Annotated in this window: 53 protein-coding genes, 15 tRNA genes, 2 rRNA genes and 1 pseudogene (2 of these 71 cut by a window edge); 68 read left to right on the forward strand and 3 right to left on the reverse strand. The window is 41.9% G+C overall.

Translation table 11 applies throughout. The features are described from left to right. The 11 genes from ACZ47N_RS11200 to ACZ47N_RS11250 all read left to right on the forward strand — a co-directional run. Positions 1-2,587: ribosomal RNA gene (locus ACZ47N_RS11200) — 23S ribosomal RNA — on the forward strand (it extends 353 nt beyond the left edge of the window). Positions 2,588-2,629: 42 nt separating this feature from the next. Beyond that, positions 2,630-2,746: ribosomal RNA gene (gene rrf, locus ACZ47N_RS11205) — 5S ribosomal RNA — on the forward strand. A 10-nt stretch (positions 2,747-2,756) separates the two neighbouring features. Next, positions 2,757-2,831 (forward strand) — tRNA-Asn (locus ACZ47N_RS11210). A 1-nt stretch (position 2,832) separates the two neighbouring features. Then, positions 2,833-2,907: transfer RNA gene (locus ACZ47N_RS11215), tRNA-Glu, on the forward strand. 84 nt (positions 2,908-2,991) lie between these two features. After that, positions 2,992-3,067, forward strand: a tRNA-Val gene (locus tag ACZ47N_RS11220). A gap of 4 nt (positions 3,068-3,071) precedes the next feature. Further along, positions 3,072-3,148 (forward strand) — tRNA-Asp (locus tag ACZ47N_RS11225). A 135-nt stretch (positions 3,149-3,283) separates the two neighbouring features. Then, a tRNA-Thr gene (locus ACZ47N_RS11230) sits at positions 3,284-3,359 on the forward strand. A gap of 6 nt (positions 3,360-3,365) precedes the next feature. After that, a tRNA-Tyr gene (locus ACZ47N_RS11235) sits at positions 3,366-3,450 on the forward strand. A 349-nt stretch (positions 3,451-3,799) separates the two neighbouring features. Further along, positions 3,800-3,882: transfer RNA gene (locus tag ACZ47N_RS11240), tRNA-Leu, on the forward strand. Positions 3,883-3,913: 31 nt separating this feature from the next. Beyond that, positions 3,914-4,003, forward strand: a tRNA-Ser gene (locus ACZ47N_RS11245). A 13-nt stretch (positions 4,004-4,016) separates the two neighbouring features. Next, positions 4,017-4,092: transfer RNA gene (locus ACZ47N_RS11250), tRNA-Phe, on the forward strand. 46 nt (positions 4,093-4,138) lie between these two features. Here ACZ47N_RS11250 and ACZ47N_RS11255 read toward each other — a convergent pair. Together ACZ47N_RS11255 and ACZ47N_RS11260 are read right to left on the reverse strand one after the other, a co-directional pair. After that, positions 4,139-4,762 carry a VanZ family protein gene (locus tag ACZ47N_RS11255; protein ID WP_464886643.1) on the reverse strand — a complete coding sequence of 208 codons (624 nt, stop codon included), beginning with the start codon at positions 4,760-4,762 and terminating at the stop codon, positions 4,139-4,141. 152 nt (positions 4,763-4,914) lie between these two features. Beyond that, entirely contained in the window at positions 4,915-6,126 is a 1,212-nt protein-coding gene (locus ACZ47N_RS11260; protein ID WP_464886644.1) for an argininosuccinate synthase, read from the reverse strand. 204 nt (positions 6,127-6,330) lie between these two features. On the opposite strand from ACZ47N_RS11260, the gene cdaA reads away from it, so the two are divergent. The 45 genes from cdaA (at position 6,331) to ACZ47N_RS11485 (ending at position 45,095) form a co-directional block, all read left to right on the forward strand. After that, positions 6,331-7,158, forward strand: coding sequence for a diadenylate cyclase CdaA (gene cdaA, locus ACZ47N_RS11265; RefSeq protein WP_464886645.1), 828 nt, complete (start codon positions 6,331-6,333; stop codon positions 7,156-7,158). Then, positions 7,151-8,380, forward strand: coding sequence for a CdaR family protein (locus ACZ47N_RS11270; protein ID WP_464886646.1), 1,230 nt, complete (start codon positions 7,151-7,153; stop codon positions 8,378-8,380). Before cdaA ends, ACZ47N_RS11270 begins: the two co-directional genes overlap by 8 nt. A gap of 16 nt (positions 8,381-8,396) precedes the next feature. Then, on the forward strand, positions 8,397-10,118 hold the full coding sequence (locus tag ACZ47N_RS11275; protein ID WP_464886647.1) for a sigma 54-interacting transcriptional regulator: 1,722 nt from the start codon (positions 8,397-8,399) through the stop codon (positions 10,116-10,118). A 234-nt stretch (positions 10,119-10,352) separates the two neighbouring features. Beyond that, a complete protein-coding gene (gene buk / locus ACZ47N_RS11280; protein WP_464886648.1) occupies positions 10,353-11,441 on the forward strand; it encodes a butyrate kinase in 1,089 nt (362 codons plus the stop codon). Then, positions 11,438-12,346: a phosphate butyryltransferase gene (locus tag ACZ47N_RS11285; protein WP_464886649.1), complete on the forward strand. Its 909-nt coding sequence runs from the start codon at positions 11,438-11,440 to the stop codon at positions 12,344-12,346. The genes buk (ACZ47N_RS11280) and ACZ47N_RS11285 overlap by 4 nt, the downstream gene beginning before the upstream one ends. Before the next feature lie 43 nt (positions 12,347-12,389). Then, complete coding sequence (buk, locus tag ACZ47N_RS11290) at positions 12,390-13,484, forward strand: butyrate kinase (RefSeq protein ID WP_464886650.1); 1,095 nt, start codon at positions 12,390-12,392, stop codon at positions 13,482-13,484. Beyond that, a complete protein-coding gene (locus tag ACZ47N_RS11295; protein WP_464886651.1) occupies positions 13,481-14,167 on the forward strand; it encodes an ATP-binding protein in 687 nt (228 codons plus the stop codon). The genes buk (ACZ47N_RS11290) and ACZ47N_RS11295 overlap by 4 nt, the downstream gene beginning before the upstream one ends. 34 nt (positions 14,168-14,201) lie before the next feature. After that, entirely contained in the window at positions 14,202-14,429 is a 228-nt protein-coding gene (locus ACZ47N_RS11300) for a 4Fe-4S dicluster domain-containing protein (RefSeq protein ID WP_464886652.1), read from the forward strand. 88 nt (positions 14,430-14,517) lie between these two features. Then, positions 14,518-15,579: a 3-methyl-2-oxobutanoate dehydrogenase subunit VorB gene (locus tag ACZ47N_RS11305; RefSeq protein WP_464886653.1), complete on the forward strand. Its 1,062-nt coding sequence runs from the start codon at positions 14,518-14,520 to the stop codon at positions 15,577-15,579. Next, complete coding sequence (locus tag ACZ47N_RS11310; RefSeq protein ID WP_464886654.1) at positions 15,579-16,328, forward strand: thiamine pyrophosphate-dependent enzyme; 750 nt, start codon at positions 15,579-15,581, stop codon at positions 16,326-16,328. The genes ACZ47N_RS11305 and ACZ47N_RS11310 overlap by 1 nt, the downstream gene beginning before the upstream one ends. A 1-nt stretch (position 16,329) precedes the next feature. After that, positions 16,330-16,884, forward strand: coding sequence for a 2-oxoacid:acceptor oxidoreductase family protein (locus tag ACZ47N_RS11315; protein WP_464886655.1), 555 nt, complete (start codon positions 16,330-16,332; stop codon positions 16,882-16,884). Between the two features lie 127 nt (positions 16,885-17,011). Next, positions 17,012-17,287, forward strand: a complete 276-nt coding sequence (locus tag ACZ47N_RS11320) for an EsaB/YukD family protein (protein ID WP_464886656.1) — start codon at positions 17,012-17,014, stop codon at positions 17,285-17,287. Between the two features lies 1 nt (position 17,288). After that, positions 17,289-18,464, forward strand: a complete 1,176-nt coding sequence (locus ACZ47N_RS11325) for a HesA/MoeB/ThiF family protein (protein ID WP_464886657.1) — start codon at positions 17,289-17,291, stop codon at positions 18,462-18,464. 18 nt (positions 18,465-18,482) lie between these two features. Continuing rightward, positions 18,483-19,055, forward strand: coding sequence for a ubiquitin-conjugating enzyme E2 (locus tag ACZ47N_RS11330; RefSeq protein WP_464886658.1), 573 nt, complete (start codon positions 18,483-18,485; stop codon positions 19,053-19,055). A gap of 40 nt (positions 19,056-19,095) precedes the next feature. Further along, a complete protein-coding gene (locus ACZ47N_RS11335) occupies positions 19,096-20,079 on the forward strand; it encodes a LysM peptidoglycan-binding domain-containing protein (protein WP_464886659.1) in 984 nt (327 codons plus the stop codon). Between the two features lie 6 nt (positions 20,080-20,085). Beyond that, on the forward strand, positions 20,086-20,421 hold the full coding sequence (locus ACZ47N_RS11340) for an RING finger protein (RefSeq protein WP_464886660.1): 336 nt from the start codon (positions 20,086-20,088) through the stop codon (positions 20,419-20,421). Positions 20,422-20,558: 137 nt separating this feature from the next. Next, positions 20,559-22,253 (forward strand): LytS/YhcK type 5TM receptor domain-containing protein, encoded by a 1,695-nt coding sequence (locus ACZ47N_RS11345; RefSeq protein WP_464886661.1) that lies wholly within the window; start codon positions 20,559-20,561, stop codon positions 22,251-22,253. A gap of 10 nt (positions 22,254-22,263) precedes the next feature. Next, positions 22,264-23,046, forward strand: a complete 783-nt coding sequence (locus ACZ47N_RS11350; RefSeq protein ID WP_464886662.1) for a LytR/AlgR family response regulator transcription factor — start codon at positions 22,264-22,266, stop codon at positions 23,044-23,046. A 213-nt stretch (positions 23,047-23,259) separates the two neighbouring features. Continuing rightward, positions 23,260-23,766: a DUF8052 family protein gene (locus ACZ47N_RS11355; protein ID WP_464886663.1), complete on the forward strand. Its 507-nt coding sequence runs from the start codon at positions 23,260-23,262 to the stop codon at positions 23,764-23,766. Positions 23,767-23,792: 26 nt separating this feature from the next. Beyond that, a complete protein-coding gene (locus tag ACZ47N_RS11360; RefSeq protein WP_464886664.1) occupies positions 23,793-25,406 on the forward strand; it encodes a carbon starvation CstA family protein in 1,614 nt (537 codons plus the stop codon). A gap of 211 nt (positions 25,407-25,617) precedes the next feature. Then, positions 25,618-26,853 carry a patatin-like phospholipase family protein gene (locus tag ACZ47N_RS11365; protein ID WP_464886665.1) on the forward strand — a complete coding sequence of 412 codons (1,236 nt, stop codon included), beginning with the start codon at positions 25,618-25,620 and terminating at the stop codon, positions 26,851-26,853. 21 nt (positions 26,854-26,874) lie between these two features. After that, positions 26,875-27,093: a hypothetical protein gene (locus ACZ47N_RS11370; protein ID WP_464886666.1), complete on the forward strand. Its 219-nt coding sequence runs from the start codon at positions 26,875-26,877 to the stop codon at positions 27,091-27,093. A gap of 121 nt (positions 27,094-27,214) precedes the next feature. Further along, complete coding sequence (locus ACZ47N_RS11375) at positions 27,215-27,481, forward strand: HPr family phosphocarrier protein (protein ID WP_464886667.1); 267 nt, start codon at positions 27,215-27,217, stop codon at positions 27,479-27,481. A 121-nt stretch (positions 27,482-27,602) separates the two neighbouring features. Then, positions 27,603-28,124 carry an RNA polymerase sigma factor gene (locus ACZ47N_RS11380; RefSeq protein ID WP_464886668.1) on the forward strand — a complete coding sequence of 174 codons (522 nt, stop codon included), beginning with the start codon at positions 27,603-27,605 and terminating at the stop codon, positions 28,122-28,124. Then, the gene (locus tag ACZ47N_RS11385; RefSeq protein ID WP_464886669.1) at positions 28,117-28,995 is read left to right on the forward strand and encodes a hypothetical protein; all 879 of its coding nucleotides are present in this window, start codon (positions 28,117-28,119) and stop codon (positions 28,993-28,995) included. The genes ACZ47N_RS11380 and ACZ47N_RS11385 overlap by 8 nt, the downstream gene beginning before the upstream one ends. Before the next feature lie 48 nt (positions 28,996-29,043). Next, the gene (locus ACZ47N_RS11390; protein ID WP_464886670.1) at positions 29,044-30,216 is read left to right on the forward strand and encodes a tRNA nucleotidyltransferase/poly(A) polymerase family protein; all 1,173 of its coding nucleotides are present in this window, start codon (positions 29,044-29,046) and stop codon (positions 30,214-30,216) included. Positions 30,217-30,280: 64 nt separating this feature from the next. Next, positions 30,281-31,603, forward strand: coding sequence for a GGDEF domain-containing response regulator (locus tag ACZ47N_RS11395; RefSeq protein WP_464886671.1), 1,323 nt, complete (start codon positions 30,281-30,283; stop codon positions 31,601-31,603). A 72-nt stretch (positions 31,604-31,675) separates the two neighbouring features. Beyond that, positions 31,676-34,069, forward strand: coding sequence for an ATP-dependent helicase (locus ACZ47N_RS11400; RefSeq protein ID WP_464886672.1), 2,394 nt, complete (start codon positions 31,676-31,678; stop codon positions 34,067-34,069). A 20-nt stretch (positions 34,070-34,089) separates the two neighbouring features. Beyond that, positions 34,090-36,105, forward strand: coding sequence for an NAD-dependent DNA ligase LigA (ligA, locus tag ACZ47N_RS11405; protein WP_464886673.1), 2,016 nt, complete (start codon positions 34,090-34,092; stop codon positions 36,103-36,105). Continuing rightward, a complete protein-coding gene (locus tag ACZ47N_RS11410; RefSeq protein WP_464886674.1) occupies positions 36,098-36,385 on the forward strand; it encodes a thiamine-binding protein in 288 nt (95 codons plus the stop codon). Before ligA ends, ACZ47N_RS11410 begins: the two co-directional genes overlap by 8 nt. Then, on the forward strand, positions 36,360-37,148 hold the full coding sequence (locus ACZ47N_RS11415; RefSeq protein WP_464886675.1) for an ABC transporter permease: 789 nt from the start codon (positions 36,360-36,362) through the stop codon (positions 37,146-37,148). The genes ACZ47N_RS11410 and ACZ47N_RS11415 overlap by 26 nt, the downstream gene beginning before the upstream one ends. 30 nt (positions 37,149-37,178) lie before the next feature. After that, on the forward strand, positions 37,179-37,922 hold the full coding sequence (locus tag ACZ47N_RS11420; RefSeq protein WP_464886676.1) for an ABC transporter ATP-binding protein: 744 nt from the start codon (positions 37,179-37,181) through the stop codon (positions 37,920-37,922). A 45-nt stretch (positions 37,923-37,967) separates the two neighbouring features. After that, entirely contained in the window at positions 37,968-38,663 is a 696-nt protein-coding gene (locus ACZ47N_RS11425) for a TIGR01906 family membrane protein (protein ID WP_464886677.1), read from the forward strand. A 25-nt stretch (positions 38,664-38,688) separates the two neighbouring features. After that, positions 38,689-39,672: an AIR synthase family protein gene (locus ACZ47N_RS11430; protein ID WP_464886678.1), complete on the forward strand. Its 984-nt coding sequence runs from the start codon at positions 38,689-38,691 to the stop codon at positions 39,670-39,672. A 124-nt stretch (positions 39,673-39,796) separates the two neighbouring features. Continuing rightward, positions 39,797-42,040, forward strand: a complete 2,244-nt coding sequence (locus ACZ47N_RS11435; protein WP_464886679.1) for an N-acetylmuramoyl-L-alanine amidase — start codon at positions 39,797-39,799, stop codon at positions 42,038-42,040. Between the two features lie 85 nt (positions 42,041-42,125). After that, a complete protein-coding gene (locus ACZ47N_RS11440; RefSeq protein WP_464886680.1) occupies positions 42,126-42,644 on the forward strand; it encodes a DUF2179 domain-containing protein in 519 nt (172 codons plus the stop codon). Positions 42,645-42,666: 22 nt separating this feature from the next. Next, positions 42,667-43,407, forward strand: coding sequence for a ribonuclease PH (gene rph / locus ACZ47N_RS11445; protein ID WP_464886681.1), 741 nt, complete (start codon positions 42,667-42,669; stop codon positions 43,405-43,407). Positions 43,408-43,418: 11 nt separating this feature from the next. After that, positions 43,419-44,027 (forward strand): XTP/dITP diphosphatase, encoded by a 609-nt coding sequence (locus ACZ47N_RS11450; RefSeq protein WP_464886682.1) that lies wholly within the window; start codon positions 43,419-43,421, stop codon positions 44,025-44,027. A 2-nt stretch (positions 44,028-44,029) separates the two neighbouring features. Next, entirely contained in the window at positions 44,030-44,506 is a 477-nt protein-coding gene (locus ACZ47N_RS11455; RefSeq protein ID WP_464886683.1) for a metallophosphoesterase family protein, read from the forward strand. 56 nt (positions 44,507-44,562) lie between these two features. Further along, positions 44,563-44,636: transfer RNA gene (locus tag ACZ47N_RS11460), tRNA-Gly, on the forward strand. A gap of 9 nt (positions 44,637-44,645) precedes the next feature. Continuing rightward, positions 44,646-44,722 (forward strand) — tRNA-Arg (locus tag ACZ47N_RS11465). A gap of 27 nt (positions 44,723-44,749) precedes the next feature. Then, a tRNA-His gene (locus tag ACZ47N_RS11470) sits at positions 44,750-44,825 on the forward strand. Positions 44,826-44,829: 4 nt separating this feature from the next. Then, a tRNA-Gln gene (locus ACZ47N_RS11475) sits at positions 44,830-44,905 on the forward strand. Positions 44,906-44,934: 29 nt separating this feature from the next. Then, a tRNA-Gly gene (locus ACZ47N_RS11480) sits at positions 44,935-45,009 on the forward strand. Between the two features lie 9 nt (positions 45,010-45,018). Continuing rightward, positions 45,019-45,095: transfer RNA gene (locus tag ACZ47N_RS11485), tRNA-Arg, on the forward strand. Between the two features lie 22 nt (positions 45,096-45,117). Here the strand turns inward: ACZ47N_RS11485 and ACZ47N_RS11490 are convergent. Continuing rightward, positions 45,118-45,621 (reverse strand): RING finger protein, encoded by a 504-nt coding sequence (locus ACZ47N_RS11490; protein WP_464886684.1) that lies wholly within the window; start codon positions 45,619-45,621, stop codon positions 45,118-45,120. 175 nt (positions 45,622-45,796) lie between these two features. On the opposite strand from ACZ47N_RS11490, the gene ACZ47N_RS11495 reads away from it, so the two are divergent. The 12 genes and pseudogenes from ACZ47N_RS11495 to ACZ47N_RS11550 form a co-directional block, all read left to right on the forward strand. After that, the gene (locus tag ACZ47N_RS11495; protein WP_464886685.1) at positions 45,797-47,065 is read left to right on the forward strand and encodes an S-layer homology domain-containing protein; all 1,269 of its coding nucleotides are present in this window, start codon (positions 45,797-45,799) and stop codon (positions 47,063-47,065) included. Between the two features lie 698 nt (positions 47,066-47,763). After that, complete coding sequence (locus ACZ47N_RS11500; RefSeq protein ID WP_464886686.1) at positions 47,764-47,931, forward strand: hypothetical protein; 168 nt, start codon at positions 47,764-47,766, stop codon at positions 47,929-47,931. Between the two features lie 8 nt (positions 47,932-47,939). Further along, positions 47,940-48,301, forward strand: a pseudogene (locus ACZ47N_RS11505) (B3/B4 domain-containing protein); the annotation flags it as partial. 3 nt (positions 48,302-48,304) lie between these two features. Continuing rightward, on the forward strand, positions 48,305-48,493 hold the full coding sequence (locus ACZ47N_RS11510; RefSeq protein WP_464888453.1) for a hypothetical protein: 189 nt from the start codon (positions 48,305-48,307) through the stop codon (positions 48,491-48,493). 40 nt (positions 48,494-48,533) lie between these two features. Continuing rightward, positions 48,534-48,761, forward strand: a complete 228-nt coding sequence (locus ACZ47N_RS11515; RefSeq protein WP_464886687.1) for a hypothetical protein — start codon at positions 48,534-48,536, stop codon at positions 48,759-48,761. Between the two features lie 33 nt (positions 48,762-48,794). After that, on the forward strand, positions 48,795-48,998 hold the full coding sequence (locus tag ACZ47N_RS11520; RefSeq protein ID WP_464886688.1) for a hypothetical protein: 204 nt from the start codon (positions 48,795-48,797) through the stop codon (positions 48,996-48,998). A 45-nt stretch (positions 48,999-49,043) separates the two neighbouring features. Next, positions 49,044-49,304: a YgjP-like metallopeptidase domain-containing protein gene (locus tag ACZ47N_RS11525; RefSeq protein WP_464886689.1), complete on the forward strand. Its 261-nt coding sequence runs from the start codon at positions 49,044-49,046 to the stop codon at positions 49,302-49,304. A gap of 227 nt (positions 49,305-49,531) precedes the next feature. Next, a complete protein-coding gene (locus ACZ47N_RS11530) occupies positions 49,532-52,480 on the forward strand; it encodes a PD-(D/E)XK nuclease family protein (RefSeq protein ID WP_464886690.1) in 2,949 nt (982 codons plus the stop codon). Continuing rightward, positions 52,473-55,724 (forward strand): UvrD-helicase domain-containing protein, encoded by a 3,252-nt coding sequence (locus ACZ47N_RS11535; RefSeq protein ID WP_464886691.1) that lies wholly within the window; start codon positions 52,473-52,475, stop codon positions 55,722-55,724. Before ACZ47N_RS11530 ends, ACZ47N_RS11535 begins: the two co-directional genes overlap by 8 nt. Further along, positions 55,721-56,704, forward strand: a complete 984-nt coding sequence (locus ACZ47N_RS11540; RefSeq protein ID WP_464886692.1) for a helix-turn-helix transcriptional regulator — start codon at positions 55,721-55,723, stop codon at positions 56,702-56,704. The genes ACZ47N_RS11535 and ACZ47N_RS11540 overlap by 4 nt, the downstream gene beginning before the upstream one ends. A 200-nt stretch (positions 56,705-56,904) precedes the next feature. Further along, positions 56,905-57,552, forward strand: a complete 648-nt coding sequence (locus ACZ47N_RS11545; protein ID WP_464886693.1) for a hypothetical protein — start codon at positions 56,905-56,907, stop codon at positions 57,550-57,552. Positions 57,553-57,587: 35 nt separating this feature from the next. Then, a protein-coding gene (locus ACZ47N_RS11550) for a hypothetical protein (RefSeq protein WP_464886694.1) crosses the window boundary here: on the forward strand, positions 57,588-57,671 show its 5' portion. It continues 72 nt past the right edge of the window; only the first 84 of its 156 coding nucleotides appear in the window; it begins with the start codon at positions 57,588-57,590; its stop codon lies beyond the right edge, outside the window.

The following is a 57,671-nucleotide window of genomic DNA, read 5'->3' on the forward strand; positions in this document are numbered from 1 at the left end:
GAGTCAAAGAGGGTAACAATCCCGTAGACGAAATTGCGAACCACAACGAGAATGCTCCAGAGTACCACCGGACACGAGAAACCCGGTGGGAACGCGGGGGGACCACCCCCCAAGGCTAAATACGACCCAGTGACCGATAGCGAATAGTACCGTGAGGGAAAGGTGAAAAGAACCCCGGGAGGGGAGTGAAATAGAACCTGAAACCCTTTGCTTACAAGCTGTGGGAGCATTTTTAACGAATGTGACCGCGTACTTTTTGTAGAACGGGCCAACGAGTTGCGATTGGTAGCAAGGTTAAGCTCTTCAGGAGCGGAGCCGTAGCGAAAGCGAGTCTTAATAGGGCGAATAGTTACCGGTTGCAGACCCGAAACCGTGCGATCTACCCATGGCCAGGTTGAAGCGAGAGTAAAATCTCGTGGAGGACCGAACCAGGTGACGTTGAAAAGTCATTGGATGAGCTGTGGGTAGGGGAGAAATTCCAATCGAGCACGGAAATAGCTGGTTCTCGCCGAAATAGCTTTAGGGCTAGCCTTGGAACAAACCTCGATAGGAGGTAGAGCACTGAATGGTCGCGGGACCTTCACCGGTTACCAACACCTATCAAACTCCGAATGCCTATCGAGAAATCCAGGAGTCAGACTGCGAGTGATAAGATCCGTAGTCGAGAGGGAAACAGCCCAGACCAACAACTAAGGTCCCCAAGTGTATGTTAAGTGGAAAAGGATGTGAGATTGCATAGACAACCAGGATGTTGGCTTAGAAGCAGCCATACATTTAAAGAGTGCGTAATAGCTCACTGGTCCAGGGATCTTGCGCCGAAAATAACCGGGGCTAAAACATACCACCGAAGTTTTGGATGTACTAAGGTACATGGTAGGCGAGCAATGCGTGCGGAGCGAAGTTGGATTGTGAAATCTGGTGGACCGCACACAAGAGAGAATGTTGGCATGAGTAACGAGAGGCAGGTGAGAAACCTGCCCGTCGAAAACCCAAGGTTTCCTGAGGAAGGCTCGTCCGCTCAGGGTAAGTCGGGACCTAAGCCGAGGCCGAAAGGCGTAGGCGATGGATAACAGGTGGAGATTCCTGTACCACCGAGATTCGATTGAGAGAAGTGGGGACACAGGAGGATAGACCGAGCGCGCCGTTGGTTGAGCGCGTCCAAGCAGGTAGGGAGAACCGGTAGGCAAATCCGCTGGTTCAATCCTGAGAAGTGATGGGGAGCGAAATATAAGTAGCGAAGCGGTTGAATCCACACTGTCAAGAAAAGCCACTATCGAGAATCAAGGTGCCCGTACCGCAAACCGACACAGGTGGGTGAGGAGAGAATCCTAAGACGAACGGGAGAACTATTGTTAAGGAACTCGGCAAAATGACCCCGTAACTTCGGGAGAAGGGGTGCCGGGAGAGGTGAATAAAAAACTTTAGGAGCCTCCCCCGGCCGCAGTGAATAGGCCCAAGCGACTGTTTAGCAAAAACACAGGTCTCTGCAAAGTCGAAAGACGAAGTATAGGGGCTGACGCCTGCCCGGTGCTGGAAGGTTAAGGGGAAGAGTTAGGGTAACCGAAGCTCGGAGCCGAAGCCCCAGTAAACGGCGGCCGTAACTATAACGGTCCTAAGGTAGCGAAATTCCTTGTCGGGTAAGTTCCGACCCGCACGAAAGGCGTAACGATTTGGGCACTGTCTCAACAATAGACCCGGTGAAATTGTAATACCAGTGAAGATGCTGGTTACCTGCGACAGGACGGAAAGACCCCGTGGAGCTTTACTGCAGCCTGACATTGGATTTTGGTACGGAACGTACAGAATAGGTGGGAGACTAAGAACCCGGAACGCCAGTTTCGGAGGAGTCGCCTTTGGGATACCACTCTTTTCGTACTGGAATTCTAACCACGAACCGTAACCCGGTTCTGGGACACTGTCAGGCGGGCAGTTTGACTGGGGCGGTCGCCTCCTAAAGAGTAACGGAGGCGCTCAAAGGTTCCCTCAGCACGGTCGGAAATCGTGCGTAGAGTGTAAAGGCACAAGGGAGCTTGAATGCGAGACCTACAAGTCGAGCAAGGACGAAAGTCGGACTTAGTGATCCGGTGGTACCGCGTGGAAGGGCCATCGCTCAACGGATAAAAGCTACCCCGGGGATAACAGGCTTATCTCCCCCAAGAGTCCACATCGACGGGGAGGTTTGGCACCTCGATGTCGGCTCATCACATCCTGGGGCTGAAGTAGGTCCCAAGGGTTGGGCTGTTCGCCCATTAAAGTGGTACGCGAGCTGGGTTCAGAACGTCGTGAGACAGTTCGGTCCCTATCCGTCGCAGGCGTTGGAAATTTGAGAGGATCTGTCCTTAGTACGAGAGGACCGGGATGGACATACCGCTGGTGAACCAGTTGTTCTGCCAAGAGCATCGCTGGGTAGCTACGTATGGCAGGGATAAGTGCTGAAGGCATCTAAGCACGAAGCCCGCCTCAAGATGAGATTTCCCACTCCGTAAGGAGGTAAGACCCCAGAAAGACGATCTGGTTGATAGGCCGGAGGTAGAAGTGCAGCAATGCATGCAGCTGACCGGTACTAATGGTACGAGGACTTGACCTAACCTGTGCAGAACGTTTCATGTAGTTTTGAGGGAACAATAGAAGGCGTGGCCATAGCGAAGGGGAAACACCTGTTTCCATCTCGAACACAGCCGTTAAGCCCTTCAGCGCTGATGGTACCTGGAAGGAGACTTCCTGGGAGAGTAGGTCGCTGCGTCTTCTTACCCTGATCCAGAGTAGCTCAATGGTAGAGCATTCGGCTGTTAACCGACAGGTTGGAGGTTCGAGTCCTCTCTCTGGAGCCAAGGCCCCTTGGTCAAGCGGTTAAGACACCGCCCTTTCACGGCGGTATCAGGGGTTCGAGTCCCCTAGGGGTCACCAAACACAAGTCAGACATCAGTAATCAGTGTAGCAGGGGTTATTAAATCCGGCGAACTGGTACACAGGTTACTGACATCTGGCAGAGGGCGCATAGCTCAGCTGGGAGAGCACCTGCCTTACAAGCAGGGGGTCACAGGTTCGAGCCCTGTTGCGCCCACCATTTAGGCCCGGTAGTTCAGTTGGTTAGAATGCCAGCCTGTCACGCTGGAGGTCGAGGGTTCGAGTCCCTTCCGGGTCGCCATTTAATAACTTAACATGCTGTTGTAGCTCAATTGGCATAAGTAGAGAACCCAAATTTTAATTTGGTGTGAATCACTTAGTTAGATAGAGCAAAGCAACAACAAAGTACTATGGTATTTGAATGATAACTTAACATGCTGGTGTAGCTCAATTGGCAGAGCAGCTGATTTGTAATCAGCAGGTTGCGGGTTCGAGTCCCATCACCAGCTCCATTTAGTGGAGGGGTTCCCGAGTGGCCAAAGGGGGCAGACTGTAACTCTGTTGTCTCAGACTTCGAAGGTTCGAATCCTTCTCCCTCCACCATTTTAATGCATATTTTTAAGGAAGATCAATACATATAATAATGCGAGTAATAAAGATGATTTAAACACATAACCAGCAATAGAGCAACAAGATAAACTAATGACTATGCGGGTGTGGCGGAATTGGCATAAGCAGAGAACCAGAATCTAAGATTCTGAGTGAATCGCTTAGTTAAAACCATTTAATACCGATACCAGCAATAGAGCAACAAGATAAACTAATGACTATGCGGGTGTGGCGGAATTGGCATAAGCAGAGAACCAGAATCTAAGATTCTGAGTGAATCGCTTAGTTAAAACCATTTAATACCGATACCAGCAATAGAGCAACAAGGAAAACTAATGACTATGCGGGTGTGGCGGAATTGGCAGACGCACTAGACTTAGGATCTAGCGGGCGACCGTGGGGGTTCAAGTCCCTCCACCCGCACCATTTTTTTTTAGTTTTATAGACACTTTGTTTAGGAAAGGTGTCCGAGCGGCTTAAGGATCTGGTCTCGAAAACCAGCGCTCTCTTGTGAGAGCCGTGGGTTCAAATCCCACCCTTTCCGCCATATGAAATGATATGCCCAGATAGCTCAGTCGGTAGAGCAGAGGACTGAAAATCCTCGTGTCCGTGGTTCGATTCCGCGTCTGGGCACCAACAAGGTCGGCTTTTTGCAGAGGTTGCGAAGGGTCGATTTTTTATGTTATTCTATTTTTTTATAAGTACCCATAAATTTTCTCGCACTACTTAATTGATGGCGGCGTTGTTTTTTTAACATTCCTTTATGCTTAAAATAACGATATCGGTCTCCGCTTGTGACAATAAGCGAAAAAATAATGACGATAATGGCCAAAGTGACTCCAATCATATCGACAAATACATCTACTGCGCTAGCGACACGATCTGGAACGAAAGACTGACGGTATTCATCGAGCACAGCAAGCGCAAATCCAGCAATGAAAGATAAAAAGAGGCATATACTTGCTCGTGAAATATATTGATAAAGCAAGAAAAAAATCGCAATGGTTAAAAAGAAAAATACAATGACATGAGCAAGTTTACGGAGGAAAAACTCAATTAAAATAGGATTCTGTCTCATGTAAGCAAGTAAATCCTGTATAACGGTGTCGATATAAGCTAACTCACCAAAGTTTAAGGGTATTTGACGGGCAATCCAAAGAGATAAGCCTTCCACGAAATAATCAAAACCAGAAAAAATAGATGTAATGTACCTAAGGATTGGAAGAACCCTTAAGCCTGGGATTGAAGAGGCCACATAGATAAATCCAATAATGCCTAATACTGATATCCAAGCAGTTTTCCGCATAGAAAATCACCTTCTTTCAATTATTTAAGAATTCTGTGTTTTCAGCACTTAAATTAAGTTTAGTATATCATATATCACATTAAACAGAAAAAACTCCGCTGCACAAGGCGGAGTTTTTTCTGTTATTTTTAAAGGGAGTCATAAGCAGCTATTTACTTCTTATTTCTTTTTTCTTTCATAATCGCACGAATTGTTAGCGGCAAAGCGAAGAGGTTGATAAAGCCTTCAGCATCTTTCTGGTTATAAACCTCATCTTCTCCGAAGGTTGCAAATTCTTCGCTATACATAGAGTAGGGTGAGGAGGATCCTGCATTAGTGCAACTACCTTTATATAATTTTAATCGAACTTTACCAGTGACAGATTTTTGTGTAACATCAACAAATGAGTCCATTGCTTCTCTTAAAGGAGTAAACCATAGCCCATCGTAAACGAGTTGAGCATATTGTTCGGCTAAAGTTCGTTTGAAACTTTGCGTCATTCGGTCTAGTGTTAGTTTTTCAAGTATTTTATGTGCTTCATACATGAGCGTTCCACCAGGTGTTTCATAAATACCCCTAGATTTCATTCCGACCAATCGATTTTCTATGATATCAATAACTCCGATACCGTTTTTACCACCTAATGCGTTTAATTTTTTGAGTAATTCAACCGGAGGAAGTTTTTCTCCATCAACACTGATGGGAATCCCATTTTCAAATTCAAGGATAACATAGGTTGGCTGATCTGGAGCCTGCTCTGGAGGGGTGGTCATCTTATAAATCTCCTGTTCATGCTCATTCCATGGTTCTTCCAAATTTCCACCTTCATGGCTAAGATGCCATATATTTTGATCGCGGCTATAAATGTCTTTTTTGGTTACGGGTATTGGGATACCATGCTGTTCTGCAAAATCAATACAATCTTCACGTGATTTCATTTCCCATTCACGCCAAGGGGCGATAATCTTTAAGTGGGGATTCAATGCTTTCACTGTGGTTTCAAAACGAACCTGATCATTTCCTTTGCCAGTACAACCATGAGCAATTGCAACAGCGCCTTCTTTTTCTGCAATTTCCACCAAGATTTTACCCATAAGCGGTCGAGCAAAGGAAGTACCTAACAAGTACTCGCCTTCATACATAGCGCCAGCTTTCAAGGTTGGATACACATAATCTGTTAAAAATTCTTCCGCTACATCGACAACATATGATTTTATAGCGCCTGTAGCTAAGGCTTTTTTATCAACAGATTTTAAATCTTCCTCCTGGCCTACATCTATGCATACGGTGATAACATCGTAATTGTAATGTGTTTGCAACCATTTTAGAATGACGGAAGTATCTAAACCGCCAGAATACGCCAAAACTGCTTTTTCTTTAGCCATAAAAACCCTCCTAAAGGTTATAGATTATTTTAGTATGAATTAATTATAAAACAAATTGAATAAATATGCAACACTATTTTTAAAAATACTTCCTACTAGGGACTTAATCTTTCTGTAGCTTGAAAGAAATCCATAGGAATATTGACGACGGAATGATATAATGATAGAAACGTAAAATCGTTATACACAATCAGGGGTGTGAATATGCAAGAAATCATAAGTATTTTAAAAAACATTGGGATATGGGATATGGTAGACATGGCCATAGTGGCTTTTGTCTTCTATAAATTATATATGCTTATTCGAGAGACCCGTGCTCAGCAGCTTATTAAAGGGATTTTAGTTTTGCTAATGGCTACACAAGTGAGTGAATGGTTGCAACTACATGTCATAAATTGGATTCTTAGAAATACAATGACCGTTGGTTTGATTGCCTTATTAATTGTTTTTCAACCTGAGCTTAGAAGGGCACTTGAATACATTGGTCGAACAAAATTTCTGACAAAATCTATTGCTGATATCGAGCACGAAGAGATTAACAGACTTGTTGAAGAAGTGGGAGAAGCCACTGGTTCTTTGTCGCGCCAGAAAATTGGAGCTCTCATTGTGATTGAAAAAGATACTGGGTTAAATGAAGTGATAGAAACCGGTACACAAATTCATGGTGCAGTATCGCGTGCTTTGCTAATTAATATTTTTATACCAAACGCACCCTTACACGATGGAGCTGTGGTTATACGTAAAAATAAAATAATGGCAGCAGGGTGTTTTTTGCCGTTGACAGAAAACCCTACCATTAATAAAGAATTAGGAACTCGGCATCGTGCTGGCCTCGGTATAACAGAAAAATCAGATGCTATCGTTGTTATTGTTTCAGAAGAAACAGGGGCTATTTCTGTTGCAGAAAACGGAAAACTGACTCGTTTTCTAGATGTGGATACATTAAAAAAATACATTGACAACAGTTTTGAAGTAAGCGAAAAACAACAGTGGAAATTTTGGAAATACAAGTGGAGGCGTAAGGATGAGTAAATTTTTGAGCAAAAACTTGGCAGCTAAATCTATTTCAATTATTTTTGCACTTTTATTATGGATTTATGTTATGAGTGTTATAAATCCAAGAATCACTCGTGAAGAATTAAATGTGCCAGTTCGATTGGTTAATGAAAATATCATTCGACAGTCAGGTTTGGTTATTTCTGGAGAGCCGAATCAAACCATTCGTGTTCGTCTTACTGGAAACAGAGATCAGGTCCATCGAATAAGCCGAAATGACATTGATGCAACCATCGATTTAAGAGGATATGAAGAAGGTACTAATTCTATTCCAATTGAAGTAAATATACCGGGCGGTGTAGAAGTTGATTTTAGTCCTCGGTATGCCACTGTAGACTTGGAAAGAATTGTTGAAAAACAAATTGATGTTGAACTAAGGGTTGAAGGAAGTCCATCATCAGGATATGTTTTAGGAAATACTAGATTGCAACCAAGTGCTGTATGGGTTGAAGGGCCAGAAAGTTATGTCAACTCCATTGAAACCATTGTAGCTCGACTTGAGTTAAGCGATGAAGTGGAAAATATTTCTAGAAGTTTACCGCCAAGAGCATTGAATAGTAGAGGTGAAGAAGTAGAAAAGGTACAGATAAAGACAAGCTATGTGGATGTACATGCAACCATAGATCAACTAAAAACAGTACCAGTAGATCTGGATCTTAATATTGAAGGAGCAGAAGGATATCGCGTTGTAAGTATTGATACACATCCTAAATCTGTGACGGTGCAGGGACAGGCCGCGGTGTTAGCTGACATAGGTCGCCTCAAAACACATGTATTAGAGATAAAAAACCTAGAGGAGAGTTTGGAAACCAAAGTATCCATTATTTTTCCTGATCAGGTAAGCCCGTTTGATGAAAGGGAAATAGCGGTAGATATAAAAGTAGAAGCTATGGAAATGCATACGGTTGAAGTTAATAGAGAAAATATACGATTTGAGAATTTAAATCCTGATCTAAAAGTAGAAGAAGAATTATTACCAGACTCATTTCAAGTGAATTTAAAAGCCTTAGATAGTACCCTTCAGAATTTGGATAAGCGTACTATTATGATCTTTGTTGATTTAGAAGATTTGGAAGAAGGAAGTCATGATGTGACGCCTAGAGTATGGCTTCCGATGAATGTGGAAACGGTTTCTGAGGAGGTTTTCTTGGAACCAGAAACCTTTGAAATCAAGTTGATGAGTCGAGAAGAAGAGTAGAGGAAGGATCCCATAGATGCTGAGCAAAGAGATGGAAATAATTTTGGATTCCACTAATGAAGGTATGATGGCGGTAGATAAAGCAGGTATTGTGACCTTGTATAATCGTGCAGCAGAAAATATAACAGGCTGCAAGAAAGAAGAAATCATTGGTAAGTCCATAGCAGATTTTTTTCCGGAAACTAAAATTTATGAAGTGATGGAGACTGGACAACCAGCGTTGAATCAATCATCCCGCTTAGGGGATATAAATATTACCATTAGTCGAATCCCTGTGCACGAAAAGAATGGAACATTGGCTGGTGCAGTAGCAGTTTTTAAAGATATCAGTGATTTAAAGAGCTTAAGTGATCAAATTGATCAACTTAAAGAAATGAAAAGTTTATTGGAAGGAATTCTACATTCTACTCAAGATGCCATATCCGTGTGTGATGAAAAAGGGATACATGTGTTAATCAATCCTGCGTATACAAGGCTGACGGGTCTTTCGGAAGAGGCTATTATAGGGAAGCCTGTAACGGTTGATATTGCAGAGGGGCAAAGTGTGCATCTACAGGCACTGAAAAACCGAAAACCAGTTAATAATACACGGTTAAAGGTCGGAAAACATAATAAGGAGATTATTGCGAATGCGGCTCCTATTATTGTAGATGGAGAATTGAGGGGCAGTGTTGGGATTCTGCAGGATCTAACAGAAATGAAAAAGCTTAGTCGTGAGCTAATGCTGGCTAGGCAGATTATTCGTAAATTAGAAGCAAAATATACCTTTGATGATATTATCGCTCAAGATGTTCAAATGATTGAATGTATTGAAAAAGCCAAGCAAGCTGCTGAGACGCCAGCGAGTATCCTATTACGTGGAGAAAGTGGAACTGGAAAGGAACTGTTCGCACATTCTATTCACAATTTATCAGATAGACGATATAAGCAGTTTGTTCGCGTTAATTGTGCAGCCATTAGCGAATCTTTATTAGAGAGTGAATTATTCGGATATGAAGAAGGTGCATTTACTGGTGCTCGAAAAGGTGGCAAAACGGGTTTGTTTCAGGAAGCTCATAATGGAACCATTTTTTTAGATGAAATTGCTGAAATTCCCAACACTACTCAAGTGAAACTTTTACGAGTCTTGCAAGAAGGTGAAATTATGCCTGTGGGATCAGCGCGAACCTCTCACGTAGACGTTCGCATTATTTCTGCAACCAATGTTAACTTAGAAAAAGCTGTGGAAAAAGGAGAGTTTCGTGAAGATCTTTATTATCGATTAAATGTCATTCCGATACAGATTCCACCCTTAAGATACAGAAAAAAAGATATTCATCCCTTGGTGATTAGTCTTATTAATAAATATAACCAAGAATATGGACGTAATGCTCTCGATGTATCTTCAGAAGTGTTGGTGCATTTACAAAACTATCATTGGCCGGGAAATGTGCGGGAACTTCAGAATTATATAGGCCGTGCGATGGTAAATATGAAGCTCCAAGAGACAATGCTAGAAGAAAAACATTTGCCAAAGTTTTTTGATAGCGAAGCCTCAGCACATTCTTATGAAACAAAAAAGCTCCAACGGGAAAATTGTAAGTCTGTTACCCTTGAGGAAGGGATGAAAGAAGCAGAAAAAAAATTAATTGAAGATACCTTGAAAAAATGCGAAGGACATAGAACGAAAACTGCCGAAGCACTTAGTATTTCTCTTCGAAGCTTGTATTATAAGATGAAGAAGCTTAATATAGATTAACGAAAACCCAAGAGAGACCGCGCAAGAAATTGCGCGGTCTTTTGCAACATATTGCACGCAACATATTGCACTATTTATTAAGGGGATTAAGAGATGCGTATAGCGACTCAGCAAGAAAAGCTAATAGCAAGGGATGTGCTAAAAGTTCATTTTGGAAAATAGATGGCACAGATATTGCATTATAGTAAATAGGCAGGTGAAGTCGATAGAATTTTTGGGAGGTGAATTAGATCCTTGAATAAACCCTATGTATTAGTGATTAACCCAGGATCAACATCAACAAAAGTTGCATTGTTTGACAAGGAATTATTGATTCATGAAAAAAAATTGGAACACTGCACAGAGGATTTGAAACAATTTCATAAGCTTGCGGATCAATTTGGCTATCGGAAACAACTGATTGAAATGTGGATGAAAGAATGCGACATTCAAGTAAGCGATTTGCAGGCTGTCGTGGGCCGAGGTGGTTTGCTTAGGCCATTACCTGGTGGCACTTATCGCGTGACAGAAGCCATGATTGAAGATCTAAAAATAGGCTATCAAGGAGAGCATGCATCAAACTTAGGTGGAATTATTGCAAAAGCCATTGCAGACGAAGCAAAAGCAGAGGCTTTTATTGTTGATCCCGTAGCTGTAGATGAGTTTGAAGAAGTGGCACGCATATCTGGCATGCCAGAACTGGAGAGAAAATCACTTGGTCATGCGTTAAATATCAAAGCGGTGGCGCGAAGAGCTGCTAAAGAGATGGGTAAATCTTTTTATGAGATTAATTTGGTAGTAGCTCATCTGGGTGGCGGTATTACAGTAGCACCTATCCTGAAGGGCAAAGCAATAGACTATAATAATGCAAATGAAATGGGCCCCTTCTCACCGGAAAGAGCTGGAGGCGTACCATCAGGAGACTTAGTCCGAATGTGTTACTCAGGGAAGTATGATAAAAAAGAAATAATGAATAAACTACGGGGAAATGGTGGTCTGACAGCGTATCTTGGAACCAATGATGTAAGAGAAGTGGAAAAACAGATGGAAGCAGGGTGTAAAGAAGCAAAGCTAGTATACAATGCCATGGCATATCAAATTGCAAAAGAAATTGGTGCAATGGCAACAGTGTTGAAAGGAAAGATGGAAGCGATCCTTATTACTGGCGGCATGGCTTATTCAGCAAAGCTGATGGAAATGATTAAAGGCTATGTTGACTTTATGGCACCAGTTATGGTGTATCCAGGAGAAGACGAAATGTTGGCCCTTAATGAAGGGGCATTAAGAGTGTTGAGAAATGAAGAAAAGCCAAAACTGTATGAAAAAGAGGTGGGGATTGAATGATTAAATCAATGACGGACTTAATGGAATTCGCAAAAGAAAGAGGTCCCAAAACAGTTGCTGTTGCATGTGCTCAAGATCTTGATGTGCTGAAAGCTGTTACGAGAGCCAAAGAAACAAAAGTGGCTGATGCTACATTGGTAGGAGATAAAAAAGTGATAGAATCCATTGCCAGTGAGAATGATCTAGACCTCAGCAATTTTGAGATTATTAATGAAATAGATCCAATGGAGGCTTCATTAAAAGCAGTAGAGTTAGTTTCTAGTGGGAAAGCACATATGGTAATGAAAGGTTTGGTAGATACATCTATCTTCCTAAAAGCCGTTCTTAATGCTGAAATAGGGCTACGTACTGGCAATGTGTTAAGTCATGTAGCTGTATTTGATATTAAAGGGTTTGATCGATTATTCCTAGTTACAGATGCGGCTATGAATATAGATCCAGATCTAGAAACAAAAAAACAGATTATTGAAAATGCAGTGACCGTGGCAAAGGCTTTAGATATCACCAAGCCCAAAGTCGCTTCAATTTGTGCTAAAGAAAAAGCGAACCCTAAAATGCCAGACACCATGGATGCGGCTGCATTAACAGAAATGAATGAAAAAGGTGAAATTACCGATTGTGTAGTGGGGGGACCTTTTGCATTGGATAATGCGGTTTCAGAAAATGCGGCAAGAATAAAAGGAATTAACCATCCGGTTGCTGGAAAAGCAGACATTTTATTGGCTCCGGATATTGAAGGTGGAAATATTCTTTACAAAACCCTAGGATTTATGATGTTTGCTAGTAATGCGGCGGTGATTGTTGGTGCAAAAGCTCCCATTGTGTTAACTTCGAGAGCTGATAGTGATGAATCAAAGCTAAACTCCATTGCTTTGGGAGTCTTATGTGCAGCTAAATTGTTTTAATAGAAAATAGGTAGTGATTTAAAATAAAGAAGGTGGTGGAATAATGCCAGAGATATACCGAATTTTAGCGATTAATCCTGGGTCTACTTCAACAAAAATTGCTATATACGATAACGAAAAACCAGTATTTGAAGAGGTTCTTCGTCATCCTTTAGAAGAAATCTCTAAATTTGATAATATTTTTGACCAATATGAGTTTCGAAAAGAAGCGATTTTAGAAACACTGGATAGTAAAGATATTAACATTCAAAAACTAGCCGCAGTTGTGGGACGTGGAGGTCTTTTGCATCCCATTCCAGGAGGAACGTATGAAGTCAATGAGGCTATGTTAAAAGATTTAAGAAAAGGCATTTTGGGACAACATGCATCGAACCTTGGTGGAGTCTTGGCCTATGAAATTGCGGGGCAACTTAATATCCCTTCCTATATTGTAGATCCAGTAGTGGTGGATGAAATGGATGAAATACCACGAATATCAGGTATGCCAGAAATACCACGAAAAAGTATTTTTCATGCCCTTAATCAAAAAGCCGTGGGTCGTCGAGCTGCTAAAGATATGGACAAAGCATATTCACAGACAAATTTGATAGTAGCCCACTTAGGCGGTGGAATCTCAGTGGGAGCTCATTGCGGAGGCAAAGTCATTGATGTGAACAATGCCCTAGATGGAGAAGGACCTTTTTCTCCAGAACGAAGTGGTGGGCTGCCTGCAGGTGAGCTGGTAAAACTATGTTTCTCTGGACAATACAATCAAGATGAAGTTTACAAAAAAATACTTGGTCAAGGTGGATTGTTGGCCTATTTGGGAACAAATGATGGTAGAGAAGTGGTTCGACGTATTAGAGAGGGAGATACAAAAGCCGAGTTGATCTATCGAGGAATGGCCTATCAGGTGGCCAAGGAAATTGGAGCTTGTGGGGCTGTGCTTAAAGGTAAAATAGACGCCATTATTTTAACAGGTGGATTAGCATATGATGATGTATTGACAGGTTGGATTCGAGAACGTGTTGAATTTTTAGGAGATGTAAAAATTTATCCTGGCGAAGATGAAATGATCGCATTGGCAGAAGGTGCATTGAGAATCCTGCGGAAAGAAGAACCTTCACAAAAATATGCACCAGGCAAGGATTCACAATGAGTGCAAAAACGAAGCTAAACGACCATCGAATTAGGATTATTGTGGGAAACTACGGGACAGGAAAAACAGAGTTTTCAGTTAACTACGCCTTGAAATTGGCTTCAGATAATCAAAAAGTAGCCTTGGTAGATTTGGATGTAGTAAATCTTTATTTCCGAAGTCGTGAACAACAGGAATTATTGGAAAAAGCAGGGGTACGATTGATATCTAGTTCTATTGAAGGAACGGGTGCAGACCTCCCGGCTATACCAGCAGAGGTGGTGACGCCTCTGCAAGACGAATCCTATCAAGTAATTCTTGATGTTGGCGGTGATGCCATGGGAGCCAGGGTACTTGGTATGTACCATCAGTATTTTAAAGCAAATACCTTTGATATGTTTTTTGTGGTGAATGCCAATAGGCCTGAAACAACTACTAAAGAGAATGTGATAAAGCATATCGACGCGATTGCCCATGTATCTAAAACATATCCAACGGCCATAATAAACAACACTCATTTGCTGAGAGAAACATCCTTGGAAGATGTGAAAAGAGGCCAGCTGCTATGTAGAGAAGTTTCTTTGGAAACTGGACTACCAATCCGTTATGTGAGTGCTTTGGATTCGCTGATTAGTCAATTGCCGAAGGATTATGAAGGAGACGCTTTTTCCATTCATCTGTCCATGCGAGAAGCTTGGATGTGATGAGTGAAAATAGAAAAATTTGGGAGGTAAAATGATGGCAAAAGTAAAAGGACGAGTTGAGTTTGATGCAGAAAGATGCAAAGGGTGTGGACTCTGTATCACTTCCTGTCCAGTGAAAATTGTTGAGCTGGATCAAGATTCAATTAACAGCAAAGGCTATCACTCTGCTGGTGTGAAGGATATGGATAAATGCATCGCATGTACCAATTGTGCGACAATATGTCCAGATTTGGTGATAACCGTATACAAGCAAGATGCTTAGCATTGGTTCAAGCTTAAAGCCTATTTCCAAGATTGAATGCTTGTACAGAGAAGAAATAAGACAACAGTTCATTGAGGAGGATAAATAAATGAGTAAAGTGCTGATGAAAGGAAATGAAGCCATTGCAGAAGCGTCTATACAAGCTGGATGCAAAGCTTTTTTTGGATATCCTATCACGCCGCAAAATGAAATTCCAGAATATATGTCAAGAGAAATGTCAAAAAGAGGTGGCGTTTTTGTTCAAGCAGAATCTGAAGTAGCTGCTATTAACATGGTTTATGGAGCAGCAGGGTCTGGAGTAAGAACGATGACATCGTCCTCATCTCCTGGAATCGCATTGAAGCAAGAGGGGATTACCTATATTGCTGGGGCTGAAATTCCATGTGTAATTGTGGACGTAAGCCGTGGTGGCCCTGGATTAGGAAGTATTCAACCATCACAAGGGGATTATTTTATTGCCACCAGAGGTGGAGGGAATGGAGATTATCGCCATATCGCATTAGCGCCCGCAAGTATTCAAGAAGCAGTAGATTTGGTCATGGAAGCTTTTGATATTGCGGACCAATACCGAAATCCTGTATTCGTTTTGGCGGATGGAATGATTGGTCAAATGATGGAACCAGTTGAATTTAAAGAACCTAAGAAAAGAGAGCTACCGCTAAAAGACTGGGCAAGTACTGGAACTAAAAACCAGCGAAAACCCAATATTATCAACTCCTTAGCCTTGGATCCAGCTATATTGGAAGAGCATAACTTGAAGTTAGATAAAAAATATCAAGCAATGATTCAGCATGAGGTGCGGGTAGAGGAGTTCAATATGGATAATCCGGACATTGTGTTGACGGCCTATGGCATTACTTCAAGAGTAGCAAAGAATGCGATTGAATTATTAGCGAAAGATGGTATAAAAGCAGGATTAATTCGCCCTATTACCCTTTGGCCATTTCCAGAAAAAGCATTTCAAGAAATACCTGACAGCGCAAAAGCAGTTCTATCTGTTGAAATGAGCATGGGACAAATGATTGATGATGTAAAAATCGCATTAGCTGGCAAACTGCCAACCTATTTATATGGACGCTCAGGTGGTATGTGCCCAGAGCCTCAAGCTGTAGCGGATAAAGCTAAAGAAATTCTTGGAGGTGTTAAGTAATGGAAACCAAGGTATTTGGAAAAACACAGGGCCTTACGGAAAAGCAATTCCATTACTGTCCTGGATGTACTCATGGAACCATACATCGTTTAGTAGCAGAAGTGTTAGAGGAAATGGATTTATTAGGCGATACCGTAGGCGTAGCCCCCGTTGGGTGTTCAGTACTTGCTTACGATTATTTCAACTGCGATATGCATGAAGCTGCTCATGGAAGAGCACCAGCTGTAGCAACGGGAATTAAACGTGTGCTACCAGAAAATACTGTGTTCACTTATCAAGGGGATGGAGACTTAGCAGCCATTGGGACTGCAGAAATCATTCATGTTGCCCATCGGGCTGAGAAGTTAACAACAATTTTTGTCAACAATGCTATTTACGGCATGACCGGTGGTCAAATGGCGCCAACAACTCTTATCGACCAGAAATCAACGACATCTCCCTACGGAAGAAGTGCTGCAGATGCTGGGCTGCCCTTAAAAATGTGTGAATTGATGGCGACTATAGACGGAGCCGTTTTTGTTGAAAGAGTTTCAGTCCACGATGTGCCACATATTCGCAAAGCAAAAAAAGCCATTCGTAAAGCTTTTGAAGTTCAACAAAAAGGACTTGGATTTGCCATGGTAGAAGTGTTATCGACTTGCCCAACAAACTGGGGCATTACACCAGTTGACTCTTTGGCGTGGCTTAAAGATAATATGCTCCCCTACTATCCCCTAGGAAACTTCCGAACACCAGAGGAGGGAAAATAAGATGGGTACAGAAAAAATAATTATGGCTGGTTTTGGTGGACAAGGCGTTATGTCTATGGGGCAATTAATGACCTATGCTGGCATGATTCACGATAAACAGGTATCCTGGTTGCCGGCGTATGGACCTGAAATGCGCGGTGGAACTGCAAATTGTTCTGTTATTGTATCGGATAATTTAGTGGGATCCCCTATTATCATTGAAGATGCTACTTGTGCCATTGTGATGAACCTTCCATCTATGACGAAATTTGAAAAAAGTCTAGTGGCAGGAGGTAAATTGATTATTAATTCTTCGCTGGTACAGGAAGATCCTAAAAGAACAGACATAGAAGTATATAGAGTTCCTGCCAATGCAATTGCAGCAGAGGTAGGAAATCCCAAAGTTGCCAATATGGTTATGTTGGGAGCTTACTTGGAGTTAACGGGAGTTGTGCCTTTTGAAGCAGTGTACGAGACATTGAGAAAAGTATATGGAGCAGGAAAGGAACACTTTATTCCCATGAACGAAGAAGCCCTTCAAAAAGGAGCGACAGCAGTAAGGAAAAAAACAGCATAAAGCGAAAATCTGAAAAAACCTGTCAAAGCATATCTGGCAGGTTTTTTCTTTTCCTCTGTTTGCCCGAGATCTGAGAATTATGGTACAATGAAGACACTAGTGAATTAGGAGAAGAGGAGGAACAAGAATGGAAGAAAAAATAAGTGTTTATGTTGTGGATACAACGGGAAATAAGGAACAGCAGGCCAGTCTTCCGACGGATATCCCAGTGAATCGTATTTTGGTTAAACTGGCTGAAAAAATGGAGTTACCAACCACAGGTCCTGACGGAAATCCTATCAGCTATAAATTTATTCATAAAGCATCTGGAAAACAATTAACAGATGAACAAACACTGTCAGAGGCAGAAATACAGGAAGACGATGTTTTGAGACTACAGCCAGAAATAACCGCAGGCATATAAAATGAATATTCTTGAAGAAGAGCTGCTGGAAGATCGATACGCTAGATTGCGGTTAATTCCATGGTGGGATCAGGCGAAGTTGAATAATGCCACAATCATGGTTGTGGGTGCTGGAGCGATAGGGAATGAAATTTTAAAAAATCTAGCTTTGTTGGGCATAGGAAAAATTCTAATTGTGGATATGGATTGCATTGAAAACTCTAATTTGTCAAGGGCAGTTCTATACCGAGAAGCCGATGAGAACAAACAAAAATCTACTGTTGCGGCTGCTCGTGTAATGGAAATCAATCCTAGGATAAAAGCCATAGCACTCCAAGGAAGTGTCATAAGCCAGGTAGGGAAAGGTTTTTTTCGGCATGTTGATTTGGTTTTGGGAGGACTTGATAACCGAGAAGCTAGATTGTCTATTAATCAGAAATGTTGGAAAACCAATACACCTTGGATCGATGGTGCAATCGAAGTTTTTCAAGGATTTGCTCGCGTTTTCGTGCCGCCAGAAAGTGCGTGTTATGAATGTACGATGAATCAAGCGGATTATCAATTGCTGAACTACAGAAAATCCTGTTCACTACTAACACGCAAGGATATGTTGGAAGGGAAAGTGCCTACTACTCCGACTACAGCATCGGTTATTGCAGGCGTTCAGGTTCAGGAAGCGATTAAGCTTCTTCATCCAGAGGCAGATCTGCAACCCCTTATAGGAAAAGGCTTTGTTTTTAACGGTTTGTCCCATGATAGCTATACAGTGACCTACCCCAGAAAAGAAGAATGTTTTAGCCATGAACAATGGGAGCCTATTGTGGAAACCGACCTTAAGACAGCGGAGACCACATTAAAACAGCTGTTGGAATTGATTCAAGACAAGTTGAAAACCAAAGAAGCAGTGTTGGAAACGGATATGGAAATAGCCATAAGCACCTTTTGTTTATGTGGCGAATCAGAAGAGATCTTTCGACCATTGACGGATGTCAGCCTAGAAGAAGCCATTTGTCCAAGGTGTGGAGAAGAGCGGGAAATTCAGATGACCCATCAATTTACAGGGGAAGAACCTTATGCTTCGATGACCTTAAAAGAAATAGGGTTTCCACCAGGAGAAATATTTCAGGGTCGTTACGGTTATCAAGTGATATACCTGGAAATGACAGGCGATGTGAAACAGATATTAAAGGGACTATGATCAGAGAGGAAGATGGTTATGAACCCACGATTAAGGCGATTGGAGTCAGACTATAAGAGTTTGACGCTAGAATTTTCTCGGCATCCATCCATAGAGATAGAACCTATTTCTGGGAACCCACCTGAAAAATACCTAGTAACCTACAAGGTGAAAGGATATAAAATGGATGAAAAACTTGGGAAACCAACCTTAACAAATCGTCATCAGGTAGAAGTGTATCTTCATGCCGCATATCCTCGGGAAAAGCCAAAATGCCAAATGAAAACATCTATTTTTCATCCTAACTTTCGATATCAGGTTTGTATCGGAGATTTTTGGGGAGCTGGTGAACGTTTAACAGATATTATCATTCAAATTGGTGATATGATTCAGTATAAAAACTATAACCCCAAGAGCCCATTGAATATTGAAGCTTCTAGGTGGGCAAAGGCTAATCAACATCGATTTCCTGCAGATAATGTAGATTTATGGCAGCCAGAACCAGAAATAAATGTTGGGAAACCAGAGAAAGTCAGCTTTGATATTGTCTTAAGGCCTTCCAAGAGAAAGCCCAGGCTTCATAAATCGGATGTTGAGATAGAACTATTCTAGTATAGGGGATGATAGTACCGCTGGGGAAAGGAGATGGCCTGTGGATTTTGATATTGAATTGGGTGAATCCAAAATACTGCAGCCGCCAATAGGGACACTGGAAATTTGGATGCATAAAGAAGTCCAACAACAGATTGATCGATACGCAGCAACGGATCACAAAAAAGAACTTGGTGGCATCATAATCGGAAGCGTTGATGAGACAAAACTTAGCACATCATTATTTATAACAGGAATGATTATGGCACAAAATACAACTTCGGATCGGACATCCATTACCTTTACCCATGACACTTGGAAACAGCTTCATAAGGATAAAGAAAATCTCTATCCAGATGGAAAAATTGTCGGTTGGTTTCATACACATCCAGGATTTGGAGTTTTTCTTTCCAACTACGATTTATTTATTCACCAAAATTTTTTCAATTTACCATGGCAAGTAGCCTATGTGGTAGATCCTGTACATAAAAAGCGGGGATTTTATCGATGGGAAGGAGAAAAAATAGTACCTTCAGCGTATAAAATGCTGAATAATACAGTTGGATTGACCTCTGCCCCATCAGAACCTATGGAGCCTACACAACTCCAGAAATCCCCAGAATCCTCAGAAAAGGTAGAAACCCATACTCAAAAAATATGGATAGTATCTTTGTTTTTAAGTGTTATCCTTTTAATTACGACAAATGTTCATCGCCTGGATAGGGATTATCAGGAAACCTTAACCAAAGAATTTGTTGATGGAGATCAACACCAAGTGCTATTTAATGTTATTGAATCCCAAAATAAAGAAATAGAAGCTCTCCAAGAGTCGAAAAAAAAGCTTGAAGAAACAATAACAGTTTATACAGAAAACAGACTATTTTTTTATACGGTGGAATCTGGTGATACGCTCTGGACGATCAGTCAACAGTTCTATAAAAATCCTTTTGAATATCAATATTTGATGAGACTAAATAATTTAGAGGATCCAGATAGTTTGGAAATTGGGCAGAGGTTGCTTTTATATCACCCAACAGGAGAGTGATCCAGGTTGAAGCATAAAGAACAGGTGGTATGTCCATACTGCCAAGTATCGATTCGAATTGGTGAAGAGAGCATAGAGTGTTCTGATTGTAAGATGCCGCACCATCGAGAATGTTGGATTGAAAGTGGAAGCTGCACTACCTATGGTTGCAAAGGGCGGATGAAGCCAAAGCCTTTGTCGAGAGGTCATCGGAGACAAAACCTACCTCCCATTGAGATCTCATTTGATGAAGTGCAAGAGAATAGAATTAAATTTTTTTTCGTTCAATATTCATGGATACTGATACTAATCCTAGTAGTGTTGCTTGGCTTTGGATATTACTGGTATCAAAGACACTTATGATCAATAGAAGTTGGCCCTCTCTCCTTTTATCCCTAGGGACCAATGGAAGGGGGTTTTTTGATGTCTAAGAACCTGACAAAAAATGGAAACTTAGGCTTATTTTTAGTATAATAGTCCTAAGAAGGATGGTGACATAAATGATCGTAGAAATGATTTTTGACTTAATCAGCAGACTTGGGCTGATTATCATTTTAGCAGTCATTATATCGAAAATAGAAATATTTAAGCGTCTTATTATAAAACGCAATGCAAGAGTCATGGATAAACTTATCCTTGCAGTCGTATTTGGTCTTATAGGAATCCTAGGAACCTACTACAGTGTTCCAGTGCAAGGAGCCCTGGCAAATACTCGAGTGGTAGGGGTTATGGTTGGAGCACTTTTGGGTGGACCACTAGTTGGATTTGGAGCCGCTGTCATCGCTGGAGGTCATCGTTATTTAATTGATATCGGTGGTTTTACAGCCGTTGCATGTGGGATTTCTACTGTAGTGGAAGGTCTTATGGGTGGCTATTTTTATTTTTACCTTCGCAATAAAGAACATAAATGGAAATATGCCTTGTTTTTTGGAATGCTGGCAGAGACAGCCCAAATGATTGTGATCCTTTTGGTGGCAAGGCCTTTTGCAGATGCCCTTGCCTTAGTTCAAGTGATACTAGTTCCTATGGTGTTTGTAAATTCTGTAGGGATTGCACTGTTTGTAGGGATTCTAGAAAACATATACAAAGAACAGGAAAGAATAGCCGCTGGACAAGCGGAAAAGGTCTTGAAAATTGCCAATCTTACGCTCCCTTATTTTAGAAAAGGATTAACAGAAGAAGTTGCAGGGAAAGTCATTGAAATTATTTATCGTGAAATTGACATTGCGGCTGTTTCTATTACGAATGACAAGAAAATCCTTGCTCATCGTGGAGTAGGTGGTGATCACCATCGTGCTGGTGAGCTCATAGGAACCGGTGCTACCCTAGGAGTGATAAAAACTGGAAATCATCAAATTCTTAGTTCTAAAGAAGCGATTAATTGTCGCTGTCAAGGATGCCCTCTAAAGGCTGCCGTAGTAGTTCCATTAAAGGAGCAAGATAAAACCGTTGGCAGTTTAAAACTTTACCGGGAAGCCGAACATTCTATTACGCATTTAGACGAAGAATTGGCCCTTGGTCTGGCTCAGTTGTTTTCCACCCAAATAGAAGTGAGTCGCGTGGAAGCCCAGGAAAAATTACTGGTGGATGCAGAACTTCGTGCTCTCCAGGCACAGATTACCCCCCATTTTTTATTTAACGCCATCAATACAATTCAATCCTTTATGCTCTTTGATGGAAAAAAAGCGAAAGTGTTATTAAACTCCCTTTCAGTCTTATTTCGAAAAAATCTTTCTACCCAAGGTCCTTTAGTGGATTTTGAACAGGAGATTTCCTATATAAAGTCTTATTTAGAGATTGAGGAAGCACGTTTTGGAGATCGACTAAGAGTTGAATATGATATTAAAGAAAGCAAAACCATTAAGGTGCCCCCTCTGATTTTGCAACCTTTAGTAGAAAATGCAGTGATACATGGTATTCTCCCTCAAAAAGAAGGAGGGGTAGTTAAAATATCTTCTTCAATTTATGGAAAGGATTATCTGGTTTCCATCGAAGATAATGGCACTGGAATAGAAGAAAATAGGATTCCTATGTTATTGGATTATGGGAGTGTTGAGGATAAAAGAAAAACTGTGGGACTTATTAATATCCATAAAAGGCTAAGGACTCTATATGGTGAAAGCTATGGAATGAATATTAAAAGTCTGAAAGGACAAGGAACAAAGGTGGAGGTTCGATTTCCAATAGGGGCATAGGAGGATGAATATGAGAATACTGGTTGTTGACGATGAGATGCCTGCCAGAAAACAACTTAGAGTTTTGATTGAAGAATATGGAAAAAACACCCTTATAGTGGAAGAGGCAAATAATGGTGAAACCGCACTAAACCAATTGAAAACCAACTCTTTTGATGTGGTTTTTTTAGACATTCATCTTCCAGATTCAACCGGCCTGGATATTGCTGAGGAGGTAGTGACACGAGGCTACGCCACAAAAATTGTTTTTGTGACAGCGTATGACGAATATGCTCTTAAGGCCTTTGATTATGCCGCAGTCGATTATCTACTAAAGCCCATTGAAGAAAAACGTTTTCGAAAAACACTTCTTTATTTAGAACGGGAATTTGAAAAAAAGGGTGAAATACAGAAGATAAATTCTTTGCTTGCCATGGAAGAGCTTTTGAACCAGCATCTAAAGATAGAACATCGCAGAAAAAAACTCACCCTCGAAAGAGATGAACGTCTCTACGTAGTAGATGAGGAAGACATCCTTTATGTTGAAACAGAAGATGGGAATACCAAGGTAATCACAAAAAAAGGCGATTTCTACTCGAATCTTTCCCTGGTAGAATGGCAGGATAAGTTAACAGATCCACCTTTCTTTAGGACCCATAGAAGCTTCCTGGTCAACCTTGAAGAAGTGCAAGAAGTATTATACTGGTTTAACAATGCGTTGCAGTTGAAAATGAAAGAGGATGCCGAGAGGTTTATTCCTGTTAGTAGAAGTAACACGAAACGCTTCAAGGAAAAAATGAATATTCTAGGGTAAGCCTTACCGTTTAAACCTAAAAGCCAACCGTTTAAAGGGTCTTCGATACCAGTTATAAATTATGTGAATATTCCTGGCAAATTTTGGTATAATAATATTGATTAAATACATTGAATGATTTTACAGATAGTCCTTGCTATCCCAAAGGAAAAGATTTAGAATATACACACAATACAAACGACACAAGTGAACATAGGAAAAAAGGAGCATTTGATGGAATACCAGAATTATCTTCAATTAATTGAAAGCAGGCTTCAGCAGTATTTTGATATGGAAAGACATCATGAATATCAGCATAAAAATTTTGATTTATACGCACAGTCTAAAATACGAAGCGAGCGGTATTTTGGTAGCAAAAAACTGAAAGTATATGCCATGGAGAATTATGAACATGTTTTCTTGAAAAAGACAGATGGGTTAACGGAGACAGAGTTGGATGGGTTTTGGGATGCTTTGATAACGGCTACAGATGAAAAAGTAGCCCCCCATGAGGAACATATGTCTACCATTATTACGGGTGTTTTTGTGATGGAAAAAAATCCAAATCCTAAGATCCTTCAGCAAATCGAAAAAAAGAAATACAATAAAAGCTTTGCCCTTGGCTTTAAAGGCTGGGTGTATATTCGGCTCTTGGCAGTAAATATTGCTACTGGGAGCGTTTATTATAATAAACGAGGAAAGGAGGTTCAGGAAGTTTATTTGCCGAATTTAATAATATAAAACCGGAATTATAAAGGAGGAAGGGCATGAACGCATTAGTATTAGTTCTTATTTCTATTATTGCTTTTTCAGTTGCGTATGTAACCTATGGTGCCTGGTTAACCAAGCAATGGGGGATTGATGATACCAAGCCTACACCAGCCCATACTCGGGGCGATGGCGTTGACTATGTTCCTGCTTCATCAGCCGTGCTGTTGGGACATCATTTTGCTTCCATCGCTGGGGCGGGTCCTATTGTGGGACCTATTGCAGCCGCCATATTTGGGTGGATTCCTGTATTACTCTGGATTATTGTAGGAAGTATCTTCTTTGGCGGCGTTCAAGATTATAGCTCTCTATACGCTTCTATTCGCCATGAAGGCAAATCTATTGGGGAAGTCATTCAATCCACCATGGGAGTAAAAGGAAAGAGATTGTTTTCGGTTTTTGCATGGCTGACACTTTTGTTAGTAGTGGCTGCCTTTACAAACATTGTTGCCAATACATTTGTTTCAGTGCCTGCAGCAGGTACTGCATCCGTCTTATTTATTATATTAGCAATTGCTTTTGGAAACCTGGTATATCGAAGAGGATTCTCTCTTAGAATTGGTTCTGTTATTGGAGTGATCTTGCTTCTTGGATGTATTGCCTTAGGGAACGCATTTCCCCTTGTTTTATCTCGAAATATATGGATTGCACTATTATTGGTATATATATCCGTTGCTTCAGTAACCCCTGTGTGGATCCTATTACAACCACGAGATTATCTAAATGCCTATCTTCTGTATGCAATGCTAGCAGGAGCTGTATTAGGGCTTTTGATTACACGACCTACATTGCAATTAGAAGGCTATATTGGCTTTAACGTAGGGGGACAATACTTGTTTCCAATATTGTTTATTACGGTTGCCTGTGGTGCTATATCAGGCTTTCATTCACTGGTTGGATCTGGAACCTCGTCTAAACAACTGGCAAAAGAGAGTGATGCCAAGTTGGTTGGCTACGGCGGTATGCTTATCGAAGGTGTCTTAGCAACAATTGCTATCATTACAGCAGCATACGTGGCAGGTCCGAGATTAACTGAATTATTAGCTGAAGGTGGCCCTGTGAATGTTTTCTCAGATGGCATCGGCGTATTTATGACAAGTTTTGGCATACCTTTTGAAATAGGAAAATCTTTCGTAGCCCTTGCAGTGTCAGCTTTTGCCTTAACAAGCTTGGATACAGCTACACGATTGGGAAGATTTATTCTTCAAGAATTTTTTGAACCAGAAGAGCCTACGGAGAAAAAACCAATTTTAACGAATATGTATGCAGCTACTGGCGTTACCGTAGTGCTAGGTGGGTTGTTGGCGGTTACTAGCTGGCAATTAATTTGGCCAATCTTTGGTTCTGCCAACCAGTTGTTAGCAGCATTGGCTTTGATGGCTGTAGCCGTATGGCTTAAAACAATCAACAAAGGATATAAGATGTTTATTATTCCAATTGTTTTTATGTTTGCAGCAACATTGCTGGCCTTGGTGCTTTTGGCACGAACCAATTTAGCCACAGAAAACTTGATTTTGGTTGCTTTTCCAGTATTGTTGTTTATTCTGGCTATCGTTTTGCTGGTTCAAGGATTTGGTATTCTTTTCAAAGCAGAAGCAGTAGATAAAGAATAAAACCAAGGTATTTAAGCGAAATAGGGTTGATAAAAAGGTTATTTAGAATGTGAGGAGAGAAGGGGAAATATACTTCTCTCCTTTTTGTGTAAAAAGATCTAGTATTTTGGCCTCAATCCCTGTAAGATTGATAAAGGGAAAGATAGGGTAGAGAGTAAAAATAGAGGGCTTGGCTATTTACTCTGAGATTATAAAACAGGGAGCGATCATCATGGTTGGGTTGATACTAGAAGGTGGAGGCGGCAAAGGAGCCTATCAGATTGGTGCGTGGAAAGCCTTTAGAGAGAAAGGAATTCAGTTTGACGGAGTGGCAGGGACTTCCGTAGGTGCGTTGAATGGTGCTATGATTTTACAAGATGATTTTAAATTGGCGTGGGACACTTGGTATAACGTAGAGCCAAGTAGAATCCTTTCCATTGATGATGAAATAAATGAATTAATTACGGAGTGGAAGCTTGATCAAAAAAATGTAGGCATTTTAATGGAGGAAATCAGAAAAATAGTGAAAAATGCTGGGGTGGATTCTTCGCCGCTGTATGATTTGGTGCAACGTATGATTTGTGAAGAGAAAATTAGAAAATCTGATAAAGACTTTGGATTTGTCACATATTCATTGACAGATATGGAGCCCTTGGAGTTGTTTAAAGAAGACGTGCCCCTTGGAAAATTGGCAGAGTATTTAATGGCTTCTTCCTATTTGCCCATTTTTAAAGAGCGAAGATTTGATGGGAAGCGATTTTTAGATGGTAGCTTCTATAATAATTTGCCTATCAATATGTTGCTTCGAAAAAATTATTCGAAAATCTATGCGGTCAGGCTTTATGGCCGAGGGCGTATTCTAAAAGTGGATCCCGGAGATACAGATATAACTTATGTTTGTCCTCATCGAGAACTGGGGGGAGTGTTGAACTTTACAACCGAACAGAGCCGACGAAATTTACAGTTAGGCTATTTAGACACCTTGAAAGTTCTAGATCAGCTAGATGGAAATCATTATTATATTAGAGATGTGCCGAAAGAAAAGGATGTATTGAGATCCTTGATTGCATGGCCTGAGGATATACAGCGAAAAATATGTTCTATTCTAGATTTAAATCATCATAAATCCTTGAATAGGATATTTATGGAAGAGGCCATTCCCCAAATGATAGATGTTTTTGAGTTGCCAAAAGAAACATCCTATCAAGAGTTTATGGTACTATTAATGGAGGCGATAGCAAAATCATATGAACTAGATTCTTTGAAACCATATGTGTTTAAAGAATGGGCTCGAAACATTTTAGAGTCGGAGAATGACCAAAGAAACAAAAAAGAGTATTATAGTAAGGCGAGCTACTTTCTCAAAGCATCTGAATCTCTTATAAAAATAGGGAAAGAAAAAAAGCGTCATGAGATTGTAAAACTTTTAAAACAGGATAAGAAATGGATTTATTCCTTAGAAATCTAATTATTAAGGAGGAATGCTAAGATGTCCCAAAGTCGAAAAATGAAGCGTAATAAAGCGAGGAAATATGTGCAACCTGAAAAAGGCAAGAAAGTGATGAAGATCATGATTACAGGAGCGATTATTCTTATTATTATAATGGTTTTTTTGGGAGTTCAGTCGTATAGAAATCAGGCTGAAGCTCCATCTAATGATATGAAAGAAATACAAATTGAACCGGAGGACCTTGGTTTTTTGCAATAACTGTTTTTTAAATAATACTTTTTTTATAAGTTCTTTTACGGTACAATAGTGTAAGAGGATTCAGAAATTTCCTGTGAATACTTGATTGATAAAATTGACCTAATAGAAAGGAAGGATTCCTATGCTGGAAAAAACCCTCCTGATCTCTAACGAAACTGGTATTCATGCAAGACCTGCAGCGGTTCTGGTAAAGCATGCTATGCGTTTTGAATCGGATATCTATATTTATCGGGATGGAAATCAATATGATGCAAAAAGTATTATGAATGTTATGAGTATGGGTGTTCGTCAGGGTGAAGAAATACATCTCGTGATAAAAGGGCCAGATGAAGCACAGGCTTTTCAAGAGCTGGAGCAGTTAATTAAAAATAATTTCAAAGAAGCGTGACCAAAGGGTCATGCTTCTTTGATTTTTATATCCTAATTGTTAATATCATGCAACCCTTTAGAATGATTTGCGTATTAATTGGTAGATATGGAAATAATGATAGAAAAAGAGGGGGTGCCGTATGAAATCCGTGTCGTCATATGCAAAAATGTTTCAAAAAACCTATGAAAACCTGTGGCCTCAGGTTTACCAATATGCTTATTATCGGCTTCAAAGTAAAGAAGAGGCAGAAGAATTAACCCAAGAGGTTTTTCAAAAAGTATTTCAACAAGTAAAAAAAGGCAAGGTGGAAGAAGAAAAAATACGAGCTTATATTTTCACTGCGGTCAGAAATACTATTTATGATACATGGAGACAAAAAGGGAGAAATCCCAAAGTAGTGGAAATTAACCAGATAACAGAAAAGAATATGCCAGTATCGGAAAATCAAATGCTTGAAGAAAATATGGTGCTACGGGAAGCACTTAAAAAGCTTCCAGAAATATACCAACAGGTATTAATATGGCGGATTGTGGAAGGGTATCCTCTCAATGAGGTGGCTGAGAGACTCGGAAAGCCAGTGGGCACCATTAAAAGCCTTCAATTCAGAGGGGTTAAAAAGTTAAAGGGAATTCTGGAGGAAGGAGGTTATTTCAATGGATAAAGAAAAAATTCATCAAAGAGATCAAGAATATCTTAACGGTTTTATTGACGAGCTTATTATGGAGTGTAAGCCAACACCTCCAACTGGACTAGATTCAGATACATCCGCTATGCTGGAAACGGTTCGTGGTATTAAAAGGCTTAGGCAAGATGAGCTAAGCTGGGAGTGGCCCGAAGAAAAACAGAAAAAAGCTAAAAGTCTAACAATGGGAAGAACAGCATGGAAAAAGTGGATACCTGCCGTCGCTGTGTTTATTTTGATCCTTGGAATTGCCCAAAGTCAGAACTCCTATGAAGAATCGACGGACTACGTTGCCATGGACTCACCTATGGAAGGATCAGCTTCCCCTGAAGAATCGGCTCCTAGAATGATGATAGAAAAGGACAGCCTTCAATCATTTTCCCTTGCAGAAGAACAAGCGAGTAGTGCTGCTACGGTTTTTAACATTAGGAACAATGATTTCATAGAACTCAATTTATTGGAAAGACCCTATGGATTAAAAGAATTTAAAATACCACAAGAGGTAGCAGATCAGTTGAAGACCAACCCTCTTCAACCAGGCCAACTGGTAACCATAGAATTTCATGAAAAGGGAGAAGCAAATGGATGGGAATTATCAGGGATACGTCCCATTGATGAAGTAGTGGTGGAAGGGCTTTATCTAGGCAGAGTAGATAGCCATTCAGTAGAAGTCCTTATCCAAGGCTATCCAAGAGTATTGGCCGTAGACAGAGAAGTTCTTGAGACAGTAGAAGCGTTATCGCATCAAATAGACATAGGAAAAACACAAGGTCTTCCCGTTAAAGTGACCATAGAAACATCGGATATTACGTTGAATGGTAAAATAACAGAGATTGTTTTACGAGAGTAAAAGCAACTCTCGTAAAATGATTCTAAAAAAACAGAATGGAGTATATCAATGGAGATCGAAAAGTTGGTACAAAAGATATGGGATGCTGGTGGAGAACCATACTGGGTTGGTGGATGTGTCCGTGATATGCTTCTGAAACGGGAACCGAAAGATTATGATTTGATTGTCTTTAAGCTAAAACCTGAGAAGCTGGAGGAGGTATTATCTTCCTTAGGAAAATGGAAAAAATATGGGAAGGTGCAAGGCATTTGGGCTATATCTGGGATTCCAGTAGATATATCTCTATCTGAGGATTCGATAGAGAGGGATGCACTCACTAGAGATTTTACATTGAACGCTATTTATCAACATGCTGTATACGGAAATATCCTCGATCCTTTAAAAGGGCAAGGAGACCTAAAAAATGGTGTGCTCCGGATGGTAGGGCCTCATTCCTTTCAACAAGATCCGCTGCGAGTCTATCGCTCCTTTCAACTGATCGCTCGGTTCCATCTGATTCTAGAAGAAAAAACAAAATGGAAAGTTAAAGAGATGGAAATGGAATATATTCCTATGGAACGAATTTATGAAGAATGTAGAAAGTGGATTTTAGCACCTTCCCCAGAATTAGGATACAAATCCATGAAAGAAACAGGGAAACTATTTCCTATTTTGAAAGACCTTAAAAGAACTGACTTGGAAACAGATCTATATCATTGGTTGCCCTACAGAAATCAGAGTAAGTCGCCAGAATTGTTTATGTGGACGCTTTTGCTGCTTAATCAACATCCCTTCCTCTTAAAGGAAAAGCCATGGGCTACCTTTGAGGAACTGGAACAAAGCAAAAAATATGTTCGAGAGCTTCAAGACTCTTTTTATGCCTTGTGTCGTCATCGTCAAAAGAGCAATGATGTAGGCCGTTGGATCTACGCATTAGTCATGCTAATGAAGGCTAGCCGATCCGCAGACATTCTTCGAATATCCCTCATGATTAAAAAAGAGGAGATATCATTATTAGCTGAAGCCTTGGGCAAGAATGAGAAGCGGGAACTGCTTGGTGATCACTGGCCTCAAGAAATTCCTACACGCAACTATAACGGAAAAAAACTTCGGGAAATGGGGATTCCAGAAGGCCCTCGGATGGGCATATGGTTGGAAATTGTTTTTCAGCTTCAGCTAGAAGGGCTTCAAGATAGTGAAATAGAAGCTTTTATTCATAAAAATAAGTACTTGTTTCAATAGAAGATATATCTCTGCTTGGAATTGTGATAGAATAATGTGAAGAGTCTAGGCAGAGGTGATAAGAATGAAGAGAACCGCGAAAATATTCATCGTAGAAGATAATCCGTTGGACGTCAAGATTATTACCGACTCCCTGCGGAAAAAAACATATCGAATTGTCGGAAGTGCTAGTTCTGTTGAGGAAGCGATGCCTCTTATCGCCAAAAGAAAGCCTGATTTAGTGTTGATGGATATTACCCTTAAAGGAGAAAAAGATGGAATATGGGGAGCAAGTCAAATTCAAGAAAATATGGATATACCGGTACTTTTTTTGTCTGGATTCTTGAGTGATAAAATTAAAAAAAGGATTTTGGAAGCGGACCCCAGTGGGTTTTTGGTAAAGCCATACAATGAACAGGAACTACATATTAATGTGGAGTTAGCGCTTTACAAAGCATTCATGAAAAAAGAACTGAACCGGAAAGAAGTTAGGTTTCAGTCCATGGTAAAAGCTTTGCCGGACTTGTTGATTAATTATGATCAAAACGGGAATTATTTGGAAGTGACGACTCAAGATGAAACTACGTTGCCCATTGACTGTGAGAGTGTTCAAGGTAAAAATATTATGGAAGTGTTACCAGAGCCTATTGCAAAGAAGGTTTTAGAAAGTATTCAACGAGCTATTAAAACAGGCAATATGCAAACCGTTGAATATGAATTAGAAACTGGTAAAGGTCATCGGATTTTTGAAATGCGTATAGCTGGAAGCGTCCAACAGGAAGCGGTGGCCATTATACGGGACGTAACAGAAGCTAGAAAGACGGAAAAAGAGCTGATTTATATGAGGTTTCGAGATCGGATGACAGATTTGTATAACAGAGATTTTTTTGAGGAAGAAATACAGCGTTTAGATACTGAGCGTCAGTATCCACTTAGTATTATTATCAGTGATATTGATGGACTTAAAATGGTTAATGATATTTTAGGGCATATGGAAGGCGATGAACTAGTGAAGCGGGCAGCTCGAGTAATGAAAGAAAGCTTTCGGGATGAAGATATAGTTTGTCGTACGGGTGGAGATGAATTTACTATTATATTGCCTAAAACCGATGAAAATACCACGCGAAAAATGATGAGGCGAATTCGGGAACGTTGTCAAGTCTTAACGGATAAAGGGGAAGTTGTTCAAATAGCCTTAGGAGCTGCTACAAAAACAGATAAGAGCACAAGCATTGCTGAACTGTTGCAAGAGGCAGATGATCAGATGTATCAAAACAAATTAACCAACAGAGATAATAAGTTGGCAGATTTGCTGAAAAAATTAGAGGAAAATTCAAATTTTGATCCAGGAAGCAATAGAAAATACTGGGAGCGGTTGACTCGCTGTAATCCACTTATTAAAGACTAAATGGAATGGTTAAAGAACCATTCCATTTTAAAATTCACTTATGATATACTGTTTTTGGAAAGGGGTTTTTTTATGAATTTATCAACCTGGCAGCAAGCATATTGCCAGCTTAGAAATACCATTATTGAAGGTCAGTATGACCATTTAAATCCAGCGCAAAAAGAAGCAGTGCTTCATGCACAAGGACCTTGTCTAGTTTTGGCAGGTGCTGGATCTGGCAAGACAACAATGCTGGTAAATCGAATCGGCCACACCATTCGATTTGGTTCAGCCTATGGCAGCAATGTTTTACCAACAGGAATAACAGAAACGGATTACCATCGGGTAAAAGAATGGCAACAAAACAATCTAGATTCTGGTGAACCCATGCCTTTGGAAATTTCAAGACTTCTGGAAGACCAGTCTGTGGACCCAAGTAGTATTCTGGCCATTACGTTTACCAATAAAGCAGCTCGAGAAATGAAAGAAAGGGTTAATCATCTGTTAAAGGGTCAATATACACCCATGTGGATTAGTACCTTTCATGCTGCTTGTGCACGAATGTTACGTAGAGACATTCATCGGTTAGGCTATGGGACAAACTTTGTTATCTATGATGCTCAGGATCAGCAAGTGCTGCTAAAAGAATGCTTGAAACAATTGAATTTGAGTGATAAAAAGTATAGTCCAAGGGCCGTTGGTGGATGGATTGGAAAAATGAAAGACAGTATGATTGATGTCAACGAATCCAAAAAACAAAACGAAAAAGACATTTATGCTAGAAATCTAGCAAATATATATGAACTTTATGAGAAAAAATTGCATCAAAATAATGCCCTTGATTTTGATGATTTGATTTTGAAATCTTTACAATTATTTAAGGAAGCACCAGAAGTACTGGAATACTATCAAGAAAAATTTCAATATGTATTGGTGGATGAGTTCCAAGATACTAATAAACCACAGTACCAATGGGTAAAAGCCCTGGCAGAGAAACATCGAAATCTTTGCGTAGTGGGCGATGATGATCAGAGTATTTATGGGTGGCGTGGAGCAGATATAGAAAATATTTTAGGGTTTGAAAAAGACTTTAAAGATACCCGAATCATCAAACTGGAGCAAAACTATCGCTCTACGGAAACTATTTTGAAAGCCGCTAATAGTGTAGTGGGGAATAATCGATATCGAAAATCAAAAAATTTATTTACGGAAGGGTCCACAGGAGATAAGATATACTATTGCCGATGTGGGAATGAATATGCTGAGGCAGATTTTGTGGCTCAGTCTATGCAAAACCTTCATCAAGAAGGATACCCGTATAGTGATTTTGCTGTCTTGTACCGAACCCATGCCCAATCTCGTGTTTTAGAAGAGGCTATGATGAAAACTGGCATTCCTTATCGTATTTACGGTGGAACCAGGTTTTATGATCGGAAAGAAATTAAGGATATTTTAGCGTATTTGAAAGTAATCGAAAATCCGAAAGACGACCTAAGTCTAAAACGGATTCTCAACACCCCTCGTCGAGGCATAGGAGATAAAACAATTGGAACCCTTGAAATACTTGCTTCAGATCAGGAGTTGTCTTTATGGCATATGTTGACAGAAACAGATCAATGGCATCATCGACTGACCAGTCGGGCATCTAACTCTTTGACAAAATTCATAGAGCAGCTTAGGCTTTGGGTGGACAAGAAGACAGCGTATTCTGTTACGGAATTGGTGGAAGAAATATACACCGCTACTAGATACGTTCAACTCCTTAAAGACGATGGAAGTATTGAAGCTCAAGGAAGAGTAGAAAATCTAATGGAGTTTCTTTCATTAACCCGTGAATTTGATCAGACAGTAGAGGAAGAGACACTAGAAGACTTTTTAGCTGGAACGGCTTTGGAAGCAGCCGTGGATTCTCTGGAAGAAGCGGAAGAATCTGGGGTTTTACTCATGACATTACACAGTTCTAAAGGATTGGAATTTCCTGTGGTCTTTATGCCAGGACTAGAAGAAAATGTGTTTCCTTCCAACATGTCACTGCAAGAGGGAAATGAAGAAGAAGAGCGTCGTCTTTGTTATGTTGGGATTACTCGGGCCAAAGAAAAACTTTACCTGAGTAACGCTGTTAGTCGCACCCTGTATGGATTTACAGGATACAATAAAGCCTCACGGTTTATGGAAGAAATTCCAAGGGATTGTCTCGAAGAACTTGGAAAAGAGCAAAAATCCAAAGAAGCCCCTTCAGAAGCCTTTCAAAAAAAGCAGCAAAAACAGCGATGGCAACGAAAAGAAATGAAACCGATGACGGTTACAGCAGGGCCTCAGCATGTTGGTGAGAACAGGGAAGTTAAATCAGGTCAAAAAGTAACCCATCCGGTCTTTGGGAGCGGCACCATCGTATCCAAAGCCAATGAGTTGGTCACCATTGCTTTTCCAGGTGGAGGGTTGAAAAAAATAAACCTGGACTATGTAAAGTTGACCATCGAAGAATAATTCTGAATGAGGTGAGTTGTTTGAACCGAAGCAAAGAAATCGAGAAAATTCATGAACTGGTTCAGCAATTGAATCAATACCGGTATCACTATTATGCATTAGATCAATCCATGGTAAGTGATCAGGAGTATGATGAACTTTACGAAACACTGGAAAAATTGGAAACAGAATATGATTACCGATTACCAGATTCGCCAACACAGCGTATTGGTGATGAACCACTTCAATCATTTGAATCGCATCAGCATAAACAGCCTCTATGGAGTTTGGATAAAGTGAAAAACTCAGAAGAACTCCGAAATTGGGAGCAGCGTCTGATGCGGAATTTGCCTACAGAAGCAGAGCAACCGACCTATATACTGGAATATAAGTATGACGGGCTAACTGTTAACCTAACCTATCAAGATGGGTACTTGGTTCAAGCTGCTACTCGGGGAAATGGGAGAGAGGGAGAAGCTATTTTACCTCAGGTCAAGACCATTCAAGCTGTCCCCTTATCCATTCCATTTAAAGGCATACTGGAAGTGCAAGGAGAAGGCTTAATGCGACTTTCTACCTTTGAAACCTATAATAAGGAGGCGAAAGAGCCCCTAAAAAATCCGAGAAATGGTGCGGCCGGTGCTCTTCGCAATCTAAATCCAAAAGTAACGGCCACTCGAAAACTAGATATGATTTGTTATCAGACGGGCTATTGCGATGAAAAAGCCTTTGGGACTCATAAGGAAATGTTGGAGTTCTTGAAAGAGCAACACTTTCCTGTTAGTGGTGAAGTATACGTGGCCAACAATCTGGAAGAAGCCTTGGAACATCTGCTGGAAATGGAAAAAGCCATTCCAACATTGGATTACATGGTAGATGGTGTGGTTATTAAAGTCAACCAAATGGCATTGCGGCAGACCTTAGGGTATACACAAAAGTTTCCTAGGTGGGCGGTGGCGTATAAATTTGAAGCCCAGGAAGTTACGACTTTCTTGGAAGAAGTCATATGGCAAGTGGGTAGGACGGGAAAGTTAACCCCCACGGCAGTCTTAAAGCCAGTGGAAGTAGGTGGAGTTACGGTTCAAAGAGCTACCTTAAATAATTGGGAAGATATACAGCGAAAAAAATTATCACTAGGAGTCCGAGTTTGGTTAAGGCGTTCCAATGACGTGATACCGGAAATAATGGGTCTGGTGGAAGAGGAAAAACCAGGAAGACCTATTCTGAAACCAGAGAAATGTCCGGCCTGCAATACGCTCTTGGTAGAGAAAGGAGCTCATCTTTTTTGTCCCAATAGTCTAGCCTGTAAACCACAGCTAGTATACAAATTAACTCATTTTTGTAGTCGAGATGCTATGGATATAGATGGGTTCAGTGCCAAAACCGCAGAACAATTATATGAAGAATTAGATTTGAAAAGTATTGATGCATTATATAATTTAAAAAAAGAAGATCTAATGAAATTAGAAGGGTTTAAAGAAAAAAGAGCTGGAAACTTGTTGGAAGCCATTGAAAACAGTAAAGAGTGCAGCTTGCATCAGTTTCTTTATGCACTTGGAATCCCTAATGTAGGACGAAAAACAGCAGAAGATTTGGCCGAGGAATATGGATCTATTGACGAATTGAAAAAGACAGAGGTAGAAGACCTGATGGCATTGCCGGATATTGGCAGCATTATGGCAGAAAGTATTGTAACCTTTTTTCAGGATCACCATATTCAGCGTGCTATACAATCCTTGATGGATGCAGGAGTAAATCCAAAGTCACTTCAGGAAGAAAAAAAGGTGTCAGATTCTATTTTTGCTGGTAAAACCGTAGTCGTGACAGGGAAGCTACAGAAATTCAGCAGACAGGAAGCAAAAGACTTATTAAAGAAATATGGTGCCAGCCTTTCAGAAAGTGTTAGTGGAAAAACGGACATCTTGATTTATGGAGAAGAGGCTGGGAGTAAATTAATGAAAGCGCAAAAGTTAGTGGAATCTGGGAAAAACACGGAACTGCAATTTATGACAGAGGGTATGTTTATGAAACAAATAGGAGGAAGCGAACATGGCTAATGCAAATGTTGGTTTACAGGTTTTGCCATCCGTACCAGAAGAATATGTTTATGGAGTGGTGGATGAGGTAATTCAAATTATCCAAGACTCAGGGGTCAAGTACGAAGTGGGACCGCTGGAAACAACCATGGAAGGCGACTTAGACGAATTGATGGAGATTGTAAAAAAAGCACAAAAAGTCTGTATACAAGCAGGGGCGGGTAGCGTTATTTCTGTAGTGAAAATACAGTATAGGCCGGAAGGCGTGAGTATGAATGAGAAAGTGGAAAAGCACAGGTGAACGCTTTCTGCCTGCTGGGTTAGGAGTGTTTTGCTTGTTCTTTTGGGAAATGACAGGACAACTAAGCATGGTACCTGCCTACTTGCTGCCACCACCCAGCAGCATTTTTGCAGCCATGGTTCAGAATGCAGATCTTTTATGGCAACACGCTAGAGTAACATTGTTACAGGCGGCCATAGGATTTCTTATTGCCATGTTTCTGGGGGGACTGTTGGCACTCTGGCTGGACTACTCACCATTGGCAAGAAAAACCTTGTATCCATATTTAATTACCTCCCAGACAGTGCCAATTATTGTGTTGGCACCGCTTTTTGCCATGTGGTTTGGCTTTGGCATATTACCAAAAGTACTGATTGTGGTATTGGTTTGTTTTTTTCCGATTACCATCAGTTTAATGGAAGGCCTAGCTACCGTAGATCAAGAATTAATGGACTTGATGAATGCCATGAATGCATCTGTTTGGCAACAATATAAGTGGGTGAAGTTGCCGGCAGCCATGCCATCCTTATTTTCTGGTTTGAAAATTTCAGGTACCTATAGCATTATGGGTGCTGTGATCGGTGAGTGGGTTGGTGGTCGAATGGGGCTTGGCGTATATATGATGAGAGTCAGACAATCTTTTGCGACAGATCAAGTATTTGCTGTAATTGCAGTGATTGTAATGCTCAGCATTTTAGTATTGAAAGTCATTCAACTGGCAGAGAAAAAGGCTATGCCTTGGCTACATCATGATCCAATTGACGAGGAATCGGCGGATCATTAGACAAAACAGGGAAAATGGAGGCGTTATAGTGTGGAGCCAGTCCTAGAAGTCAACAAAATACAAAAAACGTTTTCAACCCTACACACCATTGAAAATATTTCGCTCCAGCTCTACAAAAAAGAATTTGTTACGGTGTTAGGCCCTAGTGGTTGCGGAAAGAGCACTTTATTTAGTATTATAGCCGGGATTGCTGAGCCTGATCAAGGGGAAGTAATCATCGATCATAAAGAATATACGGGACTGTCTGGTCGTGTAAGTTTTATGCATCAGAAGGACTTATTGCTGCCTTGGAAAAACATACTAGATAACGTCTGTTTGCCTTTGTTTCTCCGTGGGGTTCCGATTCCAGAAGCCCATAGACAAGCCAAAACCCACTTTCCTCTTTTTGGGCTAGAGGGATTTGAAAAATACTACCCATCACAGTTATCTGGAGGAATGCGTCATCGAGCAGCACTATTAAGAACTTTTCTTTTTTCTCAAGATATTATGCTCTTGGATGAACCCTTTGGAGGACTAGATGCCTTAACCAGGCAAACCATGCAACAATGGCTTATGAAAGTAATGGTTGAAATCGAATCTTCTGTGTTATTGATTACCCACGACGTGGATGAGGCAATTCTGTTGTCAGACAGGATTTATGTGCTTACCCAGCGTCCGGCACAAGTTCGTCAAGAACTAGTGGTGAATCTACAGCGTCCAAGAGGAATTAATTCCTTCGCAACACAGGAATACATTCAACTAAAAGAATCTATTTTAAAACATCTAACCAACTGATAATCCATGAAGGGTAACAATAACTGAGTACCAGGAGGAAAAAATATGACCTGGAAAAAAAGAATCCTTTATTTATTGTTGGGCATCTTTATTACCCTTGCGGCATGGGTGATGGCCCTAGAGTATGTAGCGTTTGATGTGGATCACTATATGACAGAATTTGAAAAACAAAATTGGGTACCACAAGCAGGGATGGATCAGAAAAACTTGGAATACGTAGCCAAAGAAATCATTCTCTATTTGCAAGGTGAAAAAGATGACTTTCAGACCGTGGCAGTCAAGGATGGAGAAAGTCAAAATTTATATGATGAAAGAGAAAGGCAACACATGGTAGACGTTCTGGTTCTTTTTGAAAGAGCTCGAATGATTCGAAATATTTCATTCATAGGCATTATACTTTTATTGATATGGGTGGTTTTAAGAGATATAGATTGGAAACGTCATGTTCTTCGTAGTTGTTTTTACACAGGACTTGCCAATGTAGATTTGATGATTCTTTTAGGGTTGCTTATTTGGCTAGATTTTACAAAATACTTTACCTACTTTCATCTGCTGCTATTCGATAATGATTTGTGGATGTTGAATCCGCAGAAGCATGTTTTGATTCAATTGTTGCCAGAAAGCTTCTTTGTTAATACGGCTATAAAAATAGGCTTATATGCCATGGGCTCATTATTAACGATGGGAATCCTAGCATGGCAACTGGAAAGAACCTTAGGTCGGATTCAGAATACAGACTAAAATAAGCGAAGAAAGGAAATGATTTATGAAAATAGGCAAGGTACCTACGGATTTCTTAAGGGATAACATTATCGCAAAAGTAAAAAACACCAGAAAAGAAGTGCTGGTTGGTGCCGGAATTGGAGAAGACTGTGCAGTCTTAGACTTAAAGGATCAACTTTGCGTGATAAGTACCGATCCCATTACTGGAGCGGTAGCAGATATAGGAAGCTTGGCGGTACATATTGCCTGTAACGATGTGGCTTCGGATGGGGCAGAACCAGTTGGCGTATTGCTAACCGTACTAGCGCCTTCGTCTACAACAAAAGCGGAGCTTGAGGAAATTATGACAGATGCCAACCAAGCAGCAGAGAGCATTAACGTACAAATACTGGGTGGTCATACGGAAGTTACGGATACGGTAAATCAAGTGGTCATCAGCACCGTGGCTATAGGAAAGCAGTCTAGGGATAAACTAGTGAAGAGTGCTGGGGCAAAAGTGGGCGATATAGTGGTAATGACCAAACATGCAGGACTAGAAGGAACTTCAATTCTGGCCCATGATAAAGAAGAAACCTTGAAAGGGATATTAAAGGATAGTTTGATGCAGGAAGCAAAAAACCAAAAGCATCGTATAAGCGTAGTACCAGAAGGGCTTTTGGCAGCAGCCAATGGCGTCAATGCCATGCATGATGCCACGGAAGGTGGGGTTTTGGGGGCGCTGTGGGAGCTGGCAGAGGCTTCTCAAACGGGCTTGGTTATTGACAGAAATAAAATTCCAGTGCTAGATTCCACGAAATCAATCTGTCTTTATTATGACATTGATCCCTATCGCCTCATCTCCAGTGGGGTGATGATCATGACCATAGCACCTGAAAAAGCAGAGGCTTTGATGGAAGAATTGGAAAAAGAAGGAATTCATGCAGCCATAATTGGTGACGTGACCAAAGGAGAAAGATATATCCTTGAGGATGGAGATAAAAGACTCTTTGAAGAGCCAGATGTTGATGAGTTGTACAAAGTCTTATGATGTGAAGAGCAGGTTACATTGTGATTACATTCCCTTTAGTCCCATTGACACAAGAAGATCCAGAGTGATATATAATAGAAAGATACAGCAAAAAAGAACCAATTAAATGCCGGGAGGCTTTGAAATGAAAAAAACACTGATGATCGGACTGGTATTGTTGCTACTGCTATCGGCCGTAACACCGCATAAAGCCTTTGCGGAAGTGGCAACCATAAGGGCGGAAGTCGATGAACGAATGATGGATATTCCCGTTGTTCAAATGACAATGGATGGAGAATCCCTAGCTTCAGATGTTCCTCCAGTACTATTTCAACACAAGGAACAATATCGAACCTTGGTTCCAGTGGCGGTAATAGCCAATCAAATAGGTGCTGAGGTAAGTTGGGACGGAAAAACACGGCAAGTGACGATATCAAATAGTGAAAAAGAAATTGTTTTAACCATTGATAGCGCCAATGTGCTGGTGAATGGAGAAGCAAAAATTTTACCGAGTCAGGTACCTGCTAAGATAGTGACGTATCAAGAACGAGGGCGCACAATGGTACCAGTGGCTTTTGTTGGCCAAGAATTGGGCTTAGACGTGGGGTGGAATGAGGAACGTCGACGGGTCGAAATTAAGTCTCCTGAGCCGGAAGAAGCAGCAACACCAGAGCCCCAAGAACCAGAAGAGAAGCCTGAAGAAGAAGGTGAGATGCTCCCGGATGAAATGGTTGATACTCATGAAGAGGATGACTTGATATTGGATGATTTCACTGGCGATGAAGCCTTGTTGGAAGACATTCAAATCGAAATAGTGGATCGGATGCCTGAAATAAGGCTGAAAACAGGTGAAGAAGTTGACTTTAGTACGGCAAAACTAACCAATCCTAAACGACTTGTTTTTGATTTACGTCATACCAGGTTGCATATGAACCATTCAAGCCATATGCAGCAAGATAAAACAGTGAGAGTTACAGCACCAAGCAATGCGTATATTAGCACCATTCGTTCCTCGCAATTTGAGAGAGATCCTTGGGTAACTCGATTGGTATTAGACCTTAAAAATGACATTGGTCATGATGTTCGATATGATGAAGAAACAGAAGAAATGGTAATTCGACTTATTCATTATGTAGATGATGTTCGTTTTGAGCGTTACAATGCAAAAGAAGTAGTGGTGATTGAAGGAAGCAATGCTCATGACTACAATTTAATGAAATTAGATGGGCCACATCGTCTTGTAGTAGATGTGAAGGATTCTTTATTGAATCCTGGGCATCGTTTTCCAGAATTTAATGTAGGTGGCCGTATTGCAGATAAGATTAGAGTTTCAGAATTTCCGCCAGATCATCATTACGATCCAAACGATAAAATTGTGAGGACTGTAATTGATTTAAACAATGTGCCGGATTTAGAGGATTTATATTTTGATAAACAAAATGGTAGGCTGTTGGTTCATTTGGAAGGAAAACCAGATGAAGGCTATCGATATGTGGAATCTGGTTGGACTTCCTCTCATTTAACCTTTTACGGTAAAAAAGCGGTTGATTACAAAATAGAGGTAGACGAATCTGCTTCCATTGTTAAGCTGATTATGCCAAAAGATAATATGGATATTCCTTTTGAACTATTGGATATTGATGACCCTTTGATTGAGTTTATTCAAATTAGTGAAACGAAAGAAGAGAATGAGTTGATTGCCAATGTGCATGTTAAATCTGGTGCAGAAATAAGAAGTCCAGGCATCAAGAATACCAGGAACTTATCTTTGGAGTTTACAAATCGAGATATGCGATACCAAGAAAAACTGATTGTGATCGATCCTGGCCACGGTGGAAAAGATCCTGGAGCGGTTTCACCAAACCTAGGAATGACAGAAAAAGAAGTGGTTCTGGAAGTTTCTAAAGAGCTCGAAAAACTACTTCAGGAAGCTGGATTTAGAACCTATATGACCAGGAGAGACGATACATTCATCTCCTTACAGGATAGAGCAGATATCGCCAATCGGCTTAATGCAGATATTTTTGTCAGCGTTCATGCCAATGCGGCACCACGATCTGATTTGAAAGGAATTGAAACCCTGTATTATCCCAGTGAAAACAGTCCTACAGACTTTAGAGACAACCTACGACTGGCAGAGATTTTTCAAGAAGAAATGGTACGAACATTAAATGCATCAAGTCACCGCATCAATGCTAGAGATCGACTGTATGTGCTGAGAGAAACCAAGATGCCGGCTATTATTACGGAAATTGGATTTTTGACAAATCCAGAGGAAGAAAAGTTATTAGCGACTAGCCAGTATCGAAGACAAGCAGCAGAAGGGATTCTGAATGCGGTGATTCGATACGTGGAAGAAACCGGTACACATCTAACAGAAGTACGATAGTGGGAACGTTAGATAATGTTAAAGACCACAAACGATATTGCATCGATTGTGGTCTGATCCTTTATAAAGGCAAAGGAGGATATCCATGGAATTTCTTTTGGGATACTTACTAATTTTTTCGGCAAAAACGGCGGACATGAGTATGGCCACAGTCCGAACCATTATGTCTATGCGGGGAAGAAGGATGGAAGCATTCTTTATTGGGTTTATTGAAGTTATTATCTGGATTGTAGCCATTGGAAGAGTGTTGGATAATTTAGATGACCCCTTTAATGTCATTGCATATGCATTAGGATTTGCATCCGGCGGATATGTTGGTATAATATTGGAAGAACGAATGGCTTTAGGCGATCTTGTGGTACAGATCATTACCTATAAAAAAGCCATGAGCCTAGTAGAGAGTATTAGAGAGGCAGGTTTTGGGGTTACTGTGGTGGAAGGCCATGGACGCTATGGCGTTAACCATTTGTTGAATGTTACGATTCAAAGGAAAAACCTACCCAAATTACACCGTCTTCTAGATCAACACGATGCTAAGGCATTTGTTACAGTTACAGACGCTCGCTCCATACGAGGGGGCTATTTTACTAAAATGAAGCGATAGAAAATCTGAAGGGAGTTTATTTATGCGAAACGATGGACGAAAAGAAGATCAGCTCAGATCCATTACCTTTGAACGAAATTTCACCAAATATGCATCTGGATCTGTATTGGTTACCATGGGGAATACAAAAGTAATTTGTACTGCATTTATGGAAGAAAAGGTACCACCGTTTTTAAAAGGAAGCGGAAAAGGGTGGATCACAGCAGAATACTCTATGTTGCCTAGTGCTACCCATACCAGGAAAATCAGAGAGTCTAGTAAAGGAAAAGTAGAAGGAAGGACTCAGGAAATACAACGATTAATCGGAAGAGCCCTGCGTTCTGTTGTTGATTTAAAAGTCATTGGAGAAAGGACAATATGGGTAGACTGTGATGTTATTCAAGCAGATGGAGGTACTCGGACTGCTTCTATAACAGGTGCCTTTATTGCACTAATGGAAACGCTGATAAACATGAGAGAAGAGAAAAAAATTAGAGAAATTCCAATCAATCATTACCTGGCTGCTGTAAGCGTAGGGGTAGTAGAGGGAGAAGTATTGCTAGATCTTTGTTATGAAGAAGACTCCTCGGCAGCCGTAGACATGAACCTTGTAATGACGGAGGCAGAAGAGGTGGTAGAAATTCAGGCTTCTGGTGAAGAAGCAACCTTTACCTTGGATCAAATGAATCGGATGATCAATTTTGGAAAAAAAGGAATTGAAGAATTAATTGAAATGCAAAAAAAAGTAATTGCTGAGATCTATGCTGAAAAGATAGAGGCTTAGGAGGAGATAAAATGGAACCGATGAGAGTGGTTATGGCTACGGGGAACAGTCATAAATTAGAAGAAATCACCAACATGCTTCAAAACTTTCCTATTGAGGTGGTTTCGATGAAAGATGTTGGATTAGAAAAGATGGAGATTGAAGAAACAGGGACCAGCTTTGAAGAGAATGCACTTATCAAGGCAATGGCCGTTTGTGAAGCCACAAATAGCCTTTCCTTGGCAGATGATTCTGGCTTGGAAGTAGATGCTTTAGATGGTAGACCTGGGGTTTATTCAGCTCGTTTTGCGGGTGACAATGCAACAGATCAAGAGAATAACGTAAAATTGTTAAATGAATTACAGGATATTTCGATTGAGAAGCGAAGCGGTCGTTTTGTTTGTGCCATAGCAGCGGTTTTTCCGACGGGAGAAGTATTAGTGACGCGAGGAGAAGTAGAAGGATTTATAGATTTTGAAGAAAAGGGAACCAACGGTTTTGGCTATGATCCTTTGTTTTATAGTCCCCAACACAGAAAAACTTTTGGAGAATTAAGTCCAGAAGTTAAAAATGGCATTAGTCATCGATCCAGAGCATTAGAAAATTTAAAAGAAATGCTGATACAGCACTTTAAGGAGTAATTATGAAGATTGGTATTACAGGAGACACCCATGGCAATATAAAACAATTCAATCAAGCAATGCACTTGCTCCATGACTGTGAACTGGTGTTGCATACTGGTGATTTTTATCGTGATATAGAGAGCTTGCCAGAAGAGCAGAAGAAAAAGGTGATTGCAGTTTCTGGAAACTGTGATCATGAAAAACAGCTACCTACAGAAAGAACCATCAGCATAGCTGGAAGGAAAATTTTTCTGTGTCATGGACATCAGTTTGGCGTTAAATCAGGTTTAAATAGACTTTACTATAAGGCGCTGGAAATCGAGGCAACCATTGCTATATTTGGGCATACACATGTTCCAGCCCTAGTAAAAGAAAAAGGCATCTACCTTGTTAATCCTGGCAGTGCATCTGAACCAAGAGTTTATGGAGGACCCACTTGTTTACGATTAAATCTTCAAGATCCATCCAAGAGTGAATTTCTTGTAATTTCTTCTTGACAAAATGAGAATAAGATGGTAAATTATAAGACGTGGCTGAACGAAAACAAAATCCTGCGGGTGTAGTTCAGTGGTAGAACTTCAGCCTTCCAAGCTGATAGCGAGGGTTCGATTCCCTTCACCCGCTCCATTAGATTTTGTGCTCATAGCTCAGCTGGATAGAGCAACGGCCTTCTAAGCCGTAGGTCCGGGGTTCGAATCCCTGTGAGCACGCCACAGAAATATCGTACAATATATAACATGGTGGGTGTAGTCAAGTGGTTAAGACACAGGATTGTGGCTCCTGCATTCGTGGGTTCGAATCCCATCATCCACCCCATCAATGGGATATAGCCAAGTCGGTAAGGCACCGGACTTTGACTCCGTCATGCGCAGGTTCGAGTCCTGCTATCCCAGCCAATGCTGTGGCGGCACTACCGCCACTACATGCGGAAGTGGCTCAGTGGTAGAGCATCGCCTTGCCAAGGCGAGGGTCGCGAGTTCGAATCTCGTCTTCCGCTCCAGAATTTCATGCGGCATTAGCTCAATTGGATAGAGTACCTGACTTCGAATCAGTAGGTTGAAGGTTCGAGTCCTTCATGCCGCGCCAGTTATTGCAAAAGATCCAGCGATTAAGCATCGCTGGATCTTTTCGTTCTCGACATGAACTCGAAAGTGTTTATGATCTTTCTTAGGTGTTTAGGTATGCCACAGTGGGGACAGGCAAGGGTAATGGGCTTTCGAACGTTTTCACCAGTCACAAAAGTCTGCTTGCAAACCTTGCACTGGAACTGCCTGTTACCGCCGTTATTGTCGTAAATATATTGGTGAGGCGCCTGACAACGAGGACAGCGGGTATCGGTAGGAATGTCTTTACCCATCTTATGCTTCACGGGTTTAAGTTCTTTTTGGTAACGTTCCTGATAATAAGCTAGTAAGAAGCGGTAATCCTGTTGTTCAAACTTGAGGATCCGCGGAAGTTTATCGATCTTGAGCTTGTGGTACTTGGGAGAGTTCGAATCCTCAAACTGCCACTGCCGGAGTGGAATATTTTTCGAAATAAAGAGTAAAAGAGTAGAAAGTTCTTTTTCAAGATATTGAATATAGACAAGTAAATGAGTTATAATGGAGTTCACAATGACCAACCTTTCTTTATTAAAATTGTTGTTGAGGAACTTCAATTATATCAAGAAATCGGGTTTCAAAGTTTTTTATTACAAAAAAACTTTGAAACCTTTGCAATATAAAGCAAGTAAATCTAAAAAGTAGTGTTTAAGTTTACACTACCAGAATGAATAGGGGGCTTTACATATGAAAAAAAACATATTGACCGTAATTTTGATCGTTGTGATGCTTTTGGCGCCCATGCACACCCATGCGGGACAGGGAATTGATTCCTATACGGATCTGGACGGTCACTGGGCGAAGGATTTCATTGCAAGTTTGGTGGCGATTGATGTCATCAGTGGTTACCCGGACGATTCTTTCCGACCGGATAATAACATCACCGTAGCGGAATTTAATGTGTTGGCGTTAAAGGGTATGGATATAGATTATAGAAGTGCTGCTTCTCATGAAGCGTGGTATATGGGTTCCATCAATGAATCCATCAGTCGCGGTATCATCCGATCAGGTGAGTTCCGAGACTATGACCGTCCGATTGATCGGGGAGAAATGGCGCGTATCATTGTCCGGGCGATGGGTGAGAACCCTGCCAGTGGCAGTACTGACTTTGAAGACGATGGAAATATCCCGAGAAGTGTGAAAGGCTACGTCAAAACTGCTAGTAACCTTGATATCATTTCCGGGTATCCGGACGGTGCTTTTGGTTCTTCCCGAAACGCTACCAGGGCGGAAGCCAGTGTTATGATTGCGAAAATGATCGACCTTGGTGGCGATCCACAGGAAGCAGAAATATCAACGAAACCTGAAATTGGGGAAGAACAAGAGGTGAAAGATGATTCATCTACTGAATCAAAAGAAACGAGCAATTGGCAAGAAGAAGAAAAAGCGATCAAAGCAGCTAAACCTGAGTTTGAGTTAAAGCTTGGTCAATACAAGGATCAAGAAACTGGGGAACCACTCTCATTAGAAAAGACACTTTTGGACGAGGTGGATGGCAGTTTAGCACCTTCGGGGCTTATATCAGAAAGAGTTAGTGGTGAATTAGATGATAATGAAATTGAGCGTTTAAAGGGATATCTGATGATCACAGAAGGACTCGGGCCATTTAAAACTTTTGGGGAAGCGACGGAGAATCCGGAATACTGGGTTGAATTGGCAAAGTCTCAAATTTGTAGTGCGCCACCATTTATAGCGGCACGGTGTAACTTCTTAACGTCTCCTGATTTAGTGTGGCGGGATGGTAACAACGATATGATGGTGCGGGGAATTTTAACCCTTCAATACGTTTCGCCTCAGAACCATTTTCATAAAGTTGGAGTGGAACCAAATACTACGTACCAGGTAGATGTGGATATTTCTTTAACAGAAAAGTATTACTTTGAAACCAACGACTATGGATTTTATCTAAACTTCGTCTACTATCTGTCGTCATTCCGGGAAGTAAGTGCTAACTAGGGGAGGTAGCTTGTGGGGTTAAGATAATTAGATGGGATACTTGGTGTTTATGATAACTTTAAAATACCCCGATCAATTCAAATCGAGAGTACGGTTTTCTCTAAACAACCTGTATCTTAACGAAGACATGCTTAACATTCCCCTATTTATGGCTGATCAAGCAGATCGCCTTATTGGAATGGCCATGGATCAATTATAAGCAGAATAAAGAAAGAAATATTTATAAAAAATACCAGTTCCTTACTCAAAGGGCTGGTATTTATATATATAGACATTGCGGCTTAATCGGAAAAGAGGTTATGGAGGATATGGTAAGCCTTTACCAATTGCATATTTGCATATTCTAATTTACAACTTAAACATCATCACATGGAAGAAGAAATAATATGATTATGAAGTGTATAGGTATCAGCTGCAGGAAAAATTATCTTGAATGAAAAACTCCAATAGAGATGGCTTTGTTTGATAAAGCGATCCTTTTACTGCACTGCAAGGATAGAAGCAAGAATGCAATAATGTGAATAGACATATTTTGAAATGCGATGAGGCATTAAATAGTGTCTAGGGACGAGGGGACGTTTCTCGCGTCCTATTTCCGTCTGTAACCAGGCAGCCCAAAACTCTTTCTACCTTCACTATGAGACAAGGCAACTTGTCTAACATATTTATTAGAACTGAATCTTAAAAGGAAGAAGAATATGAAAAAATTCGTCGTTGAACCATCTGTCTGGGAGCTTTTTCCAGGTTGTGAAATTGGTGTGCTGCTGCTGCGTGATATTAAGAATACGGAAGAAGACAACCAGCGTTTAGGAAAACCATTGCGAAGCTTTTACAGGAAGCCGAGGAAGATGCCAGAAAATATCTGACGGAACCGGTGTTAAGTCATAATCCAGTCATTGCTGTCTGGCGGGAGGCCTTTTCCAAATTTAAAACGAAAAAAGGAGCCAGATCATCCATTGAGGCACTGCTGAAGCGTATCGAAAAAGGAAACACTGTTGGCGGAATCAGCCCGCTGGTGGATGTGTATAATGAGGTGTCGTTACGATTTGCTCTGTCCTGCGGTATGGAAAACCTGGATGCCATTCAGGGAAATTTACGGTTGACGGTTACGGAAGGGGGCGATTCCTTTTTGCTCTTGGTGATGAAAAAGCAAGTGAAACCCTTCCGGGAGAAGTGTGTTACTTGGATGATGAAGGCGCTGTGTGTCGCTTCTGGAACTGGCGGGACGGTCAGCGAACCATGATTACACCAGAGACTCGAAACGCCATTGCCATCATTGAATCCGTGGATCCTGCCAGGCACGATGCGCTGGTGGAGGCACTGGGTGTGCTGGAATACTGGGTGGAAAAACTGGAAATTGGCAAGGTTTCAAAGAAAACAATTCTTCATCGAGAATCTCTGTGCTTGATGATTAATTTTGAGATTTAAAATATTCATAAAAAGTGGAATAAATGCAAGGAGCATTCGGATGATAATCATTAAGTGCGCAAGATGCAAAACAAAACTTTTCAAGTATCAAAAAATTGGAAGCGGAAGTGTGTTGAGATGTCATAAATCAAGAATTAAACGGGTATATCAGTTAGAAAATAAGGCATCCATGTATTGTTGCATTTGCGGAAACAGCATTGGAAAAGACGAAGGTGCCTATATTAAAATGAATGGCTCAGAATTTACTTATTCTGGAACAAAAGAGTAGATAGAATTTAAAGGTAACATGGGGACTGCCCCCATGTTACTTCCTTTTCACTGCTTTCATATTGCAGGCAGTGAAAACCAGCTCTATTTCAGCACTGACCGAGCTGAGTCCCCTTGTCCAATGTTGCCGCCGAATAGTGAGCTGAAAAAAAAGTCAGAGTTAAAACAGCTGGAAAAAGCAAATCTTTCTTTGGTCGAACTGAAAGGGTATAATGTGGTGGATTTCAGTTATGGATAATTGGTATGAAAGGTCATAAAATATTAAAACAGGGTGAGCAAGATCATGGGAAAGACTGCCAAAACTTCTTTTATGTTAATAGATGGAATGAATGTGGAGATTGTTCGCAAAAAGATCAAAAATATGAATTTGTCCGTCCATCCTCCTAATGGCAGGGTGCGCCTTTCAGTACCCAAGGGTGTTGATGAAGAAACCGTGCGCCTTTTCGCTATTTCCAAACTGCCGTGGATCCAAAAACAGCAACGTCGTTTTGAGAACCGGGAGAAAGTTTCGCCAAAGGAATACTTGTCTGAGAAGAACACCTGAATCTTTATCATGTTTCCAGCATTCTGGCGAATTGGAATGATCGGTAGTTCGAAAGAGAAATTTCTAAAACAATTCCATAAAGAGACAATATCTGTCCTCTATTCCTTATATAATAGAGGAAAGCTTTTTTTGTGAAACATAGTGACTATTCATGCGATTTCGGGTGTTTATTGTGATAGAATGATCAGTAAATGGACTAAGAGATGGACGGGGAAAGGTGGTAAACCATGGAGCGATGGATTGAATGGTTGGCAGACGAAGTGAATACGGATCGAACAGGTAAAAAAGTATTGCTGGCAGAAAGCCATAAAGACGGCCGTCAACTGATGGAACAGTTGGCGAGGCGAGGCTGTCAGGTGCTGAACCTGCACGTCCTGACACTGCAAGACTTGCTTCAGGAGGCTTTAACCCAGTGGCAGCAGCATGCAAATGTGGAATGGATAGAATCCGGCGACGTGTGGTACTGGATGAGAAATCAACTGAAGGAATTGCAGCAAAATAACCAGCTACATTATTACCAGGACGTGGTCCGCTCCCCCGGGATGGTGAGTGCCATGTCGGATGCCGTCACAGAACTGCGTCAGGGTCTCATCCTGTCGGACACGTTGCCTCCGGATTCCTTTATCAACACCCCTAAATATCAGGACCTTAAACAGATCCTTCATCAATGGGAAACAATGTTGGAACAGGAACAAAAAGCAGACGGATTCCGGGTGCTCCAGTGGTTGAAAGAAAATGAAGAAATCATAGAGCCGGATACCCGTTATTTCATGGCACCACGATCACCCCTGACCCGTCTGGAGGAAGAACTGTTCATCACCCTGTTTCATCACCATCAGGATGCACTGCTGAAAGGCCCATCCCCGGAAGAGGAGCCTCGGGAAAAAGACATCCACTTATCCCATAGTGGCAGCTCCTGGCAAGAGGTGAGAGACCTGCTTCGTCAGATCAAATCCCGACGGCTTCCGTTAGATGACTGCCTGATTCTGCTCCCCACCAAAGAACCCTATACCAACTACCTGGAAGCCTTAGCCTGCCGCTATGAACTGCCCATTACTTTTAGTCACGGCATCCAGGTCAGCAGTACCCGGCCGGGAAAGCTTTTCATGCTGCTGCTCCAATGGATTCAGTCTGATTACCAGGCATCCATTTGCTATGCCTTGCTGCGGGAAAACCTGCTACAGATTCCTGACGGATGCCCTCCACCCGCCACTATAGAATTCTACCTGAAAAAACATCAAATTGGCTGGGGAAAAGACCGGTATGTGGACCTGTTCACCCAGGCACTGGAAAAAGCAAAGGCCAATGAAGAAGAACAGGCAGAAACCCTGGAGCCCATCACAAAGGTATTCCAAAGCATGATGGAAAACCTGCCGGATCTTCAGTCAATAGAGGGAGAAGAGGGCAATTGGGTACGCCGCCTGCTTCACTGGTGGAAAACCTATGCCCGGATTGGGGATGAAAGGGATGCAGAAGGGAAAGCTGCCCTGGAAAAAGCACTGGAAATGGCAGCCCGGCATCATACCCCTTCCCTTCCGGTAGCAGAGGTACTGGAAGAATTAGGCCTTCACGCCGGCAGCCTTCGGGTGGGGATGAAAGAATCCGAACCTGGCAGCCTTCATTGCCAGGGACTGAGCCACGGCCTTTTTTCGCCCCGGTCTCATGTATTCATTCCGGGACTCTCCGCCCGCCTGTTTCCCGGCTCTCCCAAGGATGGGCCGATTCTTCTGGACAGGGAACGAAAAAGAGTGGGGACCCTGGCCTTGGCTCAGGACAAACCGCTCCTGAAAGAACAGCAGCTCTCCCGGGTACTGACCGGGTCGGCTTCCTCCCTTTCCTTTTCCATGCCGGCCTATGATCCCATCGAACACCGGGAAGAGTCTCCGGCTTCCTTTTTATTGCAGATGTACCGCTTGTGGGCGGAAGAACCATCGGCAGACTACCAGCAGTTGCGAAACGACCTGAGTCGGGACAAATTGATGGGCGACATTCTGCCCGCTAGGAGAGACGAAATCCTGGACGGGTGGGAGCAAAAGCTGATGGTGGTGAAAGGACTTCCCCAGCAGACAGAAGCACTGCCTTTTCCTCTGGATGAAGGCCTGCTCCGGGGAAAAGCCGCCTGGAAAAAACGGCAGGAGGGCACCTTTAACCAATACAACGGCCTGATTCAGGTGGAGGCATCCGAAGTGGATCCCCGGGTGAATCAGGAACTGGTCATGTCCGCCAGCCAACTGGAACAGCTGGCCAAATGCCCCTACATCCATTTTCTGCAAAGGCTGTTAAAGCTATGGCCGGAAGAAGACGTAGTCCACCAGCCGGATCAGTGGCTGGACGCACTGAATCGGGGAAGTCTGCTGCACCGGGTTTATGAAAACTACTATCGGCAGGTACTGGAAGGGCAACCCCCCAGTGAGGCATTGGTGCTGGCAACTCTTGAAAAACAGGTAGAAATCTTTCGGCAAGCCATCCCCATTCCCAGTCAGCGGATTTTTCGAAAAGAGGTAGAAGAACTGACCGCGTCCTGCCAGGTCTTTTACCGTTCCGAAGCCATCAACCACGGTAACCAACAACCGGTGTACCTGGAAATGAACTTTGGCATGGGAGAACCCCATCCCGACCTGGGAGCGATTCCCCCTGTTCAGATCGCCTTAAACGAAGAGGAAGGCTTTTTCTTTCGCGGGTCCGTGGATCGGGTGGACCAGTTGAATGAAAAGGAATACGAAATCCTTGACTATAAAACCGGCAGTACTTACGGCTTTCACCAAGGGAAACCCTTCGATCAGGGAAAACGTCTTCAGCATGCCCTGTATGCCCAGGCAGCAGAACACCTCTTGAAGGAATTTGCCGGGGAAGCTTCCGCCCAGGTGGTCAAAGCCTCCTACTATTTTTCCACCATCCGGGGCAGGGGAGAAAAAACCACCTACCATCAGACACCCGCCCTCAGAGAATCCATGGAGGGGCTCCTGACATCCCTATTTAACGCCGTAGCCGCCGGTGCCTTTGTGGACTGGGGTTCTTCCTTTGATCGAAAGTGGGAAGAATACCGGCCTATTCTTCAGCAGAACCTGAAGGGAGACCAAATGAAGGCATTCCTGCTGGCCATGGAAGAAGCAACCGAGGATGAAACCCAAAATGAAGCCATCGAAAGTTTGTTGGAGGTGCTGACGTATGAATAATCTGGAAAATCCGTTGAAGGATCAGCAAGCAAGAGATGAGATCAGCCGTAATTTTCGCCAAAACATGTTGGTGGAGGCAGGTGCTGGATCCGGTAAAACCACCAGCCTGACAGACCGCATGGTGGAAGCCGTGGCTCAGGGGCATGTGAAAGCACCCCATATGGCCGCCATCACCTTTACCCGGAAAGCAGCCTACCAACTGAAAGAAAAATTTCAGGAAGTGCTTGAAACCAAATGGCAAGCAGAAAAAGACCCGGAACGGGCACAGCGGATGGAAGCCGCATTGAACCAGATTTCCCTTTGCTTTATCGGAACCCTCCACTCTTTTTGTGCCGGCATGCTTCGGGAACGACCCGTGGAAGCCGGTATCAATCCGGACTTTATTGAACTGGATGATACCGCTGATGGATATGCCCAGGAACAAGCCTGGGAGATGTTTTTAAAGGAACTGGCCATGGAAAACCCAGGTCTTTTAGAAAGATTGGAAGCCATCGGAGTTGACCCCATGGATCTCAAAGATTCCGCCAAGACCTGTGTTTCCTTCCCGGAAGTCACCCTGTTTTCAGAGACGGTGGAAAAGCCTGACATAGACGGACTTAAGCAAGCCATTGTGGACTTTGTGGAAGAAATCCGGCCCCACCTGCCGAAAGACCAGCCGGAAAAAGGATGGGACACCCTTCAGGAAGCGGTGATCAAAGCCTCTGGTAGGCTGAGTCATTTTGACCTGACAACAGACCCAGCCGTCATGGAACTGGCAACCCTCTTTGATAAAACCCTGCGGGTCACCCTGAACCGCTGGCCGGATAAGCTGACAGCCAAGATCTTTCGGGATGAAACAGCACCGGTCTTTGTCGATACCGTCATCCGCCCGGCCGTTCAACAGTGGCAGGCGTATTGTCATCCCATCATCACGAAACTGGTCAAAGCCGCCACGGATTATTACAGCCAACTCAGAAAGCAGCGGGGATGGGTGAATTTTCAGGACTTACTGATGAACACCACCCGTATGCTTCGGGAAAACCTGGAAGTCAGGCAGCATTTTTCGGAGAAATACCAATGCCTGTTGGTAGACGAATTTCAGGATACTGACCCCATCCAGGCAGAAATGCTCCTGTTTTTGGCAAGTACGGACCCGGAGGAGAAAGAATGGACGGCCATTCATCCCAAACCAGGCTCCCTATTTCTCGTCGGAGACCCGAAACAGTCCATCTACCGGTTTCGCCGGGCAGACATGGATACCTATCATCAGGTGAAAAAAATCATCGAAAATACCGGCGGAAAGGTACTGAAACTTACCTCCAATTTCCGTTCCCTTCATGCCCTCAGCCGGCAGATCAATCCGCTGTTTGAAGGGATTTTACCGGAAAGTGATACGCCGGAACAGGCAGCTTACGCCCCGATGCTGACCCAGCAGGAAGGCAACGAATCCTGTCTTCAGGGAGTACTGAAAAACCCTGTGCCGGCTAACTTTCAAACGAAAGACGACATTGTTCAGGAAGATGCCCGCCGGATTGCCGCATGCATCCGTCATTGGGTGGATACGAAGCAAACCATAGGAACAACAAATAATGAAGCTTCCTACGGCGATTTTCTGATCCTTACCCGTTACCGGGACGGCATCTCCGAATATACCAACCAACTGGAAGCTCAAGGCATTCCGTACCGGGTTTCCGGCAGCAGTGTTTTTGGAGCCTTGCCGGAAATACAGGAAAGCATTACTTTGCTTCAGTACCTGGCACAGCCAGCCAATGAAATCCTGGGAATGGCGGTTTTACGGGGCCTTTTCTTTGGTTATAGCGATGAGGAACTATACCATCACCGAAAGCAAAAGGGAAGCTTTCGCCTCCTTGGGAAACAACCGGATTCGAATGCATTGAAGGATGATTTCCAGCGGTTGCAGCACTGGCATCAGATATTGAAGAAAAGTCCTCTTAGTGTGGTCTTTGAGAAAATCCTCCAGGAAACTGACCTGTTACCAGCCTCCTGGCTGGAAGAAGGCGGTCGTATCCGGTGCGGCCATTTGGTCTACCTGATGGAAGTCATCAAGCAGGAAGAAGCCGCTGGAAACACCACCTTGCACGGATTACTGGAAACCATTCAGAATCTGGCAGAAAAAGGCGTGGAAGAAGAGCTGGATATTACCGGGGAAGAAAACGTGGTGCGGGTCATGAACCTGCATAAGGCCAAAGGCTTGGAATCTTCCGTAGTCTTTCTGGCTCATCCCAGTAAGATGGTATCATGGCCCCCCACGCATCATATCCAAAGAGCTGCAAAAGAAGTGATGGGTCACTTTGTCTACATGAAGTCTCAAGGAAACTTCCAAAACAAAATCCTTGGAAAAACCAGAGACTGGAAAACATGGCAAGCCATTGAGACCACCTTTTTAGAAGCAGAAGAAGACCGGTTGCTCTATGTAGCCGCTACCCGGGCAAAGCACCTGTTAGTGGTCAGCGGTGCCTTTAAAAACCATAAGAACCCCTGGGAACGATTACTGAGAAATGTGAAGGATGACCACATCCTCCAGATCAGCGAAATGGAACCCGAGACCACTCTGGAAGCATCCACCCATTGGCAGGAAACCAAAGAGTTTAAGCTGATAGAGGAGGATTCATGGCTGGAATCCCTTTCTCGCCCCTCTTACCACCGCAAATCCCCAACGGATATGGATGAAAAAAAGCTGGAAGCTATGTGGCTGGTAGAGCGGGAAACAGGTGGCGGAAAAGCCTGGGGAAATGTGGTGCACAGGTTACTGGAGTATCTGGTGAAGCATCGAAAGGACATAACCATGGAGGGGCTTGCTCAATTACCCTTGAATCGATGGTTGGAGGAAGAAGGCCTTCCAGCCGAAGGTGAGCCAGAACTGATGGCAACCGCCAAACAAGTCATGACCTCTCCCTTATGGAAACGAATCCGTCATGCTGAAAAAGCCTATGCAGAAGTACCGTTCCATGTATGGGTGACAGAAGCACATCCCTTAGCCAGCTCACTGCCAGTCAACACCAATTTTCCTGTTTATTATTCAGGGGTGATGGACCTGGTTTTGAAGGAAACGGAAGGCTGGGTCATCGTAGACTACAAAACCGACCGACCCAAAGATCCCAAAGGTTACGAAGTCCTGAAAAAAGCCTATGAGCCCCAACTCATACAGTACCAGAAGGTGTGGGAAAGCATCACCGGCGAGACAGTCACCCAGGCCTTCATTCACTTTCTTAACCAGTCTCAGGAAAAAGGTGGTGCCTCATGATCCCAAAAGGAGATAAGTCCTATGCCCTGCTGCATATCTACGAAATCCTGCTGGCGAGAAATGTGGTAAACCGACAGGAAATGGCCGAAAAACTGGGGGTCAGCACGAAAACCATTTCCCGCTACATCAGTGATATCAATGCATTCTTAGCAGATGAAAAGAAGGACCAGCAAATCGAATACAGCCGCCACCGAAAAGGCTATGTGCTGGTGGATAAAGATACGGAACACCTGAGCCAGAAAGATATTTTAGCCATATCCAAAATCCTGCTGGAAAGCAGAGCATTCAATAAAGGAGAATTGGAAAAGCTCTTAAATAAACTATTGGGGAACTGCTTCTTTGAAGACAAAACCCTCATCCGGCAACAGATTCGAAGTGAACTGGCTAATTACTCAGAAGTTTGTCACGGAAAGGAACTTGTAGAAGCCATTTGGGAAATTTCACAGGCGATTAATGAACAAAACGTCATGGAAATAGCCTATACCAAAATGACAGAATGCGGTAAAGTCGATGAAAAACCCATTATCCGGCAGATCGAACCCCAGGGAATACTCTTTTCCGAATACTATTTTTATCTGGTTGCCATGATTCGGGATAAAAACTATGATTTTCCCGCTATTTATCGACTGGACCGCATCCAATCCTATCAGATTTTGCCGGAAACGTTTCGTATTGTCTACAGCCAGCGTTTCAGTGAAGGGGAGTTTCGTAACCTCATTCAGTTTATGCAGGCTGGAAAACTGCAAACCGTCGCCTTTCAGTATCAGGGAAGTTCCGTCGAAGCGGTTTTGGACCGGCTCCCCAACGCCAAAATTATTAAAGAGGAAGAAGGCATTTATACCATCAAGGCGCAAACCTTCGGACGTGGCATCAATATCTGGTTATTAAGCCAGGGAGAACAGGTGGAAGTCATCAGCCCGGAAGAATTGCGAAAAGAAATGAAAAGTCGGTTGGAAGCAGCGGTTAAAAAGTATGAGTAGCCATTCGAATTCTTTATCGTTTCAAGATCCATAACAAATAGATGTAAAAAGCAAAACAAAAGATAAACAAATCTACCAAAACTCATATATTTGCTATATTTCTTTATAGAGAGACAATTATTGTCTCTCTATTTTCGTATAATGAGGGTATCACAAAGATATTTTATGATTCTTGGAGAAGCGAAAGGGAGGGTTTTAAAGTGAAAAAAACAATCGTCGTTTTACTGGTGTTGGTTCTGATGTTACTCATGGCATGCGGTTCAGAAGATGGAGCAGCACTTGCAGAGTCAAATTCAGAGGAAGTAGTGGAGGAAGAAATGATTTCCCCAGAAAGTGAAGAAGAAGGGCTTGAAGAGGAAGTATCGGATGAGTTTGAAACAACCGTAGGCGAAACCGTTACCAACGAAGGAGGTTCCTTTACGTTACTGGCCCGTGCCACTGATATTCCAACACAGGAAGATGGTCCCATGATCCTGAACATCCCACAAGTAAACACAGCCTATGGAGAGCTTTCTGGTGACCTTGCAGATTTCATGGATACGGATGCCATTCATTACATTCAGATTGATATGGAGGTAGAAAACACATCCGAGGAAACCATCACATTCCATGCATCTCAAGCTACCATCACCACCAATACCGGTGAACAGCTTGAATCAGATATGTGGCTGTCAGATCATTTGGATGGCACTTATATTGGAGAAATAAGAAAGTCCGGATCCCAGTTTTTTATCCTGGAAAACTCTTCCGCTGAGGAAATTGAATGGGTGCGGATTATTATCAGCAGTCCGACGGACGAAAATTATGATCGATTGGGAGAAGGAATTGATTTTCGAGTTGAATTATAGTAGAAAAACGAGATGAAAAAAGGAGGAAAAGGAATATGAAAATAATTGCTATTCTGTTACTGCTTTTAGGGGCTATTGGGTTGTTATTATCCACTATGATGTTCGGCGATATTGGTATT

Source organism: Tindallia texcoconensis (assembly GCF_055383815.1).

Coding starts and splice junctions, on each gene's coding strand:
- ACZ47N_RS11530 (WP_464886690.1), top strand. CDS start 49,532: ATGGAGCGATGGATTGAATGGTTGGCAGACGAAGTGAATACGGATCGA.
- ACZ47N_RS11270 (WP_464886646.1), top strand. CDS start 7,151: ATGAGTAAATTTTTGAGCAAAAACTTGGCAGCTAAATCTATTTCAATT.
- ACZ47N_RS11520 (WP_464886688.1), top strand. CDS start 48,795: ATGTTACTTCCTTTTCACTGCTTTCATATTGCAGGCAGTGAAAACCAG.
- ACZ47N_RS11380 (WP_464886668.1), top strand. CDS start 27,603: ATGAAATCCGTGTCGTCATATGCAAAAATGTTTCAAAAAACCTATGAA.
- ACZ47N_RS11285 (WP_464886649.1), top strand. CDS start 11,438: ATGATTAAATCAATGACGGACTTAATGGAATTCGCAAAAGAAAGAGGT.
- ACZ47N_RS11395 (WP_464886671.1), top strand. CDS start 30,281: ATGAAGAGAACCGCGAAAATATTCATCGTAGAAGATAATCCGTTGGAC.
- ACZ47N_RS11535 (WP_464886691.1), top strand. CDS start 52,473: ATGAATAATCTGGAAAATCCGTTGAAGGATCAGCAAGCAAGAGATGAG.
- ACZ47N_RS11275 (WP_464886647.1), top strand. CDS start 8,397: ATGCTGAGCAAAGAGATGGAAATAATTTTGGATTCCACTAATGAAGGT.
- ACZ47N_RS11295 (WP_464886651.1), top strand. CDS start 13,481: ATGAGTGCAAAAACGAAGCTAAACGACCATCGAATTAGGATTATTGTG.
- ACZ47N_RS11540 (WP_464886692.1), top strand. CDS start 55,721: ATGATCCCAAAAGGAGATAAGTCCTATGCCCTGCTGCATATCTACGAA.
- ACZ47N_RS11500 (WP_464886686.1), top strand. CDS start 47,764: ATGAAAAAATTCGTCGTTGAACCATCTGTCTGGGAGCTTTTTCCAGGT.
- rph (WP_464886681.1), top strand. CDS start 42,667: ATGCGAAACGATGGACGAAAAGAAGATCAGCTCAGATCCATTACCTTT.
- ACZ47N_RS11385 (WP_464886669.1), top strand. CDS start 28,117: ATGGATAAAGAAAAAATTCATCAAAGAGATCAAGAATATCTTAACGGT.
- ACZ47N_RS11330 (WP_464886658.1), top strand. CDS start 18,483: ATGAACCCACGATTAAGGCGATTGGAGTCAGACTATAAGAGTTTGACG.
- ACZ47N_RS11415 (WP_464886675.1), top strand. CDS start 36,360: ATGAGAAAGTGGAAAAGCACAGGTGAACGCTTTCTGCCTGCTGGGTTA.
- ACZ47N_RS11320 (WP_464886656.1), top strand. CDS start 17,012: ATGGAAGAAAAAATAAGTGTTTATGTTGTGGATACAACGGGAAATAAG.
- ACZ47N_RS11450 (WP_464886682.1), top strand. CDS start 43,419: ATGGAACCGATGAGAGTGGTTATGGCTACGGGGAACAGTCATAAATTA.
- ACZ47N_RS11410 (WP_464886674.1), top strand. CDS start 36,098: ATGGCTAATGCAAATGTTGGTTTACAGGTTTTGCCATCCGTACCAGAA.
- ACZ47N_RS11375 (WP_464886667.1), top strand. CDS start 27,215: ATGCTGGAAAAAACCCTCCTGATCTCTAACGAAACTGGTATTCATGCA.
- ACZ47N_RS11400 (WP_464886672.1), top strand. CDS start 31,676: ATGAATTTATCAACCTGGCAGCAAGCATATTGCCAGCTTAGAAATACC.
- ACZ47N_RS11305 (WP_464886653.1), top strand. CDS start 14,518: ATGAGTAAAGTGCTGATGAAAGGAAATGAAGCCATTGCAGAAGCGTCT.
- ACZ47N_RS11430 (WP_464886678.1), top strand. CDS start 38,689: ATGAAAATAGGCAAGGTACCTACGGATTTCTTAAGGGATAACATTATC.
- ACZ47N_RS11390 (WP_464886670.1), top strand. CDS start 29,044: ATGGAGATCGAAAAGTTGGTACAAAAGATATGGGATGCTGGTGGAGAA.
- ACZ47N_RS11370 (WP_464886666.1), top strand. CDS start 26,875: ATGTCCCAAAGTCGAAAAATGAAGCGTAATAAAGCGAGGAAATATGTG.
- buk (WP_464886650.1), top strand. CDS start 12,390: ATGCCAGAGATATACCGAATTTTAGCGATTAATCCTGGGTCTACTTCA.
- ACZ47N_RS11345 (WP_464886661.1), top strand. CDS start 20,559: ATGATCGTAGAAATGATTTTTGACTTAATCAGCAGACTTGGGCTGATT.
- ACZ47N_RS11510 (WP_464888453.1), top strand. CDS start 48,305: ATGATTACACCAGAGACTCGAAACGCCATTGCCATCATTGAATCCGTG.
- ACZ47N_RS11350 (WP_464886662.1), top strand. CDS start 22,264: ATGAGAATACTGGTTGTTGACGATGAGATGCCTGCCAGAAAACAACTT.
- ACZ47N_RS11435 (WP_464886679.1), top strand. CDS start 39,797: ATGAAAAAAACACTGATGATCGGACTGGTATTGTTGCTACTGCTATCG.
- ACZ47N_RS11365 (WP_464886665.1), top strand. CDS start 25,618: ATGGTTGGGTTGATACTAGAAGGTGGAGGCGGCAAAGGAGCCTATCAG.
- ACZ47N_RS11355 (WP_464886663.1), top strand. CDS start 23,260: ATGGAATACCAGAATTATCTTCAATTAATTGAAAGCAGGCTTCAGCAG.
- ACZ47N_RS11425 (WP_464886677.1), top strand. CDS start 37,968: ATGACCTGGAAAAAAAGAATCCTTTATTTATTGTTGGGCATCTTTATT.
- ACZ47N_RS11515 (WP_464886687.1), top strand. CDS start 48,534: ATGATAATCATTAAGTGCGCAAGATGCAAAACAAAACTTTTCAAGTAT.
- ACZ47N_RS11325 (WP_464886657.1), top strand. CDS start 17,289: ATGAATATTCTTGAAGAAGAGCTGCTGGAAGATCGATACGCTAGATTG.
- cdaA (WP_464886645.1), top strand. CDS start 6,331: ATGCAAGAAATCATAAGTATTTTAAAAAACATTGGGATATGGGATATG.
- ACZ47N_RS11455 (WP_464886683.1), top strand. CDS start 44,030: ATGAAGATTGGTATTACAGGAGACACCCATGGCAATATAAAACAATTC.
- ACZ47N_RS11360 (WP_464886664.1), top strand. CDS start 23,793: ATGAACGCATTAGTATTAGTTCTTATTTCTATTATTGCTTTTTCAGTT.
- ACZ47N_RS11310 (WP_464886654.1), top strand. CDS start 15,579: ATGGAAACCAAGGTATTTGGAAAAACACAGGGCCTTACGGAAAAGCAA.
- ACZ47N_RS11495 (WP_464886685.1), top strand. CDS start 45,797: ATGAAAAAAAACATATTGACCGTAATTTTGATCGTTGTGATGCTTTTG.
- ACZ47N_RS11300 (WP_464886652.1), top strand. CDS start 14,202: ATGGCAAAAGTAAAAGGACGAGTTGAGTTTGATGCAGAAAGATGCAAA.
- ACZ47N_RS11260 (WP_464886644.1), bottom strand. CDS start 6,126: ATGGCTAAAGAAAAAGCAGTTTTGGCGTATTCTGGCGGTTTAGATACT.
- ACZ47N_RS11255 (WP_464886643.1), bottom strand. CDS start 4,762: ATGCGGAAAACTGCTTGGATATCAGTATTAGGCATTATTGGATTTATC.
- ACZ47N_RS11440 (WP_464886680.1), top strand. CDS start 42,126: ATGGAATTTCTTTTGGGATACTTACTAATTTTTTCGGCAAAAACGGCG.
- ACZ47N_RS11315 (WP_464886655.1), top strand. CDS start 16,330: ATGGGTACAGAAAAAATAATTATGGCTGGTTTTGGTGGACAAGGCGTT.
- ACZ47N_RS11525 (WP_464886689.1), top strand. CDS start 49,044: ATGGGAAAGACTGCCAAAACTTCTTTTATGTTAATAGATGGAATGAAT.